Origin of the sequence: Eubacterium sp. SB2 (assembly GCF_001244405.1) — a bacterium.
In the GTDB taxonomy this organism is placed as follows: Bacteria; Bacillota; Clostridia; order Lachnospirales; family Lachnospiraceae; genus Faecalicatena; species Faecalicatena contortus_B.
On record NZ_LN865153.1, the window covers coordinates 1,187,353 to 1,245,023 of the forward strand.

Genomic DNA, 57,671 nt, shown 5'->3' on the forward strand with positions numbered 1-57,671 from the left:
CGAGTGCCGGTTTGCCCCAAGGTGTACATGGACCTGGACGTCCGATACCTGTCTTACCTTCACCACCACCATGCGGATGGTCGTTCGGGTTCATAACGGAACCACGTACTGTAGGTCTGATACCCATGTGACGTGTACGGCCTGCTTTACCTACGTTGATCAGGTTGTGCTCTCCGTTTCCTACGACACCAACAGATGCTCTGCAAATGATTGGAACCATTCTCATCTCGCCAGACGGAAGTCTTAATGTTGCATATTTTCCTTCTTTCGCCATCAGCTGTGCGCTGTTTCCTGCTGAACGAACGAGCTGTCCGCCTTTTCCAGGATATAATTCGATATTGTGGATCTGAGTACCAACCGGAATCTCAGAAAGAGGCAGGCAGTTTCCTACTCTTACTTCTGCTTCTGGTCCGTTCATGACTTTCATGCCATCCTTTAATCCTTCCGGAGCGAGGATGTATGCTTTTTCACCGTCTGCATAGCAGATCAGTGCGATGTTTGCTGATCTGTTCGGATCATACTCGATTCCAACAACCGTTGCCGGAACCCCATCTTTCTTTCTCTTGAAATCGATAATTCTATATTTTTTCTTAGCTCCGCCGCCGCGGTGACGAACTGTAATTTTGCCCTGGTTGTTGCGGCCGGCTTTTCTGCTCTTGGAATCCAGCAGAGATTTCTCAGGAGTTGTCTTTGTTATCTCAGAGAAATCAGAGCCAGTCATCTGTCTTCTGGAAGGTGTATATGGGTTATATGTTTTGATTCCCATTACTTTCTCTCCTTTCGTTTTGCCTGATTATTAGTTTCACGGAATTGCACCGTATATTGTACGCTTAAATGGGTTCTCTCAAACCCGGCCCGGTCTTACAGGCCCTCAAAAATCTCGATATCAGCGCTGTCTTCTGTAAGCTGAACGATAGCTTTCTTTGTCTTAGCTGTCTTTCCGTATGTCATTCCACGTCTTTTCGTCTTACCGTCAAGGTTCATGGTATTTACGCTTTTTACTTTTGTTCCATTGAACATTTTTTCAACAGCTTCTTTGACCTGAGTCTTGTTGGCCTCTGTGTGGACAAGGAATGTGTATTTCTTTTCAGCCATCAGCTCCATTGTTTTTTCAGTAACAACTGGTTTAAGGATTACATCATAATATTGAATGTTAGCCATTATGCATACACCTCCTCAATCGTTGCAACAGCAGCTTTCGTAGTGATTACTGTGTTGTATTTTAAGATATCAAATACATTGATTGTATTTGTATGAGCCGTCTTCACGTCTTTGATGTTTCTTGCGGAAATCTCCACGTTCTTGTTGCCGTCTTCCAGAACAAGCAGTGCTTTGTTCACTTTCAGGTTATTTAAAACTTCCTGGAATTTCTTTGTTTTGATCTCGTCGAAATTCAGCTCGTCGATTACGATAAATTTGTTTTCCTCTACTCTGGAAGTAAGAGCGGATTTGAGAGCAGCTCTCTTTTCCTTCTTGTTCATCTTAAATGAGTAGTCTCTCGGTACCGGAGCGAATACAACCCCGCCGCCTGCCCACTGTGGTGCTCTTGTAGAGCCCTGTCTTGCGTGGCCTGTTCCTTTTTGTCTCCATGGTTTTCTTCCGCCTCCGGAAACTTCTGCGCGTGTCTTTGCTTTCTGCGTTCCCTGGCGTTTGTTTGCAAGCTGGCTTACAACTGCCATGTGTACAAGATGTTCATTTACATCAACACCAAATACGGCATCGTTCAAATCGATTGTACCAACTTCTTTACCTTCGATATTATAAACAGATACGTTTGCCATCTGTGTGTTCCTCCTTTCTTCGTCAGTCAGACTAGTTAGCCTTTACAGTTTCTTTGATTGTCACGAGGCATTTTTTTGGTCCCGGAACTGAGCCTTTTACTAAAAGCAGATTGTTTTCAGCGTCAACTCTGACAACTTCAAGATTCTGAACTGTAATTTTCTTGTTACCCATCTGACCTGGCATCTTCTTGCCCTTGAATACCTTGCTGGGATCAGATGCCGCACCATTGGAACCAGCGTGACGGTGGAACTTAGAACCGTGGGTCATTGGTCCTCTGCTCTGATTGTGACGCTTGATTGCACCCTGGAAACCTTTACCTTTTGAAACTGCAGTAGCATCAATCTTGTCTCCTGCTGCAAAGATGTCGGCTTTGATTTCCTGAGCCAGTGTATATTCTTCAGCATTGTCAAATCTGAATTCTTTTACATATCTTTTCCCGGATACGCCGGCTTTGTCAAAGTGTCCTTTTTCAGCCTTTGTAACACCGTTTCTGTGCGCAATTTCTTTCTTGCCGCTCTTGTCTTTTGTGACAATCTTTTCTTTCTTGTCGGCAAAACCAACCTGAATTGCACTGTAACCGTCGTTCTCTGCTGTCTTAACCTGTGTTACTACACATGGGCCAGCCTGAAGTACAGTTACCGGAGTTAATACTCCATCTTCGTTGAAGATTTGAGTCATTCCGACTTTTGTAGCTAAAATAGCTTTCTTCATTATAATTACCTCCTGTGATTTACAGCGGAGCGCTTATGCGCTCATCCTAAACTTTAGGAATACTGCTTACTTATTTTTCATTTTGATATCAATGTAAACACCGGCCGGCATCTCCAGTCTGGATAATGCGTCCACAGTCTTCTGTGTCGGTGTGATGATATCGATGAGTCTCTTATGAGTTCTCTGCTCGAACTGCTCTCTGGAGTCTTTGTACTTGTGTACAGCTCTTAAGATTGTTACGACTTCCTTCTTAGTAGGAAGTGGTACTGGTCCACTCACTTGTGATCCGTTCTTTTTTACAGTTTCGATGATTTTCTTTGCAGATGCATCAACCAGCTGGTGATCATATGCCTTCAATGTGATTCTCATTACTTGACTTGCCATAAAAAAAGTCGCCTCCTTTTCGTACTATTCCATCAGTACGACAAGCGGTGACTGTACACTCTCCCGTGTGTGTCGTGAGAAACTCACACGTTGTTTCATACCTCTTATCCTTTGATAATCAGTAATCAGTTGTGATTCGTACAGTGACTTGTCGCCAGTTTCCTAACTTGACATTCGCTCCACGGAAAACCTGCCATCATGCTTTCGCACCCGGCAGCAACCTCACGCTTCACAGCTATCATGCCACAGCTCTCTTAGTATAGCGGATTCATCCATATATTTCAAGAGGTTTTTCGGAATTATTGTATTTTTTTTAATACATCCCAAGCTAATTTCACATTCCATGTCTTTTCCTTGAAATTGAAACATATTTATATAGAAGAAACAGCTTTATCTTTGGTTTAATATATATTGTTTTTTTATCAGGCTTAATGAGTATAACGTACTTTTTATAAAAACTGCAATATTTATTTGTTAATTATTTTCAGAGTGCAATCATTTTTTACAAAACTATTCTTTTTAATCCCCCTCTCTTGACATCACCGCGGTAAAGTGGTATAGTGTAAGCAACTTATAGGATTGTAACCAAAGGCGGTTTCCCTCATACTAGGAAAGCGCCTTTTTATAAAAGTATAAGCCTTATCCTTTACCCGCATAACCAAAACCATACATATGGTTGCTATTGCAGTTATGCCAGCGCCGGTTGTTTCCCCCAAGAACAATCTTGCACTGGTAAACTCCAATTAATATATACATCCTCATTGTAGGACATTCCCCAGATTTGTATATAATACAAACTGCATGGCAACGAGGAAAAACCTCTCAATGACATACCAAAAGCGAAAAGCACGACCAAGGTCGTGCTTTTCGCTTTTCAACAAGGAGAGCAAGGAGGTCAGACCCCTCTGCAGAGGGGTCTGACCCCCTTGCTCTCCATTTTTCGTATTGTTTAACAAAAAAGGGACAATTCCACCGGATCGTCCCTTTTTGTATCTTAATATTACACTTTTGCCACATATTCGAACGGCAGCGGAACTATCGTGCCTGGTGTTTCTATTTTGACAAGCTGTTCAAGCGCTGCTTTTACTATATCCGTCTGCATTTCTACATCATTCGGCGCACCTGCGTTGGCACCCATGGGTACTAACGGAGCTACGGCGCGTGGTGTACCGGTCTGACGGACAACCGGGGGAAGGGCTGCAATAATAATCGTAGGTATTCCAGCCTCTTCAATCGCTCTCTGCACCAATACTGCAGAGCGGTGGCAGGTACCTCAGCCAGCGGTGAGGATGACTGCATCCACATCCTCTTCTTTGAACATCTGTGCGATTGCAGGTCCTGTTTCGTTTTTAAACTTATCCTGATCTCCACCGCCTCCCATGAATCCGGCATGCACCGGGGCGCATTTTCTGATAAATCCTTCTGCTGCCAGTTCATGGATTCTGTCGATGGGGAACATACAGTTAATGTCTTTGTTTACATCCCCATTATCGTACCCTCCATGGGATACCATCAATTCACTTGACGGAGTATCGTTCGTGATCCTTCTCCAGCTTGAGTCGCCGGCCAGATTAAATCTTTCCTGACTCTTACAGTGTACACCCGCTGCGGTAGCAAGGGCAATAGACATATCCCTCAGCGTTTTTGTCACAGGTGTCCACACTGCCGGAGGAGTAATCGGAACGTATATTTCTGACTGTAAACCTTTTGTGGTTGTCAAACTCATTCTTCTACCTCCTTGTTTTCTGCGTCTGCTTTACGCATCTCTTCCTGATGTCTTTTATATGTGGTCAGATTACTCACGTACTTCTCGTTTATCCCGGCCCCGAGCTGCTCCACAAAACTCATGTTCCATGCAACCTCCTGCCCTACTGCCAGGGGATAGTCGGTAATCAGCATGCGCATCGGAATCTTCAGATAGCCGAGTCTGCCCTTTAAGTCTATCCCGACGCAGCCGTCATGGATCTCAACGATTACCCCTTCCATACGTATCATCTTGTCGCCATATATTAATTCTTTCATCTTAGTCGTATTTCTCTTTTCTCTTTTGGCTCATCGGCAGTGACTGTTCATTCTTCACCAGCTCTATCGGCCGGCCCGTCACATTTGATATGAGTTCTACATTTGTCTTTTTTACACTTGGATTCCATTTTCTCTCTGCTTTATTCACCCCTTCACCCGCCATTGCATTCTTCAGCATGGCAAGGGCTCTGAGTGCATCCTCATGGCAGAGAGTATTGCAGGCAAGCACTTCGTTTTCAATGCCCGACTCCGATTTATTGTTGTCAACCATATTGGTCATGTATTTATTACCAACGACCAGAGCCCCCTGTACTGCGCAGAAAGACATACCAACAACGGGAATCCCGCGCATTCCGATCTGTTCGTGATGGCTCGCAAAATCAATATGGTTATTGCCAAAGCCTTCGGTTGTGATAAACGCTCCGTCCACATCCATCATCTCCGCCATCATACCGACACGTTTCGAAACATAAAATTTCTCGGAATTGATCTGCGGGCTTCCCACAAAGATTACTCCACACAGGTCGATTTCCGGATCGTGGAGCGCTTCGAGTACCAGCGGCTCCCTCCAGTAGTGCCTGGACATCTCTTTGGATGCCGGCCCGATGCAGGTCAGCGCGTGGATACAACCGTCCAGCACCTCCAGCGGTGATACACAGACCGGCACATTGCCAAGGTCGACATTCGGCTTGGCTCCGAGCACACCCACCGGTTCAACCGGAAGGATCAGGTTATCGTGCATAGCCCCCTGTCCCATGATCTCCTTTACAATGACAACTTTCTTCCTGCCCGGCCTTCTCACCTGGTCAAATGTCTCTGTATCAACCACCAGTGAATCGTCATCCAGTTCTTTTAATGCATCCCTGATCTCCTGCGTAATGACGTCTGTGGCTGTGTGCGCAGCAAGAGGTCCCGGCCTTTCCATATTCATGCCTTCTTTGATTGTCACCTGGGTCTTGATAAAGATCTCACCCTTGTCAGGCGCTCCGGGCCGGTTCCACATAATATTTTCATCCAGATACCCTTCTGAAGAGCCGAATTCCCCAATCTGCACTCCATTGGCATCTGTACCTGTAACCATCATGATAACGCCGTCCAGAACTCTCGTTGTGCCGCTTCCGACTTCATCGCCGTCTTCCTTGCAGGCAATCGGCTGTACATCCATAATCGTCTCGGAATACGTGTGATATTCTGCCGGTACAATAATGTCGATCCGCAGATCAAATACCAGGTCCTGGGAATCTACACATTCTTTTTCAATTCCTTCCCTGATATACAAGATGGTGCCTTTGATCTCCGTCTTCGGGCCGCGCTTTACTTCTGTAATCTTATAATGCTTTCTTGTCAGTGTTCTGACAACTTTTTCCTCCTGCCCCGGTGCCTCCGGAATAGATTCCGCTGACAGGCCGGTTCCCTGAACAGCTGCCGGAGCAGCTGCCTGTGAAACTCCCGCCGTATTCATCAGCGCCGCAGGTAGTTCTATATCTATATCTCTGCCTTCCCCTATATGAATCCGGAACATCGGTCCTTCTGCCGTCGGTAAAATCGGTAAAACCGCTGCCGGTTCCGCTTCAGCGGCCGGTTCCGGTTCGCTGGCCGCTGCTGCTTTGGCTCCTTCTACGACATCTGCCGTCAAAGGGCACAGAGAATCACAAGTCTTTGAAAGCCTGGCCCCCAATACCTGTTCAATCGTCAATGCGCCTTCCAGTTCCAATAACCCTGAATCTACCAGATCATCAAAGATAGCCGGATCTTCCAGATTGGATGCCTGTATGATAGTCCCCGCCTCCGCTCTGCAGCAGAGTACCGCAGGGTCATTCGCATGTTCTTTCGCTGTTTCAGCTGTTATTGACATACTTTTCTTTCCTCCTTTATCTATTTTCCATCAGGGATGGACTGCCTGTCTTTTGGCAGCTGGTCTACCTGCTTAGAAACGGTTAATCTTCTATACAGCGGATGGTTGATCGTCCTCATAACATGATCTGTCTGATGGAATACTTTCAGTTTCATCTTCGGGGCGGAACCCATAACGGTATTGGAACAATCCGAGCAATTGCCAATAATTATATATTCCGAACCGTCCTTTTTGAACTGCAGACATTTTTGGGCCTGTCCCGGACAGTTGCCGGGATTCTCGCACTTCAGCGTCCCGTTCTTCATCTCCACAGCCTGCTTGCATCGAGCTACTGACACAACATTCCCATGCATCTTTTCACAGACATCCCTCATACGGTCCTCATCGCCTCCGCAGGCGCAGACGAGAAGTCCCACAGGCGCACCATGAAGGTCCGGCAGATCAATTGTCACAATGATACCTCCCGTGGTTTTTGTTACCGGAGCATCCTTTTCCACAGGTTTTCCCGTGAAAGGGCCGCCCATGATGATTTCCCCGTACACGCCGTCAATTCCGCCTGCCCTCTCAATCATGTCACCCACACTGGTTCCGACCGGAACATCCATATAAACATGAGGCTCATTTCCGCCATTGATTTTTCCAATAACAGTCATGTTTTTGCTGAAGCAGGGTTTCTTCAGATCTATAGCTTCAGCGACCCGCAGGACGGTTTCTACATTAATCACAATAGAGTCCGCCGCCGAGGGAAGCTGGGTTGGATCCAGAAGCTTTCCCAGTATCTCCCTGACCACGGCCCGCTCTTCTCCCATCGGATAAATATCCGGAAGAAGATGAATGGAAATATTCTCCTCATTCCGGACCGCCTCTCTTAATATATCCACAGCCTTTTTATTCTTGGCCTTGATAGCAAAAATGGCCTGAGCTGCATTGGCTATCTCCATGCAGTACCTGACTCCCTTCAGGGTCATCTCTATATTATCTTCAATTTGGCGGATATTATGATAGAGTCCGGGTTCGCACTCTACCGCATTAACCAGAATGTATCCGCCATTCAGATCCGTGCCCAGCTTCACTCCTGTCGGGAATCCCGCGCCGCCCATTCCAACAACGCCGGCTTCTTTTATCATATCCAGGTGGTCACCTTCCTGAATCGGTACGAACGCATCTTTCTGTTCGTCATCCGGAACGATAATAATCCGGTCTTCAAGAATGTCCTGTACACTTCCGTAAACGCTGGAAAAAATATTTGCTCCCAGCCCGGTCGGAGCGGCGATCAGCGTCCCCTTTTCCACTCTGTCACCTATTTTGACAACCGGCTCACACGGAGCTCCAACATGCTGTCTTAGCAAAAATTGTAAATTTCCCATGGCCCGTTTTTTCTCCTTTATATCACTTCTTTATGAATCCTTGCTTCTTTATAAATAGTCTACAGAAATTAATGATCCTGCAGATCTTGTTTTTGGCGGAGGCATGTGGGAATCGAACCCACCCAGGACGCTTCAAACGCCCAACACTGGTTTTGAAGACCAGGAGGCACACCAGTTACCCTTCTACCCCCTCACTTATATGATTATTCTATATCATTGCCATATTTACCGCTGGTTATGATATCTGATGTTAAATGAAATAAACCAGGCCGCTTGCTGTATGATTTATTCACCCTAATCGTGTTTATATATTAACAAATAATCGTTGACTTTTCAAGGCTTTTCATACATAATAATTTGTATAAACTGAACTGCATACTAGAACGTGGTCTATTATTGGTTTTTTATCATTTTTTACCTGTTTAATCCACAGATTAATCTCCATAATAACCCGTAAGGTATTATTTAAGAAACGCTTATAGGTGGATTCTATAAATCAACAGCTAGGAGGAAGGGTTATGAATTACAATCCAAAAATTAACCTGAATGCATTTGAAGCATCATTTAAGGCAATTGACACACATACCGTCGGAGAATTTACCCGTATCATCATGTCCGGCTTTCCCGAATTAAAAGGCGACTCCATGATGGAGCGCAAACAATATCTTGCAAATAACTTTGATAAATACCGCCAGGCGCTGATGTTTGAACCCCGGGGGCACCATGACATGTTTGGGGCCCTGGTAACGGAACCGGTGAACCCGGAAGCTGATTTCGGCGTTATATTTATGGATACCGGAGAATATCTGAATATGTGCGGCCATGGTACAATCGGAACAACAACGGCGCTTATTGAATCCGGCCTCGTGCCCGCCGTAGAACCTTTCACAGAAGTAGTATTGGACGCGCCGGCCGGTCTTATTCGTGTAAAAGCAGAAGTTAAAAATGGAAAGGTACTGAATGTCACACTAACAAACGTCCCCGCTTTTCTTTATAAAGAAAATCTTACGACCGTAGTAGACGGCAAAGAAATTAAATACGACATTGCATTCGGCGGAAGTTTTTTTGCTCTTATCAATATCGAACAGCTTGGCTGGACGGTAGATAAGGAATCTATTCCAAAGCTGACAGATTTTGGCATGAAGGTAATAAAGCAGGTAAACGCGGAGGTGGAAATCAAACACCCATTTCTTGACATCACCTCTGTTGATCTGGCGGAGCTCTACTGCCATACCGACACAGAAGGCTGTAATTACCGCAATGTAGTTATTTTCGGTGATTATATGTCTGACCGTTCCCCGTGTGGTACCGGGACAAGCGCAAAGCTTGCAACGCTTTATTCACGCGGTGAAATTAAGATCGGAGAACCGTTTGTATACGAAAGTTTTATCGGATCCCAATTCAAAGGTGTGATCAAAGAAGAGGCAACTGTCGGTGAATTCAAGGCAGTGGTTCCCCAGATTACCGGAAGCGCTTATGTTACCGGCGAAGCAACCTACGTAATCGATCCCGATGATCCGCTGAAATACGGATTTAAAGTTGCAAGAGGCGAATAATATGATACACAAAAAATGGGTGTGGTTTACTTCCCGAGTAACAGTTCAGGCAAGGTTAAACTGTTACTCGGGAAGTAAACCACACCCATTTTTCTATATTTTTTCCATAGTCGTTATTTATAACTTATGCTATACTAATAAACGAAACAGAACGTATAAATGCTAAGGCGTGTTTGCTTCTTAATATCTAAGAGATTGTTAAGCACCCCTCGGGAAAGAGAGCTTGTTATGCCAAGGAAAAAACAGACAACCAAAAGCCGTATCGTAAAAGCTGCCTGGAACTTATTTTATAAAAACGGATATGACGACACAACCGTAGAGGACATTATCAAACTTTCCAAGACATCAAAAGGAACATTTTATCACTATTTTAAGGGGAAGGATGCCCTTCTCTCCACCCTTTCGGATCTTTTTGACCAGAAATACGAAGAGATCTACAGTACCATGGATCAAACGCTGTCCTCCAGGGAGAAACTGCTGCTGCTGAATCACGAATTATTTTATATGATTGAGACAAGCATTGACCGCAATCTGCTTGCATCCCTGTATTCATCGCAGCTTGTCACAAAAGACAACCGTTCTCTTCTGGATGACGACCGTTACTATTTTCAGCTGATCACGGAGATCATCACTGCCGGGCTTGATTCCGGAGAATTTTGCAGTGCTGCCTCCGCAGCGGAGCTTGTAAAGATTTATACAATGTATGAGCGCGGACTTCTCTATGACTGGTCACTCTGCGAAGGTAAGTACCCGCTGTCCGCATACAGTGACAGACTGCTCCCTCATGTACTGGATAACTTTGAAAAGGGGCTTTAAGCCTTTCTGCCGCCTTTTATTGTATTTTTCGACAAAAACTGATATGATTAAGAAAAATACATATGGAGGTATAATCTGTGTCCGAAGAATTAATTCCTACAAAAGATGAAACTGTCAATAAAACACCCGGGACTCCCACGGCTGTCCCTCCGGTTGATACAGATGTTTCGAATATTGTGCCATTTGCATCAGAAATGCCAGGCTCCACTGAAATCAACAGGGAAGGCGCCGTAAAAGAGGCAGCAGCAGAGACCACCTCCGCGGCTTCCGCTTCGTCTGCATCTGCGTTATCCGATGGATCCGGCAGCCCGGCACCGGTATCTCAGGCGCAGGAATCTGCAGCTAAAGAACCGGAATTATCACAAAAAGTATCTGAATTAAAGAACAAAGCCGCTGACTTCACAGATAAGGCTTCTGAGTTTACCGGTAAAGCCTCTGAATTCACCAGCAAGACATTTAAAAAAGTATCCGCCCAAAAGGAGACAGATACCGATTACGAAATGCCCGATGAGGAGCCGGCCGATAAAAAGCGCTTCCATTTCAAAAAGGAAGATAAAGAGTTCTTCCGTGATAAGTGGATTCTCTCCCGAATCAGCGACGATAATCTTATGGACTATCTTACTTTGGAGCAAAAGCGCAATGAATTGCAGCAGCAAGCCCGGGACATCAAAGAAAAACGGATTATGAAAGCATTTGAGCTGACGATATCCCTGGCGGCAATTGTTGCTGTGATATATCTGCTTAGAGATAATCCAACCATACTCGTCAACATACTTTACATAACTGGAATACTCGTGGCATTTTGGTTTTGGAAGAATCCTCGTGATAAGTAGAGCGGGGAGAGCGGACGCCTGGACGTTAGGGGAGCGGCGGGAGGGACGATGGTGTTTTCTGATACCGGCCGTTTAGCCTAGTTTCCGTAGGGATAAAATAAAAAAATCTGATGGAACCAGCGACATGCAGCGACAAATCTGATGATTTGTCGCTTAAGTCGCTTCAAACTTTGCTTTGGATAGCAAAGTTTGTCCATCAGATTTTTTTATTTTATCCCAACGGAAACACGGCACACTATGAGGTATCAGAAAACACCATCGTCCCTCCCGCCGCTCCCCTAACGTCCAGGCTGCTCGCATCCGGGCTGTACTTAAAAACTTACACGGGCAGGGGATATGACGGAGCAGGCGGATCGTATTGCTTGGGTTTGATGTTTTTGATGCTGTTTTTTATTTTTTTAGCTCAGGTCTAGTACATTGAAAAATAAGTAACTTACTGTTCGATGTGCTAGTATTCGTATTATAATTCCAGTACTCCTCTCAGACATCTTTTTTATGCAAAGTGGATTTATACCATACACTCCTGGATTGCTTCTTCCTGGATTCCGGCCAGTTCTATTGCTTTTTGGACTGCGGCTTTTTGGGATGGGGCCGTGCACCAGGAGAGGCCGCAGCCTGCGGATAGGATGCGGGGGACGGGGATTAATCTGCCTGGTATGTTCTTTTGACGGCATAATTTTTCCATTGCCATGGCGTCCGCAGTTGTATGAAATGTGATGACTAGTTTTAACTCTTTTTTTCTCATTTTACTCACCTACCGTAATGCAGACTATGACGGCTGCGCTAACTCTCTTACTGCACGGACAGCTTCTTTAATTTCTTCTTCTGTGTTGTAATGTGAGAAACTGAACCTTACGGCCCCCTGGCCTTCCGTTCCCAGCGCTCTGTGCATCAGCGGTGCACAGTGTGCCCCCGGCCTGGTAGCAATCTGATATGTTACAAATAGTTCATCGCTTACATCAGAAGAATCATAGTCTCCAATGTTGAAGGATACGATTGGACATCTCTCATCCGTGGCAAAATCACCGTAAACCGTCACGCCTGGAATATGGAAGATTCCCTCGTAGAACTGCCGCATATGGGCTAATTCTTTTTTCCGGATCCAGTCAATCCCATTCTCCTCCAGATATTCCAGCGCCGCATTTAAGCCCGCGATTCCATGTCCATTCAGGGTTCCTGCTTCCAACGCCGTCGGCATTTGCTTTGGGTGGTGTGTATTATACGTATCCACACCGCTTCCGCCGCTTAAAAGCGGACGTACTTCTACGCCCTCTCTGACATACAGGCCGCCGGTTCCCTGTGGGCCCAACAGGCTTTTATGGCCGGTAAAACACAAAATGTCAATGTGCATTTGCTGTACATCGATCGGATACACTCCGGCTGTCTGGGATGCATCCACGATGAGCAGGATCCCACATTTGGCAGCAATCCGCCCCACTCTTCCAATATCCACCATATTACCGGTCAGATTGGAGCCATGTGTGCACACAATTGCCTTGGTATTTTTTTTGACTGCATTTTCCATCTCTTTATAGGAAATGTTGCCCTTTTCATCGCATCCCAGGATCGTAAGTTCCGTTCCTTTTTCCCGGCATTCGTATAGCGGGCGGAGGACCGAATTATGCTCAAGTACGGTTGTTATCACATGATCACCGGAACCCACGATCCCCTTGACCGCAATATTCAGGCTCTCCGTTGAATTAGCCGTAAACGCAATTCTTGTTGGACTTTCCGCATGGAACAAACGGCAGAGCTTTTCCCTCGTGTCAAATATCATTCTGGACGCACTCAAAGACGCCTCCGTTGCGCCTCTTCCCGCATTTCCAATCGCGCTCATTGCGCTGACAACAGCCTCTGCCACTTTTTCCGGCTTCTGTATTGTTGTCGCCGCATTGTCCATGTAAATCATAACTTCCCCCTCCATTTCCCTAGAGCGTGTCTGAAAATTCATTGCCGCAATATCCCGCAAACTGGGACAACATCTTGCAACAAGCAATTTTCAGACACGCTCTAGAGTGCTTTACCTATCCAGTATAACCCGCAAGGCTTTAAGCGTCTAATTGAAAACCGCCATAAATTAAAACCACTATAGACAGCCTCTATAGTGGCTGTTAAAATGTATTTTATTCAATGGTCTGCCGCAAGGCTTCCCGTAAAGCATTCGTTATGGAATTTCCTTCGGATAAACTTTGCTCACCACCCGCAGAAAGTTTTCTGCGGGCGCAGACAGCTGGAAGTTTTTATTATAAACGACATTTATGTCACGCTTTCCTTCCTCCGCATCCAGAGGGAAACACAGGATACTGCCGGCGCTGATTTCGTCTTCTGCAGCAAGGCGCGATATAATGGAGATTCCAACGCCTCTGCTCACTGAACGTTTGATCGTCTCCTGATTTTCTATGCTCGCTACAATCCTGAGCGCATCTATTTGGATTCCCATCTTTTTCAGCAGCCTCTCGGCCTCCTTACGGGTACCGGAACCTTCTTCCCGCAGAATCAGAGGTTCCTCCTGGATCCACATGTTTTCCGATTCCGTTTTTATCTGCTTCTTTTCGCTGAGAAGCTTTTCCCGCAGGCGCCTGTATTTATCTGAATTCGGTGTGATAATGACCAGTTCATCCTGGTAAAACGGTATGTACCGGCAGTATTTTTTTTCCAGTACTGTTCCGGTAAATCCGATATCCGCATTTCCGTTTATTACCTGTTCCACTACTTTTGCGCTGTCCGTCTCTGCAATTTTAAAGCGTTCTCCGGGATACAGCTCACTGAATTTTGCCAGGATCTGAGGAAGCAGATACTGGGAAGGAACGCTGGATGCGGCAATATGCATGCAGTGGCTGGTCTCTTTCCTCGTCCTGTTAAATACTGTTTCAATCTCTCTCTGAAGCACAATCATCTGCTTTGCATAGCCATGCAGTTTTTTCCCATCTTCTGAAAGGCTGACCTCTTTTGTATTTCTCACAAACAGGCAGACTCCCAGTTCCTGCTCCAGCGATGAGACATGTGCGCTTACTGTGGGCTGTGTCAGGAAGAGTTGTTTTGCCGCCTTTGAAAAGCTTCCCTCCTCCGCGACCGCTGTGAATGCCTCTATTTGTTTCAGATTCATAGATTCGATATCCTTTCACTTTCTGCTCCTGTTTTCCGGGTGACCTTAATGCTGTCCATGTATTCCAGAATCGGTTTCGCACTTTTCCGGCTTGTGCCAAACATATCACGAATCTCTGCGATTGTAATTTTCCCGTCTGCTTTCAGCTTTTCCACAATCTTCTCCCGTGCCGCGTCCATATAAGAACCAAGTGTGTACATGCCATCCGCTACTTTTACGATTTCTCCGCTGTCAACCAAAAGGAGAAGGATATCCTCCACCGTGCCGGCAGGTATTTTCCCGAAACTGATATCCGTCATTCTGGCAAAATCATAACCCGCGGGTTTCAATACGCCTAAAAGCGTGCGCCGCACCTTCTCATAAACCGCATCCCTGGCCGCTTCATACGCCGGCGGCGCAAGGAATTCATCATGGCGCGACAGAATGTTCTGCGCTTCCAGATACTCGATATATTTATCAAATATATTGGGCTTTACGCGTTTCATGTAGGTACTGTGCACTTCTGCCTTCGCCATACCATAGCGGTAAGGGTTCTTCTCCACGTATTTTTCCAGGGCATTCAGAATCTTCTCTCTGTATGCACGCTCGTCCGCTGTATGCCACACGAACGTATCCTTTTTCATCGGGAAAACACAGACCAGTCCCTCCTCTGCAAGAATCTTCACGGCCTCTTCTGTCTCTTCTCTGGACAGCGCCGTGAGTTTGGCAAGCTCTGACATCGCAGCCATTGTTTCTGCGTACTCTTTCACATGCAGTTCAATTACATCTTCGGCGGAACCGGACTCCTTCTGCTTCAGGGAATCCAGAACCTCCGGGGAAAACCGTTTCTTCTTCACCGCATTTGGTTCCAGTATCACACCGCCCCCGATTGTCTCCATAGGAGAATAGAACCGCACAACAAATCTGTCCCCTCTCCGGAAGGCGACCTCCTTTTCCATTCTAAGCTGGACATATCCGCTTTCTCCCGGTCCAAGAGTCTCATCACCCAAAAGGACAGCGCGGCACAATACCTCGCTGGTACCGCTGAAAAAATGCAGCCTTGTGTTGTTTGCCAGGACACGCACGGAGGAATCCAGCATTTCCAGTTTTACATCCAGGAGCCTGGAATCTTTCATGCTTCCGGGGGGCGCAAGGACGCAGCCTCTTTGCAGTTCCTTTTTCTTCATATTGGAGATATTGATTGCCACGCGCTGGCCCGCATAGCATGTTTCCACGTCCCTGCCATGTACCTGGATATTGCGGATCTTACACTCCCGTCCATTCGGAAACATCTCCAGTTTATCTTCTTTTGAAATCGTCCCGCTGACGAGCGTACCGGTTACCACAGTACCGAAGCCGGAGAGAGAAAATACCCGGTCTACGGGCAGCCTGGGTATGGTGTGAATCTCCTTTTCCACCACCTCATCCTCGCTCAGGCGCTCAATGGTTTCAACCAGAACGGGAATCCCCGCCCCGGTTGCTGCCGACACTTTCACGACAGGAGCCCGTTCCAGAAATGTTCCCTGCAGTTCTTCCCGGATCTCTTCTTCCACCATCTCCAGCCATTCTTCGTCCACCAGGTCGCATTTATTCAGGACCAGAATACTTTTTTGGACTCCCAGCATTTCTAAAATATCCATATGCTCTCTTGTCTGGGGCATGATTCCCTCATCGGCTGCGATAACCAGAAGCACCAGATCCATCCCCACAACACCGGCAACCATATTATTTATGAACTTCTCATGGCCCGGAACGTCTATGATGCCCGCCCGGTTTCCGTTCTTTAAGTCGAACCAGGTAAACCCCAGGTCGATTGTAATTCCTCTGCGCTGTTCCTCCTCCCAGCGGTCCGTGTTCCGGCCGGTGAGCGCTTTTATCAATGTTGTTTTTCCATGGTCAATATGGCCCGCTGTTCCGATAATAATATGCTTCATAAGGGTTTCCTTCCTTTTCCAGGACATTCTGCTCCTTTAAGATTCTGGTAAGATAGTTCATGAATTTTCCATCAAATGTCCGCATATCCAGGAGGATCTTGCCATTCATGACCCGTCCCACCACTGGCACCGGCATATGTCGAAGCCTCTCTTCCAGCTCCGGTGTACTGATATCCAGGGGGCGGATTGTCACCGCAAAGCTTGGGATGCGCTCCAGCGGCAGGGAGCCGCCTCCGATCTGTGCTTCACAGCTTTCGACGCCGATTTCTGCAGTCAGTTCTGCACGTCTGAGCATTTTACAGAACTTTTTGGCATCCTTTTCCACCTCTTCCGGCTTTCGCGTGATCATAGATAAGGCCGGTATGTTGTGTACTGCTTTCTCTTCCGATAAATATTCCCGCAAAACGACTTCCAGCGCCGAGGCTGTAAATTTGTCAATCCGCAGCGCCCGCGTCAGCTGGTTCTTTTTCATCATGTCTATATATTTCTTTTTTCCAACAATGATCCCCGCCTGAGGGCCGCCCAGCAGCTTGTCTCCGCTGAAACAGACCACATCGGCCCCATTTTTCACAGAATCCTGCACCGTGGGCTCATAGGCCAGTCCGTATTTGCTTAAATCTACCAGGACACCGCTGCCCAGGTCCTCGATGACCGGGAGCTGATACTTTTCTTTCAGTGCTGCCAGTTCTGCAACGGAAACCGATTCTGTAAAACCTACGATCCTGTAGTTGCTGGTGTGCACCTTCATGAAGGCCTTTGTCTCCTCCGTGACGGCTTCCTCATAGTCACTAATATGTGTTTTGTTGGTGGTTCCGGCTTCTCTGAGGACTGCGCCGCTTTGTTCCATGACATCGGGAATTCTGAATTTGCCTCCGACCTCTACCAATTCTCCCCGGGATACGATGACTTCCCCGCCTTTTGCCAGGGAGCTTAAGATCAGCATAACCGCGGCAGCATTATTGTTAACAGCCATGGCAGCTTCTGCCCCTGTGATCCTGCATAGAAGCCTTTCAAAATGAGAATACCGTTCCCCCCTGCCGCCTTCTTCCAGGTCATATTCCAGATTGGAGTAGCCTCCTGCGATATATGTCACCTGCTTCAGATGTTCAGTGCTAAGCGGAGCACGGCCAAGGTTGGTATGCAGTATCGTTCCCGTTCCGTTTAACACGCGCGTCATGTTGGGGCGGTGCATATCCGCTGCGGTAAGTTCTATGCGCACCATAAGGCTTTCTATCTGCTGTTCGGCTTCTTCCTCGTTCTCACAGGACGCAATATAGGCGCGAAGCTTATCAAGCTCAATCCGTACGGCTTCCAGTACACCGTCATAACCATACAGTTCCGCCATTTGCTTTATAACATTGTTTTCCATCAGAACATCTACTTTTGGGATTTTCCGATATAAAAGGTTCTTATTCATAGACTGCTCCTTATGCTTTGTTTGTAGTGCCTCCCATCGTAATTACGCCGGGAGGCACTAATTTGTATTATGGCAAAAGCCTTATCAATTTTTCTTCTTTCTCCAGCACCCGTCCGATCACGGAGACTTTGGTGTCCAGTTTTGCACGCTTCAACCCATTCATAAATTCATCCGCATAACACTTTGGCAGGCTGAACAAAAGGCCGCCTGATGTCTGAGGGTCGTACATGAGGTCTGTTACATATTCTTCTACGCGTTCCGCGTCCACCATACTCTGACAGTGTTCACGGTTTTTATAGGCACCGGCAGGGATTAAGCCCATCTTGGCGTAATCCGCAGCCTCCTGCATGTAAGGCACCCTTTTTGCTTGAATCTCCAGCGTTACGCCGCTGGCCTTAGCCATTTCCGCACAATGTCCCAGCAGTCCGAATCCGGTGATATCCGTACAGGCATTGACCGGAAATCCCTCTGCTGCTTCCTTTGCTTTTTTATTGAGGGAAGACATCACTATGACGGCTTGTGTTTTGGCCTGTTCCGAGGCCATTTCCGCTTTTACCGCAGTATTGATGATGCCGCTTCCGATCTGTTTGGTCAGGACCAGCACATCCCCGGGCCGGCAGCCATAATTTCTGTATATCTTATCGGGATGTACAAATCCCGACACACTCAGGCCGTACTTCGGCTCATCATCCTGGACGGAGTGTCCTCCCACCAGCACGGCGCCGGCTTCCTTTACCTTATCGGCACCGCCTCTTAAGATCTCCCCGAGAATCTCCGGGTCCAGACAATTTGGAAATCCCACAATATTCAGAGCCACCTTTGGCTCTCCTCCCATCGCGTATATATCGCTGAGGGAATTGGCTGCTGCAATCTGCCCGAAGGTATACGGATCATCCACAACCGGGGTAAAGAAGTCAACGGTCTGAATCATAGCAATATCATCCGTAACCTTGTAAATCGCAGCATCATCTGACGTTTCAATCCCAACCATGAGATTCTCATCCTGGAATTTTGGCAGCTTACCCAGAACCTGGGCAAGGGTCTCAGGACCTATTTTAGCCGCTCACCCGGCTGTCTTTGCCATCTGGGTAAGACGAACATCTTTCCCTTTGTTCATGCCATCTTCCTCCTTTCCTGGAGCGTGTCTGAAAATTGCTTGTTGCAAGATGTTGTCCCAGTTTGCGGGGTATTTACTGCCAAATACAGGAAGCGTAGTGGGCTACGCCCTCTGGATTTGGCAGTAAATAGACCGTGAAGTGGGGCAGCATCTTGCGGCAATGAATTTTCAGACACACTCTAGTATTGCGCACTCTCAGAAACTCTATTTTTTAGGGACGGATCACTTTTTGCGCTCCATTCATGGTCTCTACAATCGTGTACATATTGGTCACGCTTCCTACCTGAAGCTTTTCCTTCAGCCCGTAATAATCCAGGCATGTACCGCATGTCATAATCTGTACGCCCTGGGCTTCCATTGCTTTCAAATCCTCCAGGGAATCAGAACCTTCCGCAGTAAGCCTGGCTCCTCCATTGTAGAAAAGGATTGTCCGGGGCAGTTCCTCGAGCTGTGACACGGCAAAAATAAAGCCTTTCATCAACACTTCTCCCAATTCATCATTTCCCTCTCCCATCCGGTCTGAAGATACTACAACTATTGTACCGCCACTGCTGTCCGTGCAGCACACGGCCTCTTTCTGCTGTTCCTGCTTCTCATACTGTTCCTGCTGCAAAACACCGCCTTCCTTTTTAATGGCAATCCGATATTCTTTTTCTCCGGTTTTTTCCCAACTTACCCCGGCTCCGGAACTGGATGCCAGCTTTGTTACATTCTGGACGGCAATTTCATTATCTACCAATACCTCAAGAACTCCAGGGCCTTCCAGTTCCTGGAGAGCCTTCTTCGTCTTTATGACAGGGATGGGGCAGGCGTCTCCTATTGCATTAACCGTTATCATAATAGTGTCTCCTTTCGAAATCAGTGCAAAGGGGTCTGACCCCTTTGAAGTTATTTATAGATATATTCTATCACTGACTTGGCTTTGAGTAAACAATATTTATTGTCAACATCTGTTTGTTTGTCCCGATGCTACTATGTTGTCGAACGATCTGTTGTAACCGTTCAGACAGGTCTGTGCATTTACTGCACAGACCGTACGAAAACATGATGATTGCAGGCATCGCATCCTGTCTCCGCTTTGCTCCGGTCCGTGTTAAACGTACGCCGCCGGCGCACAGCCCCCTTCGCCGCAGGCGAATTTCAATGGGCTGGATGCGTAACAGTTCAGGCCTGTCTGAACTGTTGCGATCTGTTTCTGTTATGATAATAATATCCGAAAATCCATGTTGATAATTTTATGCATTTATGAGATGATATGTGTAGTTTTCCGCTTGTTTTGGAATTTTAAACAGGCAGTTTCCGAAAGAAAGGATAAGATAAAAATCATGTGGATTGCAGATAACTGGAAAGATTATGAGGTCATAGATTGTTCCATGGGAGAAAAGCTGGAGCGCTGGGGGGATTATTTTTTAATTCGCCCGGATCCCCAGGTCATCTGGGACACGCCTAAGACACAGAAGGGCTGGAAGAAACCAAACGGGCACTATCACCGCAGTAAAAAGGGCGGCGGGGAATGGGAATTCTTTGATCTGCCCCATCAGTGGCAGATTCATTACGGGGAACTTACTTTTAACCTGAAACCTTTTAATTTTAAGCACACAGGGCTATTCCCGGAACAGGCCGTAAACTGGGACTGGTTCTCCGATAAGATAAGAAACGCAGGCCGGACAGTAAAGGTGCTGAATCTTTTTGCTTACACGGGCGGCGCTACGCTGGCAGCAGCGGCAGCCGGCGCACAGGTTACCCATGTGGATGCCTCCAAAGGCATGGTTGGCTGGGCAAAGGAAAATGCGGCATCCTCCGGACTGGGCGAAGCTCCGATCCGCTGGCTCGTGGACGACTGTGTGAAGTTCGTGGAAAGGGAAATCCGCCGCGGCAATACTTACGATGCCATTATCATGGACCCTCCCTCCTATGGAAGAGGTCCCAAAGGGGAGGTATGGAAGATTGAGGATATGATCCATCCGCTGATCAGGCTCTGCACCCAGATCCTGTCAAAGGATGCGGTATTCTTCCTGGTTAATTCCTATACCACCGGACTGGCCCCGGCCGTCCTGACATATATGATCTCCACCGAGCTCAAAGCCTGGAACGGAACCGTAGACTCCCAGGAAATCGGGCTTCCTGTAAGCTCAAACGGGCTGGTGCTGCCTTGCGGCGCATCGGGACGCTGGGAAAGAACGTAAACCCCTTGAATAGATTTTCAGGGCTTGTGCCCCATCTGTACAAGTAAAGAATACTGACATATAAGTCAGCCCGCCGGAACCGGACGTTCTGGCGGGCTGCTGTTCTTCGTGAATCTTCCCTGCATATGCATTCATAGGTGAAATGATTACTGCACTGTAATTGCACCCAATATCTGCCCAATGGGTGCGGATATGTTTAGCTCAGCCCGGACGGCCTTTGCAGTCTCTGACTTATTAATTACAACCAGATGCCTTCCACGGAAATAATCGATGAATCCCGCGGCCGGATAAACTACCAACGAGGTTCCTCCAATAATAAGGGTATCTGCCTCGGTAATTGCACCTACCGCCCCCTGGATTGTCCTGGAATCCAGACCTTCCTCGTACAGCACCACATCCGGTTTGACGATACCTCCGCATTCACAGCGCGGTATACCGTCGGAGTTCTTGACAAACTGCGCATCGTAAAAACGCCCGCACTTCATGCAGTAGTTCCTGTGGATGCTGCCGTGGAGTTCGAAGACAGTCCGGCTGCCGGCAGCCTGATGAAGGCCGTCAATATTCTGTGTGATCACAGCCTTCAGCTTTCCCGCCTGTTCCAGCTCTGCCAGTTTGAGATGCGCAGGGTTGGGCAGCGCATCTAATATCATCATTTTTTCCTTGTAAAAGTCGTAAAATGTTTCTGTATACTCCATAAAAAAGCTGTGGCTTACTACCTGTTCCGGAGAGTATTTGTATTTCTGATGGTAAATACCGTCAGCACTCCTGAAATCAGGAATATTGCTCTCTGTGGATACTCCTGCACCGCCAAAAAACACAATGTTACCGCTGTCATCTATTATTTTCTGAAGCAGTTCTATTTCCTTTTCGTACATTCTGATACCTCCTGATTCACACACCGGCTCCATTTTGCAACAGCCACGTAAACATGCATACTAACGGGCACCGCCGTCTCTGCATTCATGGGTTATGGCCGATATCGGATGCGCTATCTGTCTATCACATTTCCTTTCTCAATATGCTCCTGTACAATCGCCTGCATACATTTCCATATATCTTCCGAGGTTTCCTCTATTTTCTGATTCCGTTTATAAATCTGTGACTTTTTCACCTTATGCTCCGCCCAGCTTTTTCCGCCGGATGCATCATTGAGCAGCAGCGGCTGAAAATTATCCAGCAGATGGGCAAACTTCGCATCCGGAGTCTCATACTCCTCAAACTCCTCCCACAACCTGCGGAACTCCTGCCCCTGTTCCTCCGGAAGAAGACCGAATATCCGGTCCGCCGCTGCCGCTTCCCTGACACGTTTCGTCTCTGCCCCTGCGGAATCATACGCATAGGTATCTCCTGCATCAATCTCAACCAGATCGTGAATCAGAACCATGGTCATCACCCTGGCCGCATCTGCATCCGGCACATACTCCTGCAAAAGCACTGCCATCAGCGCAATGTGCCAGGAATGTTCCGCATCGTTTTCCTTTCTCCGGCCGTCTGCCAGGTAGGTCTGCCGGTAAATATTTTTTACCTTATCGATCTCCCTGATAAACTGAATCTGCTGCTCCAATCTTGTCATTTTTCCAACCTCTTTTCTTCTATATTCATTACATGTAATACATTAGATCTCAAGTATCTCATCCAGAGAATCCATTCCGTACTCCGCAAGCAGCTGCCTGATCCCCTCGCCGATCTCTTCTCTTGTATAATCGTTTTGGGCCAGAAAATCATCCCCGTATTCGTTCAGATGATGATAAAATCCAATTCCCATTTCCAGATAAGTTTGATCCGACTGATCCAGTTCCTGGTACAGCATATTTTCCGCCTTATTCACCGCTCCTGCATCCGCCATTCTTACCAGACGGGCAAACAGATCATCCGCTGCCGTATATTTATTTTCCTCCGGAAGCTCATACTGCGGACTTGTCTTTCGAAATATAATCCGCGCCAGGGCCGCTGTTTCCCCCTTTATCATCCTCATAATATAATCCTGTTCAAATTCCATATCAGCACCTCTTTTCCCCGCTGCTTACTCCCCCTCCTCCTGCTGTTCGGAGGCATCTGCTTCGTTTAATCTTTGTCTGTTTTTCTCCCTCTTTGATATGCCAAGCCATATTCCAATAAAGAAATATGCCGCAAAACAAATCCCGATCAATGTATTGACTAAATACCCCGTATCCGTGGGATTAAACTTCAATACAAACGTTTTTACAAGATTATCTTTTCCGCTCAGCACAGCGTCAACCCATGTATTCAGTGTCATAATTAGTATTCCTGCCAAAAGTGAAATAAACGCAGATTTAAAATACCAGTTCATTCCCTTTATCTTTGCCGTAAGAATCATCAGCCAGACTGCAGCAACCGGAAATGCCGCGATAGGAAATGCATACCGATACAACCAGTCCCCTCCTGTATAAAGGTTACACGCGTACAGAAGCAGAAATGTAAAAAGCGTAACACCGAGTGCCGGCAGAATGACTCTGTGCTTTTTTACAAGTACCGGCAGGATCGTGACTGAAAAAGCGATCCCAATTGAAAACAGGACAATGTAAAACCAGGAAAGTCTGTGCTCAATAACCAGATTGCAGATCAGGCACGTGAGTACGGCCACCCCATAAAGTGCCAGCATAATACGCAGATATAGTTTAACGGCAGGATGCCTTCCTTTTTCACTGTCTTTTTTGTTACTGCCGCTGTTCTCTGTTCTCATCTTTTTACTCCCCCGTTTTTCTGTGCTTTATATCTGATTCAAAAATATCATCAATCAATAATTCTTCAAAAACCTATCTTCTAACTGCAATTTTACCACACTCTTCCTGAGATTGCCATTAAGAATACTCAGCAGTAGGTGACGAGCTTTGGATTTGTCGGCGGATGGGGGCGCGAAATAAAGAGAGCACCGTAAGCCTCCCAATTGCACCTATGCCGTTTTGATGTGCGGACACGAACCTAAGAAATTCTAGGAAGCCGACAGCCAAAAAAGTGGGGCACAGGCGACACATCACGAGAAATCCGATGATTTCTCGCGCTGGGTCGCCTAATTTTGTGATTCGGTGATCACAAAATTTCCCCACTTTTTCGGCTGTCGGCTTCCAAGAATTTCTAAGGTCCGCTTTAGCACTTCTAAACGGCATAGGTGCAATTGGGAGGCTTACGGTGCTCTCTTAATTTCGCTGGGTGCATCCAATCGGAGGAAGGTTGTCACCTGGAGAGGCGCTGAAACGGAGCAGCGTATTGATTCGCTTGGCGGAACATAAAATCTCCATTTGTTTACCAATGGGAAGAGTGCGGCCTGACAGAAGTATAAACAGTTACACTGTAAGTACATGAACGCCTTGTCCTTACCATGTACCGAATTTATTTCGTATCACCAAGCGAATTCATACGCTTCCCCCGTTACGCAGCGCCCCAATTGACGCGCTTTTTTACCGATTGGATGCGCCCAGCAAAATGAAGGGATAGCCGCCAGCCTCCTAAGGGCATACATGCCGTTCCGTACTGCTAAAGCAGGCCTTAGAAATTCTTAGAAGCAGACAGCCGCGAAAGTGGGGAGCTTTTATGATTCCGAATCATAAAAGCGGATGGCCCAGCGCGAGAAATCATCGGATTTCTCGTGATGTGCCATCTGTGCCCCACTTCCGCGGCTGGCTGCTTCTTAGAATTTCTTAGGTCTGCGTCCGCAATACGGAACGGCATGTATGCCCTTAGGAGGCTGGCGGCTATCCCTTCATTTTGCGCCCCCACCCAAATCCCCGGCAATTCTACAAGTCCACTTTTCCGGTAGTGTCCCCGTTGATTACGTAATATGCCGCAAATTCTTCTGGTTTCAGATAGATCTTTACGTCTTTCATATCGCCCACTTTATTCTTCAGTTCCTTAGTCCATACATCTTTCACTTTCTGAAGTACTTCTTTTTCTGAGTATTCTTTTCCTGAGAACTGAAGGAACAACTCTGTCTTTAACTCTGCTTTTTTTGTGGTTCTCTTCGCAGCAGTTGTTTTTGCTGTGGCCTTCTTAGGTGCGGCCTTCTTTGCCGCTGTTTTCTTTGGTTCTTCTGTAACAGGTTCAGGATCTTTGAGAACAGCTGCTCTTGTTTCAATGGCTTTTGTCGTATCTTTCTTTGTCTCGATCGCCTTTGCCTTTCCTGCTTTCGTCTCAATTGCCTCGGTTTTAACAGCATCTTTTTTTGCAGCCTCTGGCTTTACTGTTTCCTTCTTTTCTTCTCCCGGTACCGCTGCTTTTGTAGCCTCAGCTTTTGCAGTTGCTGTCCCGGCTGCTTCTACAGATAACTCTGCAGCCTCTTCTGCCGCTGGTTTTGTGGTTACTGGTTTCTTTGTTGTTTTCCTTGGTGCCATACTTGCTCCCTCCTGCTAAAACAATCAAGTATTTAGACTTCAACATGAACGTTTTTTTGCTACAAGGTGTATTGTACCTCATTTTTTCTCAAACGTCAAAAAAACTTTTCCATAGTCACTAAAAAGGTTACTGTTCATCCTTATACCCACGGAAAAACTTTGCAAGGCCTTCCAGAGTCTTTAACAGAATCGGAATTTCATTTTCATCCAGGCTCTGAATGACGGCATCTGTCATCTGCGTGTGAAAATCCTTATGGTGGTAAAATGCTTTTCTGCCCTTCTCTGTGAGCCTGATATAGACTACACGCCTGTCGGATTCACTTCTTTCACGTACCACGTATTTTTTGTTCACAAGGCTGTTGACGGACGTCGTAAGAGACCCGGCTGTGATGCCGAGTTTCCTGGCTACCGCGGACATGGTGCTGTCTTCCCCAAGCCCGATGGCCTCTATGATATGCATGTCATTATTGCTGATATCTTTGTACTCATCTGTTATAATTGCCTCTTCCTCTAATTCCCAAATTTCATTAAACAAATGAACCAGTATATCATTGATGGTCTCGTGTGCATTCACAGATGCTGTGCTCCTTTCTCTGTATCGCATATTACTGAGCCGTATTCACTCAAAACAAAGAATCTATAACTTCTTTTACGGTTTCCATGCGGTTCTGCCTGTATGTTTCGGCGCCGCAGAACAATAATGCTTCCTCTGCGTCTCCTCTGGCCGCCCGTATAAGACTGTCCGTGATGCAGTATGGAATCTCCGCGGGATTGCACCTGGCCAGGCATCTGTGGCATGGAGTATGCTCAATCTTCTCCCCTAGCATAACACGTTTCATAAACGGATTCAAGATTGCGCGCCCTGGCATGCCCACAGGGCTTTTCACGATTACAATGTCTTCTTTGGATGCCTTGAGATATGCCTCTTTATAACGGATATCAGCATCACACTCCTGTGTCGTCACAAATCTGGATGCAACCTGAACTCCGTCCGCTCCCAAAGCCATGACGCGCCGTACATCTTCCGCATCAAATATCCCGCCGGCTGCAATGATCGGTATTTCCATATGGTATTCTTCTGCGAAGCCTCGGACTGTCTCTATGATTTTGGTGATCTCCTCTTCATACTTCTCGGGAGAATAAAAGTCCAGTTCCTCTTTCTTAAACCCAAGGTGGCCGCCTGCCTTCGGACCTTCAATTACAACAAGGTCAGCAGTCCTGTGGTATTTTCTGCTCCAGTATTTCAGAATCACTTTAGCAGACTTTTCTGTGGATACTATGGGCGCAATCTTTACGGGGCTTCCCGCAGTCAGAGCCGGCAGTTCTGTGGGCAGGCCTGCACCGGATATGATCAGATCCGCACCGGCTTCCACGGCGGCTGCGACATGCTGCTTATAGTCCCTAAGAGCTACCATGATATTATATCCGATCAGGCCGTCAGGCGAAATAGCCCTTGCCTTTTCCATTTCTTTCCGAATGGACCGCTGATTTGCACCTGACGGGTCCGCGTCAAAGTCCGGCTCCCGAAAGCCGATCTGGGCCGTCGAAATAATGCCCATTCCTCCCTCCTTCGCAACTGTCCCCGCCAGATTTCCCAGGCTGATTCCTACCCCCATACCGCCCTGTATCAGGGGCACCCTGGCCGTCTTTTCGCCAATTTTAAGTGGACTCATATTTACATGACCTCTCTTTTCATTTACATCTTTCTGAATCGTCTGTAGCGTTTTTCGGTCAGCTCATCCCCGGAAAAAGCTGTATACTTTTCCAGGAATTTCTTCATGTGCGGTTCCAGTACGGCGCAGACTTCTTCAAGCTTCTCCTGTGTATAATGTTCCGGCTCCGGTATGACCTGTTCGATGATCTGGAGCCGCAGCAGGTCATCCGCTGTCAGCCGCATGACTTCGGCGGCCTCGCTGGCGCGTTTGCTGTCCTTCCACAAAATGCTGGCAAATCCTTCCGGGGAGAGTATGGAGTATACGGAATTTTCCAGCATCCATACCTCGTCGGCAACTGCCATTGCGAGAGCTCCGCCGCTTCCGCCCTCACCGATTACCACGGACAGAACCGGAATTTTCAGCCCGGACATTTCAAACAGGTTTCTGGCAATTGCCTCTCCCTGCCCGCGTTCTTCGGCCTCCAGGCCGCAGAATGCGCCCGGGGTATCCACAAAGCAGATGACCGGACGGCCGAATTTCTCCGCTTGTTTCATCAGGCGCAGCGCTTTTCTGTAGCCGTCGGGGGACGGCATACCGAAGTTGCGTTCTATGTTTTCCCTGGTGTTTCTTCCTTTTGCCTGTGCGATCACGGTCACCGGCCTGCCCGCAAAATATGCAATCCCGCCTGTGATTGCCTTGTCGTCCTTGTAACACCTGTCTCCGTGTAATTCTATGAAGTGATCGAATAGATTTTCAATGTAATCAGAACCCACCGGACGGTCTTTCCTTCTGGATATCTGAACACGGTCCCAGGCACTGCGCGCTTTCTTGCCCCTGCCGACCTGGATTGTGTGTTCCTTTCTCTCCTTCGCCAAGCGCTCTATACAAGCATCACCGCTGTGCAGACGAAGTATCTCCGCCAATTCTGGTTTCATGTTTTCACGCGCAACGATACGGTCTATGAAACCATGTTCCAGTAGAAATTCTGAACGCTGAAATCCTTTGGGCAGCTTTTCCCCGATGGTCTGTTCAATAACACGGGGGCCGGCAAATCCGATCAGTGCATGGGGTTCTGCCAAAATGATATCACCCAGCATCGCAAAGCTGGCAGTTACACCGCCCGTAGTCGGATCCGTCAAAACAGATATATACAGCTGCCCCGCATCGCTGTGCCGTTTCAGAGCCGCCGATGTCTTAGCCATCTGCATCAGGGATACAATCCCCTCCTGCATTCTTGCGCCGCCGGAACAGGCAAAGATAATAACGGGAAGCTTTTCCTTTGTTGCACGCTCCACTGCACGGGCGATCTTCTCGCCCACTGCCTCACCCATACTCGCCATGAGAAACCGGCCGTCACATACGCCGACCACGGCCGGCATGCCTTCTATTTTTACCTTCCCCGTAACAATAGCTTCTTCCAGCCTTGTTTTCTCCTGAAGTGCTTTTATCTTCTCCTCATACCCATTAAAGTTCAAAGGATTTTTCGTCGTCATTTCCCTGTCCCACTCTTCGAAGGATCCTTCATCCGCCAGCATCTCTATCCTTCTGTACGCGTGGACGCGGAAGTAGCCGCGGCACTTCGGACAGATATAGAAGCCCTGCTTAACATCCTCCGCAATAATAGCCGCGCCGCATTTATTACATTTTCTGAGGAGCCCCTCCGGGACTTCTGGCCTAGACTCGTTCAGAGAAATATAACTCTTTCTGCTCGTCTTCTTAAACATATTCTGTAACTTCATAAACAGCTCCTTCATGGGGGTCACTTCATAGGGGTCTGACCCCTTTGCGAACCTTTTTCTGACAATTCTGATAATCTTGATATGCCGCTTTACATTTTTTCTATAAATTCGATGTCTATATCACCAGACTCAAAATCTGGATGGTGTAATATTTCGTACTGATAGTCTACGTTTGTGTCGATCCCCTCGATGATGATCTCTCCCAGTGCGCTGCGCATCTTGCGGATCGCCTCTTTTCGGTTTCCTGCGTGTACGATCAGTTTTGCAAGCATGGAATCATAATATGGGGTCACCGTATATCCGCTGTATATGGCAGCGTCTATACGCACGCCTTTCCCTCCCGGGAGGTACATGTCCGTAATCGTTCCTGGTGACGGGCGGAAGTTCTTCTTCGGGTTTTCCGCGTTGATACGGCATTCTATGGCGTGCCCGGTTATTTTGACATCCTCCTGAGCATAGCGCAGCTTTTCGCCGTCTGCAATGCGGATCTGCTCTTTTATTAAATCAATTCCGGTTACCCACTCTGTTACTGGGTGTTCTACCTGGATCCTTGTGTTCATCTCCATAAAATAGAAGCTCCCGCTTTTTTCCAGCAGAAATTCTATTGTACCTGCATTCGTGTAGCCCGCTGCTTTTGCGGCTTTGACTGCTGCATCCCCCATGTTTCTCCGCATTTCTTCGGTAAGAGCAATGGACGGGGATTCCTCTATCATTTTCTGGTGGTTCCTCTGTACGGAACAGTCGCGTTCACCAAGGTGGATGACGTTTCCATGTTTATCCGCAAGTATCTGGAACTCAATGTGCCGGGGATGCTGGACAAAATGCTCGATATACATGGTGCCGTCCCCAAAGGCCATCTGGGCTTCTTTCTGTGCCGTGTTGAAACTGTTCTCAAAATCTTCCGGGGTTTCCGCCACCCGCATGCCTTTTCCGCCGCCGCCAAGGGCCGCCTTGACTATGACAGGATAGCCAATCTGATCAGCCGCGGCAGCACCTGTTTTTGCATCGTAAATCGGTTCGGTGCTCCCCGGGATCACAGGTACACCGGCTGCTGTCATCGTATTTCTGGCTTCCTGTTTATTTCCCATTTTTTTAATCACTTTAGACTCTGGGCCGATAAATGTTATATTGCACTGCTCGCACAGTTCCGCAAATTTACTGTTTTCAGACAGGAAACCGAACCCCGGATGGATTGCGTCCGCACCGGATACAAGGGTCGCGCTTATGATACTCTCCATACTCAGATAGCTCTGCGCAGAAGGAGCCGGACCAATGCAGACCGACTCATCCGCCAGCTGTGTATGCAGGGCTTCCCTGTCGGCTTCAGAATAGACTGCCACTGTCTCGATTCCCATTTCGCGGCAGGCACGGATAATGCGTACTGCAATTTCTCCCCGGTTTGCAATCAATACCTTTTCAATCATAACTTGCACATCTCCTTAATTTCCAACCATGAATGTCAACTCTGCCGTTACTACAACTTTACCATCCACAGAAGCAACTGCCTGGCCTACTCCCACGGGGCCCTTCTGCTTGATAATCGTAGTCTCCAGCTTCAGCTTATCTCCCGGATATACCATACCTTTGAATTTGCATTTCTGAATGCCTCCAAAGAATGCGATTTTACCTCTGTTTTCCTCTACGCTCAATATGGCAACGGCGCCTGCCTGTGCCAATGCCTCCAGCGTCAGAACGCCGGGCATAACCGGATGTTCCGGGAAGTGGCCCTTAAAAAAGTCCTCACGGTATGTCACGCATTTATACCCAACCGCATATTTGCCGGGCTCATAGTCTTCAATATAATCCAAAAGAAGAAATGGATGTCTGTGCGGAATAATCTCCTGGATCTGTTTAATATCTAATCTGTTCACTCTTAACCTTCTTTCTTGAAAAGGGGGTCAGACCCCTCTGCAGAGGGGTCTGACCCCCTTGACCTTGATTGACTATTTTATAACAAACAACGGCTGTCCATATTCTACTGTATCGCCATTTTCTACCAGTACTTCTGCCACGGTTCCTGCATAATCGCTCTCGATGTCATTCATTAATTTCATGGCCTCTACGATTGCCAGTACCTGGCCCTCTTTTACACTGTCCCCTATATTAACGAAGGGGGCGGCATCTTCTGACGGTGCCGCATAGAATGTACCGACTAAAGGTGATTTTACTATTTTGCCCTCTGCTGCCGGGGCAGATACTGTTTCCTCTCCGGCCGGATCCGATGCCGCGGCGGCCGCCGGAGCCGGATTTGCCGGGGATGAAGCTGGCTGATTCGGGGCTGCCGGAGCCTGGATTGTTAATACAGGCTCTAGCGCGGCTTCAGCCGGAACCGTTTTTATCGTTTTTTTGAGAGAAAGCTTCACTGCGCCTTCCTCATATTTAAATTCTGTCAGCGTGGATTTTGAAACTGCATCCACTAACTGTAATATCTCGTCTATTTTCATGCTGCCTCCTTTTTGTGCGGCGCACTATGCTTCATACTTCTTAACTAATAAAGTTGCGTTATGTCCCCCAAAACCAAGGGAATTGGTCAGTACATAATTCACGTCTTTTTCTATGGGCGCACCTACTGCATAATTCAGGTCGCATTCCTCATCTGTCTCTGTGGTTCCCACCGTCTGATGGATAAAACCGTCCGTGATGCTTTTTACGCACACGACGAATTCCACACCGCCGGCCGCACCGAGGAGATGTCCTATCATGGATTTTGTAGAGTTGATGACAACGTCTTTTGCCGCATCTCCCAGCGCATATTTGATGGCCCGGGTCTCAAATAAATCGTTGTGGTGGGTGCTGGTCCCGTGGGCATTGATATAATCAATCTTTTCCGGCTCCACGCCCGCCTCTTTCATCGCCAGTTTCATCGCCATGCCGGCTCCTTCGCCGTCTTCCTGCGGCGATGTAATATGGTATGCATCTCCTGTTGAACCATAACCCACCAGCTCCGCATAGATCTCCGCGCCCCTCGCTTTTGCATGCTCCAACTCTTCGAGTACTACGATTCCCGCACCCTCGCCCAGAACGAATCCGTCCCTCTCTTTGTCAAACGGGATCGACGCCCGTTTGGGGTCTGCAGAGGTGGATAGTGCGGTCAGCCCGGAAAATCCGGCCACTCCGGTAGGGCAGATGCAGCTTTCCGTTCCACCTGCCACCATAATGTCCGCGTCGTCATACTGAATTGCACGAAAAGCGTCTCCGATACAATTTGTTCCTGATGCACAGGCCGTCACGACATTCGTGCACTTCCCTTTCAGCCCCAGCTGTATCGACACATTTCCGGCCGCCATATTGGATATCATAAGCGGAACCATCAGCGGGTTCACCCTGCTCGGTCCCTTTTCCACAATTTTCGTATAATTCTGCTCCACTGCCTGAAGGCTTCCGATACCGGATCCCACGATTACGCCCGCCCGGTACGCATCTTCTGCCTCCATATCGATTCCCGCATCCACGAACGCCTCTTTTGCCGCCGCAACAGCATACTGGGAAAATGCTTCCATACGCTTAGCCGCCTTAAAATCCATGCGCTCTTTTGCCACGAAATCCTTTACCTCCGCCGCAATCTGTACTTTATACTCAGAAGCGTCAAACCTTGTAATAGGCCCAATGCCCACCTTCCCGCTGCGGATGCCGCTCCAGAATTCCTCTACCGTATTCCCGATCGGAGTCACTGCCCCCAGCCCGGTTACTACTACTCTTCTTTTCATACTGATCTCCTTCTACATCGCCATTCCGCCGTCCACACACAGGACCTGCCCCGTGATATAACCGGCATTTTCAGAAGCCAGAAATGCAACCGCTTCCGCAATATCCTCCGGCTCCCCGAAACTCCCCAGAGGAATCTGCGCTGCAGCCCCCTCCTTTACTTTTTCAGAAAGTTCTGCCGTCATTTCCGTATTAATAAATCCCGGCGCAACCGCATTCACCGTCACGCCTCTGGATGCCAGCTCCCTGGCAGCGGCTTTCGTAAGCCCGATTACCCCTGCTTTTGAGGCGGAGTAATTCGCCTGCCCTGCATTTCCCATCACGCCTGAAACAGAGGATAGATTGATAATCCGGCCGCTTCTCTGCTTCATCATCTGCCTGGAGGCAAAACGAATACAGTGAAACGTACCTTTCAGATTCGTATCCAGCACCGCATCAAAATCATCCTCGGACATTCTCATCAGCAGTCCGTCACGCGTAATCCCTGCATTGTTGACCAGAATGTCAATCTGGCCGAACTTTGCAATGACTTCTTTTATAAACTTCTCACAGGCGCCAAAATCGGATACGTCGCACTGCATCGTCTCTGCCTTCCCGCCAGTCTTCTCTATCTCATCTTTTACTTCGTCTGCACGCCCCGCAGAGCCATTATAATTAATCACAACCACCGCGCCCTGAGAGGCTAGTTTCAGGGCTACAGCCCTTCCAATTCCTCTGGATGCACCAGTAACAACCGCTACTTTTCCTTCTAACATAATTCCTGAACCACCTTATCTACATCTTCCCACGTTCCTACATTATATACCTTTACATCTTTACTGATCTTTCTCATAAATCCAGCCAGCGTCCGGCCCGGCCCGATTTCTACAAACCGGTCAACGCCGTCCGCAATCATCGCCTCCACACTCTGCTGCCAGAGAACGGACGACGCAACCTGCTTCGCCAAAAGAGCCTTTGTCTGGCCAATATCACGAACATACGCTGCCGTTACATTTGTCACATAAGGGATCTGCATCGGATGCAGTTCAACATGCTCCAGCACCTCTGCCAGCTTCTTCCCTGCTTCCTCAAGCATAGGCGAATGGAATGGGCCGCTCACATTCAGCGGAAGCACGCGCTTTGCTCCGGCTTCTTTCAAAACCTCCGCCGCCTGATCCACGCTTTCCTTCCATCCGGTTATCACAATCTGTCCCGGACAATTATAATTTGCAACGCTGACTCCTGTCACACCTCCTAGTACCGCTTCAATATCGGATGCAGATAATCCAAGAACAGCCGCCATAGCGCCTTTTCCATCAGGAACCGCATTCTGCATAAGGATTCCCCGCTTGCGAACCGTGACAATAGCATCCTCTGCCGACATTCCGCCGGTTGCTGCTGCTGCACAGTATTCACCCAGACTTAGTCCCGCCGTCACATCGGGCTTAAGCCCCCGCTCTTCCAGTACCTTTTCCATAGCCAGGCAGACCGTAACCAGCGCCGCCTGGGTATATTCGGTCTGATCCAGCAGGTCATTTTCTTCAAAACACAGCGCTTTCATATCTATATCCAGCAATTCCGATGCCCGATCAATCAGCATCCTTGCCGTTTCACTTTGTTCATAAAAATCTTTCCCCATACCGGCCTTCTGTGCGCCCTGTCCGGGAAATATAAATGCCGTCTTACTCATAAAACCCTTTTCCTCCAATCAGGCCGTCTGTCTCTCTCACCAGCTTTTGAATCAGTTCCGTACAAGACAACTCTTCCTTCACCATGCCCGCAATCTGGCCGGACATTACACTGCCGTTTATCACATCGCCTTCCACAACCGCCTTGCGCAGCCCGCCCAGTGTCAGCAGTTCCAGCTCCTCAAAAGAGGCTCCCTCCTGTTCCTTCTGTAGGTAGGTCTTCGTCATCTGGTTTCGCAGGGCCCGCACCGGATGCCCGGTTGAACGGCCTGTAACCCGGGAATCGATATCCCTTGCCTTAATAATGCATTTTTTATAATTTTCATGAACAACAGATTCTTTCGTAACCACAAAATGAGTCCCCATCTGCACGGCCTGCGCACCCAGCATAAATGCCGCCGCAATTCCTCTGCCGTCCGCGATGCCACCTGCGGCAATCACCGGGATACTCACCGCATCCGCAACCTGCGGAACTAAAACCATGGTGGTATTCTCACCAATGTGCCCGCCGGCTTCCGTACCTTCCGCTACCAGAGCATCCGCCCCGCAGCGTTCCATTCGTTTAGCAAGTGCAACAGAGGCAACGACCGGAATCACCTTAACCCCCGCCTCTTTCCACATCTTCATATATTTTTCAGGAGAACCGGCGCCTGTTGTAACGACTTTAACGCCTTCCTCCACAATCACTTCTGCCACTTCGTCCGCGTAAGGACTCATCAGCATAATATTTACGCCAAAAGGCTTCGTTGTAATCTTTTTGGCTTCCCTGATCTGTTCCCGTACCCAGTCTGCCGGCGCACTCGCCGCTCCAATCAGCCCAAGTCCGCCAGCTTCTGATACGGCGGCTGCAAGATGATGTTCAGCAACCCATGCCATTCCACCCTGGATAATCGGATATTCAATTCCTAATATTTCGGTTACTTTCGTCTTCATACTAACAACCTTTCTTTCAAGTACTTATTATTTGTGCGCTTCTAAATATTTTACAACGTCTCCAACCGTAGCGATCTGCTCCAGATCCTCAGATGGAATCTCCACATCAAATTCTTCCTCAAATGCCATCACAACTTCAAACAGATCCAGAGAGTCTGCTCCAAGGTCATCCTTGAATGAAGTTGCTTCTGTAATTGTGTTGCTGTCTGCTCCCAATGAATCTGCTACGATTTCTTTTACTTTTTCTAACATAGTTTTAAATTCCTTTCATGCTCTTTTCTTTATATTTATTATTTATTTATGTAATCCGGCCTGGTACATCGTAAAATAATGAACTGAACATTGATATTCAGCCTTATATCCAGCCGGAGATTACCCGTTTCAATTACCTGTTTCTAATTCCTGTTCTATAGAAAATTACCTGATATACCGCCTCTACCATTCCAGAAAGGCCGCTCCCCAGGAAAGCCCTGCCCCGAACCCCGACAGTACCAGCCTATCGCCCTTTTTGAGCGTTCCCTTCCGGTTCAACTCATCTAATAAGATGGGAATGCTGGCCGAGGATGTATTCCCATATTCCTGCATATTCATGGGAAATTTACTGATATCCTGTTTCAGCCTTTTCGCCACAGCCTCTACGATCCTCTGGTTTGCCTGGTGAAGAACAAAATAATCCACCTCATCCGCAGTGCGCCCCGCCCCGGACAAAACCTCCAGAACTGCCTCCGGCACCTTCTTAACTGCGAATTTAAACACGGCCTGGCCGTTCATTTTCATATAAGAGTCCGTGTCCTGTTCATCAGGTAACCGGTCCTTGCGGTGCCTGCTCATACACGTTAGCGCATTTCCTTTCCCCCCGTCAGAATGGGTAACCGGCTGATAAAGGGTGCCTTCTTCAGCTCTGAGCACGGCCGCCCCAGCCCCGTCCCCAAACAAAATACAGGTGCCTCTGTCTTTCCAGTTCACCGTATTCGATAAACTTTCCGCCCCAATCACCAGGATCGTCCGGTACATCCCGGAAGCAATATAGGCCTGGGCTGTATTATACGCAAAAAGAAACCCCGTACATGCCGCATTCAAATCAAATCCGGCCGCATTGACAGCCCCCAGTTCCCGCTGCACCTCGCACGCCGTACAGGGAAGCAGAACCTCTGAAGTGAACGTCGATACCAGGATCAAATCCAGCTCCTTTGGATCCACGCCGCTGTCTTCCAGCGCTGCCCGGGACGCCTTCACAGCCATGGAAACAGTCGTGTCATCCTCAATAATATGCCGCCTCACAACACCGGTCCTCTCCCGTATCCATTCATCACTGGTATCGACCAGCCTGGCTAAATCATCGTTATCCAGAAAATGCTCCGGCACATAAGAACCTGTTCCACATATCTTTCCTATCATATTCTATCTCCATGTTTGAATTCGTAATTTTATTTTTATCCAAATACTTTTATCTTAAAATACTTTGATTATCAAAGTATAATAACAAATAGCTTATTTGTCAAGAGGAATATTTGTAGGATGTAGGGAGAGCCGCCCTCAGAAATTACAATGCCGAACAATCGATTAAAAGATACAGTATTCGAAATTGTTGAAAACCAGCTGGCCTCTGATGTATGCCCATTTGTAAAAGCTGCGGAAAGAGGTAAGTACTATAAATCCATTCTGGCAAATGCAGAAAACCCGGGCAGCCGGATCATTAATACTGAGGATGTGGCAGATCTGTTTGGGGTGCTGTGAGGAGGCTTTGCAATTTCACAGCACCTCCTCAAGTATCGGTGCAGGCCAATGAATCTCCTTGTCTTGAACAATGACTACAAACACCTTCCGAATTCAGAAAATTCATCTAAAATGCCTAAAGGTAAAGAATTTTAAAATAGGGGTTTACAAAGTCCGGTAGCTTATGATAGAATATCACTTGTCGAGCGGAAGTGGCGGAATGGCAGACGCGCTAGATTCAGGTTCTAGTGGGAGTTTATCCTGTGAGAGTTCAAGTCTCTTCTTCCGCATTGATTGAGAAGTGAGAAGTCTTAATATATTAAGGCTTCTCTTTTTTTATGATATAGGAAATTCCTTTGGAATTTTCTATATCATAAAACTCCTCCGGGAGGATGCACGTATGCCAATGGACCTGCACATACTAATACGTATCTCTGTATGTTCAGCAGCAACTTGACCAAACACTACTACTAAAGGCCCATTGACGATATCTTTTGTTTTAAATATAATGAAACTATAAATTTATTGTAGCCAAAAACAGGTGAAAACAGGACATGAAAAAGGCCCAAAGCATGCATCGGCATAGCTTTGCTGCTCATAACAGAGGCGCTTCTTTCAACTGCCCCTGTTTCATCCCATACTAAGAGGAGGGAAACGATGAAAAAAATTTATGCCTTAGGAGATGTAACATGTTCACACTGCGCACAAGTGATGGAAACTAAAATGAGTGCCATTCCTGGCGTAACATCAGCAATGATTTCTTTTAAATTAAAAAAAGTAACTGTTAATATGGATGATGACAAAGAAGCAGAGGTTGAAAGCCAGGTTCTCAACTTAATAGAGAACCCTGTTTACTGTAAGACTTGTCCTAACAGATAATTCGGGCAGACCAAAGTAATTTCGTACAGTCATATAGAGAATGGCTGCGGACAGCTTACCATTCAATGTCCGCCATTCGTTGCACAGTTTGTTCATGGTTTATCAAGTATCTCCACTTGAATCGTTGTAGTTCTAAAACCAGTACTAGATTCCGGGTGCTCCGGAATCTTCTTGAAACAGCGCTGTATCGCTCAATACTCCTTTTATGGGTTTAAGCGGCACAACGCTGTTTTAAGATTGTTTAAATAATTCTACTACTAAAGGCCCATTGACAGCATTTTTTCTTTTCCATATAATGAAACTATAAGTATATTGTAGCCAAAAGGGTGGAAATAGGACGGAGAAAAAAGACCCCAGAGTGTACGCCGGCATAAGATATTTTCAGCTGCTTCATTGTTGTTCATGGAATCAGGCAATTCTTTCGTATGAGCCGAAAATCACCCAATCTCTAAGAGGAGGGAAAGAAATGAGAAAAGTATATACCTTAGACAACGTAACCTGTACACACTGCTCTCAAGTGACGGAAACACATATCAGCACCTTAACGGGAGTGAATAAAGCCGTAGCTTCATTCAAATTGAAGAAGATTACCGTTGATATGGACGATGACAAAGAAGAAGAGATTGAGCGTCAGATCCAAAAGATTCTTGCCGATCCATTTTACTGTAAGAATTGCCCTAACAGAGAATAACGACATGCAGCAGCGGTGTATCCCTCCATATCCCTTTACCGGGATGGATCGATACACCGCTGTTTTTGTTGATTCACCTCTCACCCTATGGAGTTGGGAGAATCCTCACTAAACTTATTGAAACCGGCTCATTCTGCCAGCTGGTTATATTTTCCCCGCGGAACATAATGTGTATGCAGCAGATCATGAGCCTTATGTCCATTCGGATCTCCCAGAAATTCTGCATATAGTTTCATCAGATCCGGATTCTCATGGGACTTGCGCAGCACCTTGCGTTCATCCTCGCTGTACAGGGCCCGCGACCTCTTTTCACGATATCCCTCCTCACTGCACCGTGGCTGGCCGCCGCCGTTGATACAGCCGCCGGGACATCCCATCACCTCGATGAAGTGATATGGCGATGCACCATCCGCAACCTCCTGCATAAGTCTGGATGCCCCTGCCAGGCCGCTGGTCACTGCAATCTTCACCGTCACGCCCTGCAGATGCGCGTATTCCGGCAGCGTTTTCCCAATGGTGATCTCCGCCGTCTTCACCTGCTCAAGACCTACAATTGGCGTTACATGCAGTTTTTCAAAAGGCAGTTCTTCCCCGGTTACTACTTCATAAACCGTACGCAGAGCGGCTTCCATTACGCCTCCGGTCACACCGAAGATATCAGCCGCGCCGGTCCCCAGCCCCATTGGAGCATCAAATTCTGCATCGGGCAGCTTTACGAAATCGATGCCTGCTTTCTTAATCATTCGCGCCAGTTCCCGTGTAGTCAGCACCGCATCTACGTCGCGTTTTCCTTCCACTTCCATCTCTGGCCGCTGAATCTCGTATTTCTTTGCCGTACAGGGCATAACCGAAACCACGAACATATCCTCGGGCTCTGTGCCCGTTTTCTCTGCATAGTAGGACTTCACTAATGCTCCCATCATGGTATGCGGGCTCTTACAGGTAGAGAGATGTCCCAGTGCCTCCGGGAACTGGTGCTCCACATGCTTGATCCAGCCCGGAGAGCAGCTTGTGATCATCGGAAGCACGGCTTCTTCGCCGGCCAGCGCCGCATTCAGGCGCCCCAGCAGCTCAGTCCCTTCCTCCAGGATCGTCAGATCCGCGGAGAATAAGGTATCGAATACGTCATCAAATCCTATATCGTGAAGGGCTGCGGCGATTTTACCTGTTACCGGAGTTCCACAGGGCAGGCCGAATTCCTCACCCAGAGCCGCACGCACGGCGGGAGCCACCTGAACCACCACCCGCTTCCTGGGATCGGCCAAGGCCTTCCATACCGGTGTCAGGCCATCTGTCTCCTTGAGTGCTCCGGTGGGACAGACGATGGTGCACTGCCCGCACATCGCACAGGATGTGGAATTAAGCGGCAGCCCCATCGCCGGGCTGACCGTAGTCTCAAATCCCCTGTTCTGCGCCTGAATTGCCCCTACCTTTTGTATTCCCGCGCAGGCAGTCACACAGCGGCGGCACAGAATGCATTTGCTGGTATCACGGGTAATGGACGGGGATATGTCCACATGCCCCTCGGACACTGCGCCTTCAAAACGGCTTTCAGACACGTCCAGCTCATATCCGAGGGCCTGCAGCTCACAGCTCTGGTTACGGCTGCAATTCAGGCAGTCCTGTGAATGATTGGACAAAAGAAGTTCATACAGAACCTTCCTGGCCTCCAGAACCTTTGGAGAATGGGTTCTCACCTTCATGCCCTCTCTGGCCTTTACCATACAGGACGCCTGCAGGTTCTTCATCCCTTCCACTTCCACCACGCAGATACGGCAGGAACCGTACTGGTGGACATCTTTCATATGGCACAGGCTGGGCACGCGGATGCCGGAAGCCTCTGCCGCTTCCATGATGGTGGAGCCTTCCAATACCTCCACCGGCTTTCCATTTATTGTTAAATGTATCATATTAACCTCCTGGTCTCTGTCTTGTTATGGGTTCCCGCTGCTACCGCCTGTCGCAATGCAGACAGCGCAGGGACTCTGCCATAGCGTCCAGCTTGTGATATCCACAGTTTACTTCCCGGAAATTGCCGGTCCGTTCTTCCGGTTTCAGGCATCTGGTAGGGTAACGGTCATGGGGTTCGTTCACTTCCAGTTCGATTTCCGGAATGTCGAACTGCTGCCCCTTGTTCAATTCCCCTGTTCCGCCCAGGTACTGATCGATCTTCACGGCGGCCTGCTTGCCGTCGGCAATGGCCTGGATCACAACATTCTTGCCCCATGGGCTGACATCGCCTCCCGCAAATATGCCTTTCTCTGCAGTCTGTCTGGTATATTTATTGATCTCCAGTTTGCCGGTCTTATCCATCCCCACATTGGTCGTCCTGTAAACCTTGTGGTCTACATCCTGATTGATGGCGGTAACGACACCGTCACAATCGATGGTAAAGTTCGAACCCTGCAGCTGTTTGGTCAGCCTGCGCCCGTCGCTGCCAAATTCCGCTATACGGCGGCGGATCAGATGAACCCCAGTCACTTTGCCTTGTTCACCCACGAATTCCAGCGGGGACGCCAATGATATAATCTCAATGCCCTCTTCCCGTGCCTCTTCTACCTCATCCCTGCCTGCAGGCATCTCCTGCTCTGTTCTGCGGTAGACTACGGTAACCTGCTCTGATCCAAGGCGGACGGCAGTTCTCGCAACATCAATCGCCGTACTGCCCCCGCCGATAACAACAAGATGTTTCGGTACGGACAGGTCTTTCTTCAACCCAACGCGTTTCAGGAATCCGACGCCGCTTTCCACGCCTTCCAGTTCCTCGCCCGGGATATCGAGCAGACGGGAAGCCTGGGTCCCTGCCGCAATGTAAACAGCATCAGACTGGCTGCGCATATCATCAAAGCTCAAGTCTGTACCTATGCTGGTGTTCAGATGGATATGGACGCCGCTCTTTTCGATGGCATGGATCTCTTTCTCGAGAACCTGCTTAGGCAGCCGGTACTCGGGGATTCCCCAATATAAAACGCCGCCGGCCACGGATTCTGCTTCGTATATATGTACTTCATGCCCCAGGTTTGCCAGGTAATAGGCACAAGTCAGGCCAGACGGGCCGGCTCCGATGACGGATATTCTCTTTCCGGTAGACGGCAGCGGCTCCACCATCGGGATATTATAATCATCCCGAAGCGCGTTATCCCCGATAAATCTTTTTACAGAACAAATAGCAACAGGCTCATCCACCTGCGCCCTTCGGCAGTGATCCTCACACGGATGGGTGCAGACACGCCCGCACACAGCCGGGAATGGATTATCCTGCCGGATCAGACGGTAGGCATCGTCGGTCCGCCCTGCTGCCAGCAGAGAAAGGTAACCCGGAATATAAACATTTGCCGGACATGCATTTCGGCACGGTGAGGTCTGAAGTTCCGCACAGACACCTGCCGCGCAGTGTTTATCATAAATGTGGGATTCATATTCCCCGCGGAAATATTTTAAAGTGGAAAGTACCGGGTTGGGAGCTGTCTGCCCGAGGCCGCACATGGCAGTCTGTTTGATCGTCTCCGCCAGTTCCTCCAGAAGCTCCAGGTCTTCCGGACGGCCATCCCCTTCCGTTATCCCTTCCAGAAGCTCCAGCATGCGGCGGGTGCCGTTACGGCAGGGGAGACATTTGCCGCAGGATTCATCACAGATAAAATCCATGAAATACCGGGCCGTATCTACCATACACGTATCTTCGTTCATGACGACCAGACCGCCGGACCCCATGATCGCCCCAAGCTCCGCCAGGGACTCATAATCCACCGGGGTATTCAAATGCGCCCTGGTGAGGCAGCCGCCGGAAGGCCCGCCTGACTGAATGGCCTTGAACTGCTTGCCCCCTATGATACCGCCGCCAATCTTATAGATGATATCCCCCAGAATCGTGCCCATAGGAACTTCAATGATCCCGGCGTTAACGATGTCTCCTGCCAGGGCAAACACCTTCGTTCCGGCGCTCAGATCCGTACCGATTTTTCGATACCAGCTGGAGCCGTTCAGGATAATAGGCGCCACATTAGCCAGCGTCTCCACATTATTGATGATCGTCGGGCTTTCAAACAGGCCCTTTTCAAACGGGAACGGCGGTTTCTGGCTTGGCTCTCCCCTCCTGCCCTCAATAGAGGCCAATAGGGAAGTCTCTTCGCCGCACACAAATGCACCCGCCCCTATGCGGATCTCTACGTCAAAATCAAAACCGCTGCCCATGATGTTTTTGCCCAGAATACCGGCCGCCCTGGCCTGGTCGATGGCATCGCCCAGCCTCTTTACCGCGATGGGATATTCTGCGCGCACATAAATATAGCCTTTTGATGCTCCGATCGCGTATCCACCCAGCATCATACCTTCGATGACGCTGTGGGGATCCCCTTCCAGGAGGCTCCGGTCCATGAATGCCCCGGGATCCCCTTCATCCGCGTTGCAGACCATGAATTTGCGTCCGTCCGGCGACTGGGCCTTCATTCCTGCCTCCCATTTTACGCCGGTTGGGAAGCCCGCGCCTCCGCGCCCTCTCAGGCCGGAGTTTTTCACGACCGCGACCACCTCTTCCCGGCTCATGCCGCTCAATACCTTTGCAAGCGCCCCATACCCATCCCTGGATATATAGGCCGCCAGAGAAGAGAACTCCATCCTTCCGCAGTTTCTCAGGGCAATGCGGACCTGGCCCTCAAAGAAGCCGATATCTTTCATCAACGGTACATGGATCCCCATGTCGTCATCAAAGTATGTATACTCCTCGCATACCTCATCATTCATCAGATGCCTGAACACAATATGATCCACCTTTTCCGGATCCATCTCGGTATAGAATACTCCGTCAGGCTCAACCAGGATCACCGGTCCCAGAGAACAGGTTCCCATACAGCCGGTGACCAGGACCTCTATCTCGTCCTCCAGCTGATAATTGGCCAGCGACTCGTGAAGCGCGTCTTTTACTTCCTGACAGTGGGAAGAGATACAGCCCGCGCCTCCGCACACCAGAACCTGGCGTCTGTACTTTCTCCGCTGCGCCAGGTAATCTCCTTTGATCACGCGGAGATCCATCTGGTCCCTTACCACCAGGGTTTCCCTGGATGTCTCATTTATTACAGCCATAGTTTTACTCCTCCTCCTCATAGTAGCGTTGCAGTATCTGTTCCAGTTTGTCGGGGTTTACTTGTTTGTAGACCTGATCGTCTATGGACATGGCCGGCGCCAGCCCGCAGGAACCGATACAGCGAGCCACTTCAAACGTGAATATCCTGTCCTTTGTGGTCTCCCCAATCTCTACACCCAGAATCTCCCTCAGCCTCTCCACAATCTTTTTACCGCCCCTTACATAGCAGGCCGTGCCGAGACAGACACGTATGGTGTGCTTACCTCTTGGCTGGGTGGCAAAGAAGGAGTAAAATGTAACGACCCCTGACACCTCGGCCAAAGGTATATCCAGGCCGTCCGCTATGACTTCCTGCACCTCCAGCGGCAGATAGCCATAGATTCCCTGTGCCATGTGGAGAACCTGGATCAGGCTCCCTTCCTTCCCTTTGTACTCCGCTGTCAATTCCGCGATCCGCTCCAGCAGAGCTGTCTCACTGTGGGCACAGCCACAGCATCCTTGTGTGTATTCACCCATCAATTAGTGCCTCCTTTTACTTTTTTATTGTGAAAAAACATACAAAGTAAAAGCGGGAACTGCCTGAATGGCAGCTCCCGCTGATTGATTACCTGTATGTTTTTTACATCCTGAATCCTGTTTTCCTGTTTTTTTATGTATATACTGGTCCATATGATATGACTCCTCCCTGTTTCTGGCATTTTCCCCTAAAAATCAGGAACGATAAGCTTGTTATTAATTGTACAAATTCAAGCAAATTGTCTGAAAGTTTTTGTTATGGTACCGATCATATCACAACCAGTTTGTCTCTGTCAAGATGCAATCGCAAAATTCATAGTATGACAAAGAATTGACAGACAACAAAAACTGCTATCCAAAGAGGCACTCCCTATATATATCTGCCCCCATATCCGCCTCCGCCGCAGCACAGCCCGCTGCCACCGCAGCACAGATTACAGAGCAGATTTGCAATACAGAGTTTCATGCACAAATCGCTGCCGCCCGCCCCCGGATATCCATACACGCTCTGCCGCTGCTGATACCAGGAACCGCCGCCCTGCAGGCGCTGCAGCAGCATCTGGTACTGCATATTCTCCGGCTCCAGCCTTACGGCTTGCTTCGCATGTTCCAGTGCAGTGACATTGCTGCCCATCCCCGAATTTGCCGATGCGCTGTAAAAATACCACAGGGCGCTCCTGTCATGGATCCCGTTCAGGACATGGAGCGCCTCTTCATATCGGCCGGCCTGCAGGTAATTGGCCGCCGCCTTCAGGTGTATATCTGTCTCGCTGTTTCCCCCCGAACGCTGTTCCTGCCCGCCGTAGGGGCCATAGCCCCCAAAACCGCCAAAGCCGCCGAAACCTCCATATCCGCCATATCCCCCATAGCTTCCGGTATTCCCATAACCGCCTGTACCTCCGGTATATCCGTGTTCGCGTTCATCCATAATCTGCTGATAGGCCTGCTGTACTTCTTTAAACCTGGTTTCCGCCTCATCACGCATGGGGTTGTTGATATTCGCATCGGGATGGTACTTTCTGCTCAGCGTCCGGTATGCTTTTTTTATCTCTTCATCGGCTGCATCCCTTGACACACCCAACACTTTATACGGATCATTCATCGTCTTCCATTCTCCTCACCATCTCTGTCCCTAACCTTCTAAACGTAACAATTCAGACGGACCTGAACTGTTACGTTTCCTCTCTTTTTTCCGAGAGTTCTCATACCAGAAAAAGAGGCCTGCCGGCAGCACACCGGTCTGCCTCCAGCACCGCTTTTTCTCCTTATCCTGCATCCTCAATCAGCTGTTTTTAATAAAGGTCTGACTGCACTTCGGACAGCGCACCTCGATCTTTCCCTTCCCCTTTGGCACCCTGATCTTCTGTCCGCAGCCAGGGCATTTATAAATATGGTGCGTTTTTCTCTGCTTCCATATAGCTTTCTGATTCCGGAAAAAGCCGCGTATCTTACTCGTCTTTGCCAGAAATGCCTGATTCTCTGCATACCGTTTTGTCACATTCTTTGAAAACATCCGGAAATAGCAGTAGATTATCAGGACCCAGCCCAGTGCATATAAGATAAGACGGACTCTGTCTCCTCCGATTACAGAAGAGATTAACACCACCGCCAGACCCACTATAAGCAGGAACTTCGAAAATGTATCGACTCCGTATCTTCCCTGCATGAAACGTATCAGTTTTTCTTTCATGTTTTACCATCCTCACTTTTATTCCTGCGGCAGCAAGCGGAAATCAGGACTGCCTGTTTCCGGCGTCTTCCCCTGGGCCGCCCCGCTTCTTTCTGTGCTGCTGAATTGATGCCCCGCAGCCATCTGCAGGGTAATGTACTACATGTGAAATATTCTCCTCTGTTTTCTCTGAATTGTCAAGAAATGTCTTATAAAATAAATATAAAATTTACTTGCAAAGGCAACAGTTCAGACCTGCCTGAACTGCTGCGTGCAAAGTGGGCAGGCCCACTTTGTCCCTGCCCATTACTTTTCATTTAAGATATTTTTGCAGATCTCATCTGAGATCAGGTATACAATCCTGGAATCATTCAGCATGACATAGCGGTTTCCCTCACCATCTTCTTTTCCAATATAAAGCGTAAGCGTCTGTTCCTCATCGTCCTGCGTATAGACGGCCTTCACAGTGATTCCTGCCGCTTCATCCAGGCCAAATCCGGCCAGGTCTTCCTCCTCCACGGAATAATCCGCGGCCTTGCTCAGGGTGACAGCTCCCAGTCCGCCGGCAGCCGTTGCAATGGCTTCTGTATCGTCATTATTTTCCGAATCATAGGTGGTCTCGCTGCCATCTCTTGTTACGACAACTTTCTTCAGATTGCCGCTTCCAATATTGGGATAGGTATCCAGCTGCGCCATGTCCTCCAGTGAATACTGCAGGTCAGATATGGAAGTGCCGCTCACCGTGTACACCTTTCCCGTATTCCCCACAGTGGCATAATAGTTATCTCCCACAGCATTTCCGTAATAAACAGCGGTCTCTTTTCCGTCTTTTCCGGTCAGCACAACCGTGTATACCGGATCTTTTAACCCATAGTCCTCCAGCGAATCCCCGTCTTTCAGCTCCCGCTCTGCCTTCAGTCTGGCAAAATCAGAGGCCATTTGTTCCGGGTAGCTCTGTGCCAGCGGGAAATCCCGGTCATCGGCATTGTACCACGTACCGTCCTCCTTTACAAAATGAAATTCTCCGCTGCCTGCATCATACTGAATGCTTGTAATTTCGTCTATATCAGTCACGTATACCGTTTCCGCTTCTGTTTTTGCTTCCTTCTTTTCTTCCTGCTTCTTATTCCACCTTTGCATCCCAAGATAGGCAATCAAAAGAACCAGCAGAAGGCAGAGCAGCAAAAGGAAGGATTTCTTCTTTTTTTTCTCCATCTTCATCCGCCCTCCTATGCTTTTCTTCTCTTAAACCATACTGCAAATCCACCGATCAGAATCAGCAGCGGGATACCGAATATTACGAGCAGGCTGAATAGTCCTGCATGCTGCACGGTATTATATTCCGTGGCAAGGCTCTTTGGTTCAATTGAGATATTCTGTACGCCGTCAAAATTGCTGCTTACGGCATTCATAAATAACGTCGTATTCTCAAGCTGCGTGAAGGTATCTGTGATCTGGGAATCGATCAGGCTTCCCGCCGTGATTACGGTCAATCGGCTTTCTTTCGCGCTCTCCTTAGCAGTGTCTGATGTGTCTTTGCTTTGCGTATCGTCCTCTGCTGCTTCAGTAGCTTCGTCTTTATTCTCATCCTTGGTGTCGGCACTGATCTGCTCTGTGGCAACCGCCCCCAGTGTATACGTGCCCTGCGTCTGGCTGTCTTCCGTGACCGCATAGGCGCTGTCCGTCGTTGTCATAAAAGAGCTGGAACTAATGGTATCTCTCTCGGCATCTACCAGGTTCAGGCCCCGGGTATTGGTGACAAGCACCATCTGCGAAGACATGCCTTTCGCCAGATCTCCTGACAATGTAAGCGTCGGGAATATATAGTAATAATTGCCCTGGTAACATCTCTGGGGATCGGCAATATACCCATCGGCTTCTTCCATGCCATATTCCTTCATGATGGAGGCAATATTCGGAAGCACTGAAGTGCTGGTATCTCCCAGGAGAATCATCACTTTCCCGCCTGACGAAAGGAATTGCTGCATTGCTGCTTTTTCATCGTCTGTCAAATCCGTGGCCGGCGCGTACATAAGCAGAAGATCGCAGTCTTCGGGTATGGATGCCTGCATCACCAGATTCAGTTCTTCAATCTTGTAATTATTTTTGTCCATTAACTCTGTAATTGAGTTTGATAATGTGGCCTCACCGTGCCCCGTTGTTCTGTATATTTTTTTATTTACATCACTGGTCACGTAATTCACCGCACTGGTCAGCTGGCCTTCGCCGTCGAATTCGGATTCCGATACACTGCCCGTATAATAATAGGAGGAGGTATCCATGACCACAATATCGTCAAATGAAACGGTTGTGCTCTTGCCCGTATCCGCACATTCTACCACGATCGTATTCGCGCTGGTCTCGTACTCCGTTAGCGCAGACGGATGGAGTACGGGGTCAATCCACTCCACAGAAATATATTTGGACAAAGCTGCATATTTGCTTAAAAATGTTTTAATCCGGTCGTCCGCCTTGTCTTTCTCTGCCAAAACCGTAAACCTTATTTTATGGTTCAGATCCTTCAGGAGCTCCCGGCTGGTATCCGTGATCTCGTAGATCTTTGTGCTGCTGACATCGATATTCCTGTATTTCTCGGGGATCTGTCCGAATATCATATTGGCTACTATTACGATTGCGACCACGATCACGGTAATCCCCACGCTGTAGGTTCCGTTTTTTGTTCCCGCTGTATGAAATAAATTTTTTATTTTCTGCAATTTCCGGCCCTCCTAACTCCAGCGTCTTTTCTGAATTGCCTGTACTGTCAGGAAAATAAACACTACAATTACAGACAAATACAGAACTATGCCGCTGACATCTACTATGCTGTTCGACGTGATATCCGTAAAAACATTTGCAAGCGCAAGGTTTCCAAGGAACTTCGTCAGAATGTTCTCGAACAGGCTGGATTTTACAATATACGTGACTACACAGGCCGCAATCCCAATGAGTTCAATCCCTCCGCTGATAAACCAGTTGCCAGTCATCTGCTGAATATAGGCAGCTACAATGGTCAGAAGTATGATAATCCCCACAGCGCCGCTGATAGCCGAACTTGGAAGGAAAGACAGGATGCCGTCCCACAGATACAGAACGAGCAGAACCCCGAATGTGGTGATAAAGGCAATGATCTGGCTCTCTGTCAGTGAGGACAAAAACATCCCGATCGCAATATATACGCATCCGAGAAGGAAAAATACCACAATAGATATATAATCCACCTTCAGATATGCGGTTCCCTGCATTTTAATAATCAAAGGGAATAAACAAAAGATCAGGTTCGGCACTGCCAGCACGGAAACCATCGCAAGGTATTTTCCCATCACAACCTGGCGCAGGCTAACCGGCGCAGTCAAAAGCAGCTGGTCTGTCTTGTTTCTCCGCTCCTCCGAAAAGCTTTTCATTGTGATCAGCGGTATCCCTACAAGAAAAACAATCAGTACGCCGGAAAGCGTGTAGGAGAAGTAGGGGTATCCCGCATTCAGGTTGTAAGCCATAAAATAAATTCCCGCAAATGCTACAAGGAACGCTATAAAGACACATCCAATCATGGACTGAAAATAGGACTTCAGTTCTCTCTTATAAATCGCCAGCATCTGTCCCCGCCTCCTCTCTCTTTGCAGACAGCAGTTTCGAGCCTGTTTCCCCCTGTGTCAGTTCCAGGAAGATCTCCTCCAGACTTGCACGGTTCGTATTCAGCATAAGAAGAGGACAGCCTGCCCCGGCAAATGCAAAGAATACCTGTTCCCGGATATCTTTGTTGTCTTTTACTTCCAATACTGCATATGTTGTCCCGTCCGCTCTCTTTTCTGTTTTCATGCCGGTGATATCCCTGATCGGATTCAATATGTCACGCAGATTCGAAGGTTCTGTTTTCGCCAGGATCTCGACGGACTCCGCTTCATCCATCAAATGCTCCAGATTATCCGGCGTATCGCTGGCAACAAGCCTGCCCTTCGAAATGATCATAATGTAGTCGCATACCTCTCTGACCTCGGCCAGTATATGCGAACTCAGGATAACCGTATGATCCTTCGCCAGTTTCCGGATCAGCTCCCTGATCTCAATAATCTGTTTCGGATCCAGCCCCACGGTGGGCTCATCAAGTATAATAATGTCCGGAAATCCCAGCATGGCCTGGGCCAGCCCAACTCTCTGCCGGTATCCTTTTGACAGGTTGCGGATCAGCCGGCCTCTGACATCCATCAATTTTGCAAGCTTGATTACCTCTTCCACTGAGGATTCCCGTTTGTCTTTGGCGATTCCCTTCAGCTCCGCTGCAAAATCCAGATACTCCTGCACCGTCATTTCCATGTACAGCGGCGGGAGCTCCGGAAGATACCCTATGTGCTTCTTCGCTTCTTCCGGTTCCTTTAGAATGTCGTGTCCGTTAATCAGCACCTCGCCTTCCGTTGCTCCAAGGTACCCGGTCATGATATTCATGGTCGTCGATTTTCCTGCTCCGTTGGGGCCCAAAAAGCCATAGATCTTCCCTTTTTCAATCTTGAAATTCAGGTGGTCTATGGCCAGATGGTTTCCGTATTTTTTTACTAAGTTTTTTACCTCAATCAATTCCTTACCTCCCTGGTCTGATAATTTACGCCGGCTTTGGAGTGCGGCTGATGATTTATGTCCCCAGATGGCTGATCCGCTTACCGCGGATGCAAACCGGTCAGGAGCGTCCGACAAATCATCAAGCATACTCTGGATAAGACGGCCCATATGAAACAGCTGTGTGCTCCACATAAAGATAAAATTAACAGAAGGTTGTGACGGATTTGTGTTTGAAATGTGGAATTTTTGAGGTAAATTCTTACAATAGGCGTTGCTGTTCAGACCGTGCTGTGCACGCCCGCAGGGTGTGCACAGTAACCAATAGGCAAAGCAATTGCCACTCCTGTCAGATCAAGAGCGCTAACTATTTGTAATTTCAATATTGTTAAATAATGCATTTGTTTCGCTCACACACAGCCCCAAAGCACCTCCAGTATACTCATTTAGCTTTTCCTTAAACAATTCTACTCCGTCAATGTATACTTTAAGGTTCCCTTCTTTCATTTCGACACAAATGAGGTAAGTCCGCTCCGTATTAATTATAACCGCCGCCTTACCAATTTGGATTTTATCATAAAACAAGATCATCTCTTTCTTTTCAGCATCAAACACCACCCTGTATCCTATACCCATTTCATTTATTCCGAATGCCAGGCCGGCGCTTTTTCCACTCTGATAGGATGTAATCTTCAGCCTTGATTGCACCCGAAACTCATGGGATTTTTCTGTTGTTGCCACTAGTCCATCTGCAGCACAACAGCCTTCAAAGCCTTGTACTGTGTTCATCCACTTCCCATCAAAAACGTTTTCGAACAAGTCGGATTCGCTTTTCTTGTCCGGCCAGACAGAAGACAGATTGTAACAACGGCCGCTAACCAGCCTCAGCGGAGAATTGCCAGCCGCTAACCTCACCCGCAGCCTGGGATCTCCCCCAAAGAACAAGTTTGTCATAACTACCGAACCGTCCCCGGCGAACAGCTCTATCTGCGATGAATCAACCAATATATGTAATTTTAGTATCTCATCCTCAAGCTTGAACGGGGCTTTGAATCTGCCCCTGAAATGCTCTATGTGATACTGATTACAATTCGTCCGGTCAAAGATGATCTTTTCCTCTCTGCGATCATAAACAATTTTAATGAGATCCCTGCCGCTATCCCCAATCATGAGTTCCATTACAGCATGACTGCCTTCAAATGCAAGCTCACAAATGATCTCAAACTGATTCCCCTCAACAGGCAATTCCAATGTACTGTCAGGAAATATGTCACAAGGTGTAATCTCATGCCTTTGATTCCTTAATTGCCGGATTTCTTCTGCGGGCCTCTGAATGATACGGATTTCATCCTGCTTTTTTACTAATCTTAACTCTCTGACCGAGGAAAACTGCCCCTTAAAAAGAGACGTGGGTAATTCATCCCGGTAAAGCCAATTATCGGCCCAGCCGATCATTAATCTCCGTCCGTCATCCGGCAGAATGTCGTTCCAGGTTACCCCTGCATAAAAGTCTTTGCCATAATCCAGCCAGGATATTTTTTCCGGCGGACCATCATTTATAAAACTTTTTCCGTCAAAATCCCCTATAAAATACTGCATTCCCGTTCCCCCCGCAGGTGCCCCGCTATTTACACTGACCAGTAAAACCCATTTATTTTCGTCCGGGCAATTTTCGATTGGCATCCGGAACAAATCCGGACATTCCCATACTCCCTGATGCGATCCTTCCCCTGAACCAAACTCGCCTGTAAACTCCCATTCAATCAGATTGGCAGAGCGATAAAACTCAACATGGTCTCCACATGCTACTACCATAATCCAGGCATTTTTTTCTTCAAACCAAAACACCTTCGGATCACGGAAATCCTTTTTCCCCTTCGATGTTAACACCGGATTTTGCTCATACTTTATCCATGTCCGTCCCCGGTCTCTGCTATATGCCAATCCCTGGCTTTGTTGTGAATCTACATGCTCATTATAAGTAAATAATGCAGCAATCACCTTTTCTTTTCCATACTGCAGCCCACTCGTATTTTTCCAGTCAACAACAGCACTTCCTGACCATATCTGGCCAATCGGATCCGGAGCCAATGCGGCAGGAAGATGCATCCAATGCACAAGATCGCGGCTCACGGCATGCCCCCAATGAATATGATTGTTGATATTATACTGATGCATTAAATGATACTCCCCCTCATAATAAAACAGACCATTGGGGTCATTGATAACATGCGATTCAGCCGAATAGTGAAAACCCGGACGGTACAGATCTTTAAAATATTTTTTTCTTTTTAACATAACTTATTCATCCTTTTTTTAACACTTGTTTTTTTATCCCTTGACTCCGCCGGAGCTCAAGCCCTTCACAAATTGATTCTGGAACAGCACAAAAATGATAACTACCGGCGCCAGCCCTATCATTGCCCCGGCTGCCAGCAGATTATAATCGGCTCCATATGTCTGAAAAAAAGTAGAAATCGCTAATGGAATTGTATGGTAATTTTGATTTTGCAGGAAGAACACTGACTGCCCGTAATTGTTCCATATACCAACTCCCTGCATTATAACAACCGTAGCTGTGATTGGCTTTAACAATGGAAATGTCACTTTCCAAAATGCCGCAAATCTGGAACACCCGTCAATAATTGCTGCTTCCTCAATGGATTCACTCATAGAGCTGATAAACCCCTCATATAAAAATACCGAAAACGGCAGGCTTTGACATGCCAAGAGCAAAATCATTGCCCAATGTGTATTAATCCCATTAATCCTTTTCATAATGGAGTATAGCGGAACTGTATTAATGATTCCCGGAACCATCATACTGAGGATCATTACATTAAATATGATACGGTTAATCTTACTTTTACTTCTTGCCGCCGCATACCCTCCGCTGGCCGCGCAGAAAATTAAAACAACGACTGCCCCGCCGGTAATAATGAACGAATTCCGCATGGCCCGGCCCATATTGGCAGCCTTCCATGCATTGGCAAAGTTCTCAAAATTGAGTGCCCGCGGAAACCACTCTTCTGCAAAGCTGCTGCCGGCGCCGCTTAAACTCAGATAAAACATGATATAAAATGGAATCAGAAATACGATAATAATCGCTGCTATCCCCAAACCAGATGACAATTTTTTAATTACTTTCACAGGTAACCTCCCTTACATTTCTACCTCTTTTCCTTTCATCCACCTCAATGAGATGGCAACGGGAATGACTATAATAAAGAACATGATGATGGACACTGCTGTGGCATAACCGGCAAAACCGTTAAACGACTGTTTGTATATAAAGATGCTGAGCGATTCCGTCGCGTATCCCGGCCCGCCCATCGTGATTGCCATAATAATATCAAATACCGCCATGGAACCAATTATATTTGTAAATATGTTAATCCGGGCTGACGGATACAACATTGGCCACGTTATATTTTTAAACATCTGCAGGGATCCTGCACCGTCTATTTTGGCGGATTCATACAATTCTCCGGGGATTGACTGAAGGCCCGCCAGATAAATGATCATCGGCCCGCCTACAAACTGCCAAACATTCACAATGATAATCAGCCAAATGGCTTTATCCGGATCGCCCATCCACCCAAATGAATAGTCAATTCCTAACTGCTGCAAAGTTTGATCCAAAACTCCGGTTCTTGGTGACAAAATCAGCGTCCAGAGATACCCCATAATTAAGGGGCTGATTATGGACGGCATATAAACTGCGGTACGTGCCAGAACTTTCCCTTTGATCTTTGAGTCAAGTAATATTGCGAAAAGCAATCCCAGAACATTCAGCAGCAAAGGACTGATCAAGCCGAACAGCAGGGTGACTCCGATCGCATTCATGGCCCGTTCATCCGAAAAAAATCTGATGAAATTGCTAAGTCCGATGAAATTCCGTTCTTCAGAAAATCCATTCCAATCCGTCATACTCACACCTACCCCCTGAATCAGCGGCAGGACAAAAAACAGCGCAAAAAGCAGTGTGGCAGGCAAAAACATAAATTTATGCATATTGGATGATATCTTACTTTTAAATATTTCCATATATATACTCCTTAACTTCATGGTATCCTGAAAAGAAGCTGCGCATGAAAAAATTCATTCCGCAGCTCCTTTCCCCCTATAATCACACTATTGTGCATCAAATGCAGTTTTCCAGGCCTTTTCATATGCGGCAGCAAATTCTTCCGGAGTATATTGTCCGGCAAAAAATTCCTGCAGCATGACTCCCGACGCATCTCCGCCAAATCCGGCCGGTTCTTTAGCAGGCCCCAGAGATGCAGCACTCTTGGATACCTCGACAGCGCTCTCAACAATCGGCCCAAGATCGGCGGACACATCCTCAAAAGCCGATGGCGCATTTCTTGTCTCTGTATAAGAAACTTGATTCTCCACGCTGAATAACCATGTTAAGAATTCCTTTGCCGCTTCCTGATTCGGTGAATCAGCCATGATATAATACGTACTGTCAGGGCTCTGGTTAATCGCCGGTTTCACATCGGCGCTGACAGCCGGCATTGCACTAACGCGAAGCTCATTTACTGCCTCCGGATTAATATCTATAATACCGCCAAGTGCAAACAGTCCCTGAAAGATAACTGCTGCCTCTCCCTTCGCAATCGCATTCATTGCGTCATCGTAAGTTGCCGTAAGTACGTTGTCATTAATCAGACCCTCTTCCTGTAAGGTTCCCAGCCAATCCATATATTTTTCTAAAGCGCCGTCTTTTTCAGAATACTTTAAAACACTTAAATCGCCTTCCAATGCTGCTTTCCCATATTCTAAATCGCCGATTTTTTGGCGTTCCACCGCCTCTGGTATGCATCCGAACAACATTCCGATTGTCCAGGCCTCTTTCCCTGAAAAATACAACGGATCCATATCCGGCCTGGCTTTCTTGACCGCCCTGAGATTATCCGTGAACTCATCCAATGTATTTGCAGGAGTTAACTTCAATTCGTCAAAAATCTTTTGATTATAGATAGCCGCAGTAATCATTGTGTTTGATGGTATATAATAATTTTTGCCGCTTTTCGTGTCTTTAGAAAGCTCTTTGATCGAAGGATCAATTCTGTCCCACCACTCACTATCAGACAAATCAAGAAACTTACCCGCATCTATCATTTGCTGCGTTGACATTGTAGTAATATCGGGAATATCATCGGCTGCAATCTTCGTCTGGAGTGCTGCCGTCCCCTCCTTTTGGAACTCATGTTCAACTTTAATGGTGTCACTTTGCTGGTTAAAGCGGTCAACTGCTTCATTGTACCAATCTACCATTTCTACATTTCCGTTAAAAAACTTTACCGTCACCTTCTCGCCGGAATCCCCGCCCGAATTGGCTTTATCAACGTCACTGTTTTTCCCGCAGCCACTGACCATCCCACAGGCTAATACAATGGCTAACACACCTGCTAAAACTTTTCTCTTCATCCTGATCCTCCTTAATATGAAAATTTCTCTTTTTTGTATACGTTAAGTATAAGCGTCAGCCGTCTTAAGAGAAATACTCAAAATCTACGATTACGGTTCGTTTTTTTCCTATTTCTATTATGTCATGAATTTTTATGGTATATTAGATACAGCTCAAAGACATGCCCGCTGATTCTAATAAATACGATCTTTCACGACATACAGGAGAGGTGATCATTTGAAAAAACTGATAAAATTATTTACAATCCGGTTGCGCAGTATCCGTTTTACTCTGACCTTAGTCGTTGCTGTTTTGATTTTAATTTCCGTATTCTTATCATCGATGCTATCATATGCACGATATGCTAAAGACTCTGAGCGCCAATCGTCTGTTCAAACACAGCAAACACTCGAACAGCTTGCGTATAATATAAACAATTATCTGGATGAACTTTTCAGGCTGACGACATATCTCTATTATGATAACACAGTCATAAATGAATTCGAGAAGAGCAGCGGCAATGAGGTCGAGCGCTTACAAAAAAGGCGTATCATCGAGAACTATCTGGACCAGATTATGATTATGCCGCGCAAAGATGTTTTAAACGTATTTGTAATAACAGATGAGATCTATTATAGCGGCAGAATGCCCAAAAGTATTGATCATAGTATTGATTACTCCGGCTATGACTGGTATAAAGACGCGCTGCAAAACAAAAAGTCTGCTTTTATTCCCCCTCATTTAGAGCAGATTGTATCCTATCCCAAAAATACTGTTTTTTCCATAGTGAAACCACTAAAGAGTATACAAAATATTGATAAAGTAATTGGTGTTATTAAAGTTGATGCCAGTTACAGCGGTATCTCTGAAATTGCTGAAAAGGTAAAGATGGGAAACGATGGGGGCGTGTTTATCATCGATAGCCAAAAAAATCTTATTTACAGCAGCATAAAAACAGAGAAAATCGACCTGCTTTCAGATACAGCCTTAATTGCTGATAACAGCTGGACACAAAAAATAGATGGAACCGAATATTTAATGAACACTGCCAATGTTAAAAACTCTGACTGGACGATTGTATCTGTAAATTCCTTAGAAGAACTTACCGCTAACGCCAGGCAGACCCGGGACTTTACGCTATTGCTGGCAACAATAAGTTCCCTCTCAGCCATTATCGTGCTGCTTATTTTTGCCAACAGATTTCTGCAGCCTTTACTGGAAATAGTCCAGCTGATGAAGGAAGTACGTAAGGGAAATTTTCAGGTGCACTTTTTAAGTAAACGCCAGGATGAAATCGGATATTTGGGAGATTCTTTTAATTCCATGGTACAGACGATCAATGAAAACATTCAGCGAAACACTCAGCTGGCAACCCAGGTATATGAAGCAAATGCACTTCACACACAGGCTCAGCTAAATGCCCTGCAAAGCCAGATTAAGCCGCATTTTTTATACAATACCCTGAACATGATCAGTATGCAGATCCAATTGGGCAAATCAGAACAGGCCGTGGATAACATCGATAAACTGCATCAGCTGCTGAGGGGCATGGCAAAATGGAACCGGGAAGTGACATTAGCGAACGAATACTCTGTGCTTGATTGCTATTTAGGGATCCAGCGCAGCCGATTTGAAGAAAGGCTGGAGTATGAACTGTCCCTCGAAAAAGAGCTTTACTACCAATATATTCTGGCTTTTATACTACAGCCAATTGTCGAAAATGCTATCATACACGGTTTAGAAAAGCAGCGGGCCAAAACCAGGATTACCGTGAACGGATTTACGGAAGGCCAATTCACTTTTTTCATTGTTGCCGATACCGGTAAAGGTATGACAGCCGAACAGCTGACAGCACTAAAAGAGAAACTTGAGCAGGCTGCCAGCCGGCCGCAAAGCTACTCTGCCCCCGGAACAGACGGCCATATCGGACTGGAAAATGTAAGCAATCGTATTAAGCTGCACTATGGAAGTCAATACGGGATCCATATAAACAGCGAGCCCGATGCTGGCACCAGGGTTACGGTAAAACTGCCGCTTTTA

The 57,671-nt window shown here is 47.6% G+C and carries 54 protein-coding genes and 2 tRNA genes (2 of these 56 only partly in view); 9 read left to right on the forward strand and 47 right to left on the reverse strand.

Features of this window, described 5'->3' with window-relative positions; translation table 11 throughout:
- From rplB to BN1938_RS17725, 10 genes are all read right to left on the reverse strand, one after another.
- Positions 1–766 carry the 5' portion of a 50S ribosomal protein L2 gene (rplB, locus tag BN1938_RS17675; protein WP_050641819.1) on the reverse strand. Its footprint begins 77 nt before the window's first position, so 766 of the gene's 843 nt are visible here — the first part of the coding sequence; the start codon lies at positions 764–766; the stop codon falls past the left edge of the window.
- 95 nt (positions 767–861) lie between these two features.
- Positions 862–1,161, reverse strand: a complete 300-nt coding sequence (rplW, locus tag BN1938_RS17680; protein WP_025654663.1) for a 50S ribosomal protein L23 — start codon at positions 1,159–1,161, stop codon at positions 862–864.
- Positions 1,161–1,781 (reverse strand): 50S ribosomal protein L4, encoded by a 621-nt coding sequence (gene rplD, locus BN1938_RS17685; RefSeq protein WP_050641820.1) that lies wholly within the window; start codon positions 1,779–1,781, stop codon positions 1,161–1,163. Before rplD ends, rplW begins: the two co-directional genes overlap by 1 nt.
- A 31-nt stretch (positions 1,782–1,812) precedes the next feature.
- Positions 1,813–2,493, reverse strand: a complete 681-nt coding sequence (gene rplC, locus BN1938_RS17690; RefSeq protein WP_025654661.1) for a 50S ribosomal protein L3 — start codon at positions 2,491–2,493, stop codon at positions 1,813–1,815.
- A gap of 66 nt (positions 2,494–2,559) precedes the next feature.
- Positions 2,560–2,877 (reverse strand): 30S ribosomal protein S10, encoded by a 318-nt coding sequence (gene rpsJ, locus BN1938_RS17695; protein WP_004607300.1) that lies wholly within the window; start codon positions 2,875–2,877, stop codon positions 2,560–2,562.
- Positions 2,878–3,877: 1,000 nt separating this feature from the next.
- Positions 3,878–4,603 (reverse strand): D-proline reductase (dithiol) protein PrdB, encoded by a 726-nt coding sequence (gene prdB / locus BN1938_RS23155; RefSeq protein ID WP_082203053.1) that lies wholly within the window; start codon positions 4,601–4,603, stop codon positions 3,878–3,880.
- Positions 4,600–4,899, reverse strand: a complete 300-nt coding sequence (locus BN1938_RS17710) for a CBO2463/CBO2479 domain-containing protein (RefSeq protein WP_050641822.1) — start codon at positions 4,897–4,899, stop codon at positions 4,600–4,602. Before BN1938_RS17710 ends, prdB begins: the two co-directional genes overlap by 4 nt.
- Before the next feature lies 1 nt (position 4,900).
- Entirely contained in the window at positions 4,901–6,754 is a 1,854-nt protein-coding gene (gene prdA / locus BN1938_RS17715) for a D-proline reductase (dithiol) proprotein PrdA (protein WP_050641823.1), read from the reverse strand.
- A gap of 20 nt (positions 6,755–6,774) precedes the next feature.
- Positions 6,775–8,121, reverse strand: a complete 1,347-nt coding sequence (gene prdC / locus BN1938_RS17720) for a proline reductase-associated electron transfer protein PrdC (RefSeq protein ID WP_050641824.1) — start codon at positions 8,119–8,121, stop codon at positions 6,775–6,777.
- A 93-nt stretch (positions 8,122–8,214) separates the two neighbouring features.
- Positions 8,215–8,312 (reverse strand) — tRNA-Sec (locus BN1938_RS17725).
- Between the two features lie 327 nt (positions 8,313–8,639).
- Here BN1938_RS17725 and BN1938_RS17730 point away from each other — a divergent pair.
- The 3 genes from BN1938_RS17730 (at position 8,640) to BN1938_RS23725 (ending at position 11,326) form a co-directional block, all read left to right on the forward strand.
- Positions 8,640–9,677 (forward strand): proline racemase family protein, encoded by a 1,038-nt coding sequence (locus BN1938_RS17730; protein ID WP_050641825.1) that lies wholly within the window; start codon positions 8,640–8,642, stop codon positions 9,675–9,677.
- Between the two features lie 228 nt (positions 9,678–9,905).
- Positions 9,906–10,493, forward strand: a complete 588-nt coding sequence (locus BN1938_RS17735; RefSeq protein WP_050641826.1) for a TetR/AcrR family transcriptional regulator — start codon at positions 9,906–9,908, stop codon at positions 10,491–10,493.
- Between the two features lie 77 nt (positions 10,494–10,570).
- Positions 10,571–11,326, forward strand: a complete 756-nt coding sequence (locus BN1938_RS23725; protein ID WP_187376323.1) for a UbiA prenyltransferase family protein — start codon at positions 10,571–10,573, stop codon at positions 11,324–11,326.
- Between the two features lie 508 nt (positions 11,327–11,834).
- Here BN1938_RS23725 and BN1938_RS17745 read toward each other — a convergent pair.
- From BN1938_RS17745 to yedF, 7 genes are all read right to left on the reverse strand, one after another.
- Positions 11,835–12,071 carry a putative Se/S carrier protein gene (locus BN1938_RS17745; RefSeq protein ID WP_050641827.1) on the reverse strand — a complete coding sequence of 79 codons (237 nt, stop codon included), beginning with the start codon at positions 12,069–12,071 and terminating at the stop codon, positions 11,835–11,837.
- 24 nt (positions 12,072–12,095) lie between these two features.
- The gene (locus tag BN1938_RS17750; RefSeq protein ID WP_050641828.1) at positions 12,096–13,235 is read right to left on the reverse strand and encodes an aminotransferase class V-fold PLP-dependent enzyme; all 1,140 of its coding nucleotides are present in this window, start codon (positions 13,233–13,235) and stop codon (positions 12,096–12,098) included.
- A 255-nt stretch (positions 13,236–13,490) separates the two neighbouring features.
- Positions 13,491–14,432, reverse strand: a complete 942-nt coding sequence (locus BN1938_RS17755) for a selenium metabolism-associated LysR family transcriptional regulator (RefSeq protein WP_050641829.1) — start codon at positions 14,430–14,432, stop codon at positions 13,491–13,493.
- Positions 14,429–16,345, reverse strand: coding sequence for a selenocysteine-specific translation elongation factor (gene selB, locus BN1938_RS17760; RefSeq protein ID WP_050641830.1), 1,917 nt, complete (start codon positions 16,343–16,345; stop codon positions 14,429–14,431). Before selB ends, BN1938_RS17755 begins: the two co-directional genes overlap by 4 nt.
- Positions 16,308–17,762, reverse strand: a complete 1,455-nt coding sequence (gene selA / locus BN1938_RS17765; protein ID WP_050641831.1) for an L-seryl-tRNA(Sec) selenium transferase — start codon at positions 17,760–17,762, stop codon at positions 16,308–16,310. Before selA ends, selB begins: the two co-directional genes overlap by 38 nt.
- Positions 17,763–17,829: 67 nt before the next feature.
- Positions 17,830–18,879: a selenide, water dikinase SelD gene (gene selD, locus BN1938_RS17770; RefSeq protein ID WP_082203054.1), complete on the reverse strand. Its 1,050-nt coding sequence runs from the start codon at positions 18,877–18,879 to the stop codon at positions 17,830–17,832.
- A gap of 211 nt (positions 18,880–19,090) precedes the next feature.
- Complete coding sequence (yedF, locus tag BN1938_RS17775) at positions 19,091–19,717, reverse strand: sulfurtransferase-like selenium metabolism protein YedF (protein ID WP_050641832.1); 627 nt, start codon at positions 19,715–19,717, stop codon at positions 19,091–19,093.
- Between the two features lie 487 nt (positions 19,718–20,204).
- Here yedF and BN1938_RS17780 point away from each other — a divergent pair, with 487 nt between their 5' ends.
- Complete coding sequence (locus BN1938_RS17780) at positions 20,205–21,065, forward strand: class I SAM-dependent methyltransferase (RefSeq protein WP_050642741.1); 861 nt, start codon at positions 20,205–20,207, stop codon at positions 21,063–21,065.
- A 146-nt stretch (positions 21,066–21,211) separates the two neighbouring features.
- Here BN1938_RS17780 and BN1938_RS17785 read toward each other — a convergent pair whose 3' ends face one another.
- From BN1938_RS17785 to BN1938_RS17865, 17 genes are all read right to left on the reverse strand, one after another.
- Positions 21,212–21,940, reverse strand: a complete 729-nt coding sequence (locus BN1938_RS17785) for an NAD-dependent protein deacylase (protein ID WP_050641833.1) — start codon at positions 21,938–21,940, stop codon at positions 21,212–21,214.
- A gap of 113 nt (positions 21,941–22,053) precedes the next feature.
- Positions 22,054–22,638 (reverse strand): HD domain-containing protein, encoded by a 585-nt coding sequence (locus BN1938_RS17790; RefSeq protein WP_050641834.1) that lies wholly within the window; start codon positions 22,636–22,638, stop codon positions 22,054–22,056.
- Positions 22,639–22,680: 42 nt separating this feature from the next.
- A complete protein-coding gene (locus BN1938_RS17795; RefSeq protein WP_050641835.1) occupies positions 22,681–23,064 on the reverse strand; it encodes a DUF6483 family protein in 384 nt (127 codons plus the stop codon).
- A gap of 24 nt (positions 23,065–23,088) precedes the next feature.
- Positions 23,089–23,769: a DUF6320 domain-containing protein gene (locus BN1938_RS17800; protein WP_050641836.1), complete on the reverse strand. Its 681-nt coding sequence runs from the start codon at positions 23,767–23,769 to the stop codon at positions 23,089–23,091.
- 1,051 nt (positions 23,770–24,820) lie between these two features.
- Positions 24,821–25,414 (reverse strand): DUF6465 family protein, encoded by a 594-nt coding sequence (locus BN1938_RS17805; RefSeq protein ID WP_050641837.1) that lies wholly within the window; start codon positions 25,412–25,414, stop codon positions 24,821–24,823.
- A 127-nt stretch (positions 25,415–25,541) separates the two neighbouring features.
- Complete coding sequence (locus BN1938_RS17810) at positions 25,542–25,988, reverse strand: MarR family winged helix-turn-helix transcriptional regulator (protein ID WP_050641838.1); 447 nt, start codon at positions 25,986–25,988, stop codon at positions 25,542–25,544.
- 49 nt (positions 25,989–26,037) lie between these two features.
- Positions 26,038–27,087, reverse strand: a complete 1,050-nt coding sequence (locus BN1938_RS17815; RefSeq protein ID WP_050641839.1) for an NAD(P)H-dependent flavin oxidoreductase — start codon at positions 27,085–27,087, stop codon at positions 26,038–26,040.
- 23 nt (positions 27,088–27,110) lie between these two features.
- The gene (locus BN1938_RS17820; protein WP_050642742.1) at positions 27,111–28,808 is read right to left on the reverse strand and encodes an acetyl-CoA carboxylase carboxyl transferase subunit; all 1,698 of its coding nucleotides are present in this window, start codon (positions 28,806–28,808) and stop codon (positions 27,111–27,113) included.
- Positions 28,809–28,897: 89 nt separating this feature from the next.
- Positions 28,898–30,232 carry an acetyl-CoA carboxylase biotin carboxylase subunit gene (locus BN1938_RS17825; protein WP_050641840.1) on the reverse strand — a complete coding sequence of 445 codons (1,335 nt, stop codon included), beginning with the start codon at positions 30,230–30,232 and terminating at the stop codon, positions 28,898–28,900.
- Positions 30,233–30,247: 15 nt separating this feature from the next.
- Positions 30,248–30,679: a 3-hydroxyacyl-ACP dehydratase FabZ gene (gene fabZ, locus BN1938_RS17830; protein ID WP_050641841.1), complete on the reverse strand. Its 432-nt coding sequence runs from the start codon at positions 30,677–30,679 to the stop codon at positions 30,248–30,250.
- 72 nt (positions 30,680–30,751) lie between these two features.
- A complete protein-coding gene (gene accB / locus BN1938_RS17835) occupies positions 30,752–31,252 on the reverse strand; it encodes an acetyl-CoA carboxylase biotin carboxyl carrier protein (protein ID WP_050641842.1) in 501 nt (166 codons plus the stop codon).
- 24 nt (positions 31,253–31,276) lie between these two features.
- Positions 31,277–32,515, reverse strand: a complete 1,239-nt coding sequence (gene fabF / locus BN1938_RS17840; RefSeq protein ID WP_050641843.1) for a beta-ketoacyl-ACP synthase II — start codon at positions 32,513–32,515, stop codon at positions 31,277–31,279.
- A gap of 12 nt (positions 32,516–32,527) precedes the next feature.
- Positions 32,528–33,268, reverse strand: a complete 741-nt coding sequence (gene fabG / locus BN1938_RS17845) for a 3-oxoacyl-[acyl-carrier-protein] reductase (RefSeq protein WP_050641844.1) — start codon at positions 33,266–33,268, stop codon at positions 32,528–32,530.
- Complete coding sequence (fabD, locus tag BN1938_RS17850) at positions 33,262–34,182, reverse strand: ACP S-malonyltransferase (protein ID WP_050641845.1); 921 nt, start codon at positions 34,180–34,182, stop codon at positions 33,262–33,264. The genes fabG and fabD overlap by 7 nt, the downstream gene beginning before the upstream one ends.
- Positions 34,175–35,113, reverse strand: coding sequence for an enoyl-[acyl-carrier-protein] reductase FabK (gene fabK / locus BN1938_RS17855; RefSeq protein WP_050641846.1), 939 nt, complete (start codon positions 35,111–35,113; stop codon positions 34,175–34,177). The genes fabD and fabK overlap by 8 nt, the downstream gene beginning before the upstream one ends.
- Before the next feature lie 27 nt (positions 35,114–35,140).
- Positions 35,141–35,365 (reverse strand): acyl carrier protein, encoded by a 225-nt coding sequence (locus tag BN1938_RS17860; RefSeq protein ID WP_050641847.1) that lies wholly within the window; start codon positions 35,363–35,365, stop codon positions 35,141–35,143.
- Between the two features lie 183 nt (positions 35,366–35,548).
- Positions 35,549–36,511, reverse strand: coding sequence for a beta-ketoacyl-ACP synthase III (locus BN1938_RS17865; RefSeq protein ID WP_050641848.1), 963 nt, complete (start codon positions 36,509–36,511; stop codon positions 35,549–35,551).
- Between the two features lie 150 nt (positions 36,512–36,661).
- On the opposite strand from BN1938_RS17865, the gene BN1938_RS17870 reads away from it, so the two are divergent.
- From BN1938_RS17870 to BN1938_RS17885, 4 genes are all read left to right on the forward strand, one after another.
- On the forward strand, positions 36,662–36,850 hold the full coding sequence (locus BN1938_RS17870) for a hypothetical protein (protein ID WP_050641849.1): 189 nt from the start codon (positions 36,662–36,664) through the stop codon (positions 36,848–36,850).
- A gap of 185 nt (positions 36,851–37,035) precedes the next feature.
- Positions 37,036–37,119 (forward strand) — tRNA-Leu (locus BN1938_RS17875).
- A gap of 367 nt (positions 37,120–37,486) precedes the next feature.
- Positions 37,487–37,708 (forward strand): heavy-metal-associated domain-containing protein, encoded by a 222-nt coding sequence (locus tag BN1938_RS17880; RefSeq protein WP_025654625.1) that lies wholly within the window; start codon positions 37,487–37,489, stop codon positions 37,706–37,708.
- Between the two features lie 466 nt (positions 37,709–38,174).
- Positions 38,175–38,399 carry a heavy-metal-associated domain-containing protein gene (locus BN1938_RS17885; RefSeq protein ID WP_025654624.1) on the forward strand — a complete coding sequence of 75 codons (225 nt, stop codon included), beginning with the start codon at positions 38,175–38,177 and terminating at the stop codon, positions 38,397–38,399.
- A gap of 128 nt (positions 38,400–38,527) precedes the next feature.
- On the opposite strand, the gene BN1938_RS17890 is transcribed toward BN1938_RS17885, so the two are convergent.
- The 13 genes from BN1938_RS17890 to BN1938_RS17955 form a co-directional block, all read right to left on the reverse strand.
- On the reverse strand, positions 38,528–40,309 hold the full coding sequence (locus BN1938_RS17890) for an NADH-dependent [FeFe] hydrogenase, group A6 (protein ID WP_050641850.1): 1,782 nt from the start codon (positions 40,307–40,309) through the stop codon (positions 38,528–38,530).
- Between the two features lie 40 nt (positions 40,310–40,349).
- Positions 40,350–43,478: an NADH-ubiquinone oxidoreductase-F iron-sulfur binding region domain-containing protein gene (locus tag BN1938_RS17895; protein ID WP_082203055.1), complete on the reverse strand. Its 3,129-nt coding sequence runs from the start codon at positions 43,476–43,478 to the stop codon at positions 40,350–40,352.
- A gap of 4 nt (positions 43,479–43,482) precedes the next feature.
- The gene (locus BN1938_RS17900) at positions 43,483–43,995 is read right to left on the reverse strand and encodes an NADH-quinone oxidoreductase subunit NuoE family protein (RefSeq protein WP_025654621.1); all 513 of its coding nucleotides are present in this window, start codon (positions 43,993–43,995) and stop codon (positions 43,483–43,485) included.
- 370 nt (positions 43,996–44,365) lie between these two features.
- Complete coding sequence (locus BN1938_RS17910) at positions 44,366–45,097, reverse strand: J domain-containing protein (protein ID WP_050641852.1); 732 nt, start codon at positions 45,095–45,097, stop codon at positions 44,366–44,368.
- A gap of 180 nt (positions 45,098–45,277) precedes the next feature.
- The gene (locus BN1938_RS17915) at positions 45,278–45,685 is read right to left on the reverse strand and encodes a TFIIB-type zinc ribbon-containing protein (RefSeq protein WP_050641853.1); all 408 of its coding nucleotides are present in this window, start codon (positions 45,683–45,685) and stop codon (positions 45,278–45,280) included.
- A gap of 285 nt (positions 45,686–45,970) precedes the next feature.
- Entirely contained in the window at positions 45,971–46,879 is a 909-nt protein-coding gene (locus tag BN1938_RS17920; RefSeq protein ID WP_050642744.1) for a DUF4340 domain-containing protein, read from the reverse strand.
- A gap of 14 nt (positions 46,880–46,893) precedes the next feature.
- Positions 46,894–48,381 (reverse strand): GldG family protein, encoded by a 1,488-nt coding sequence (locus BN1938_RS17925; protein ID WP_050641854.1) that lies wholly within the window; start codon positions 48,379–48,381, stop codon positions 46,894–46,896.
- A 12-nt stretch (positions 48,382–48,393) separates the two neighbouring features.
- Positions 48,394–49,260 (reverse strand): ABC transporter permease subunit, encoded by an 867-nt coding sequence (locus BN1938_RS17930; RefSeq protein WP_050641855.1) that lies wholly within the window; start codon positions 49,258–49,260, stop codon positions 48,394–48,396.
- Positions 49,244–50,236: an ABC transporter ATP-binding protein gene (locus BN1938_RS17935; RefSeq protein WP_050642745.1), complete on the reverse strand. Its 993-nt coding sequence runs from the start codon at positions 50,234–50,236 to the stop codon at positions 49,244–49,246. The genes BN1938_RS17930 and BN1938_RS17935 overlap by 17 nt, the downstream gene beginning before the upstream one ends.
- 342 nt (positions 50,237–50,578) lie before the next feature.
- Positions 50,579–52,513 (reverse strand): glycoside hydrolase family 32 protein, encoded by a 1,935-nt coding sequence (locus tag BN1938_RS17940; protein ID WP_050641856.1) that lies wholly within the window; start codon positions 52,511–52,513, stop codon positions 50,579–50,581.
- Positions 52,514–52,546: 33 nt separating this feature from the next.
- On the reverse strand, positions 52,547–53,365 hold the full coding sequence (locus BN1938_RS17945; RefSeq protein WP_050641857.1) for a carbohydrate ABC transporter permease: 819 nt from the start codon (positions 53,363–53,365) through the stop codon (positions 52,547–52,549).
- Positions 53,366–53,377: 12 nt separating this feature from the next.
- Positions 53,378–54,262 carry a carbohydrate ABC transporter permease gene (locus BN1938_RS17950; protein WP_050641858.1) on the reverse strand — a complete coding sequence of 295 codons (885 nt, stop codon included), beginning with the start codon at positions 54,260–54,262 and terminating at the stop codon, positions 53,378–53,380.
- An 87-nt stretch (positions 54,263–54,349) separates the two neighbouring features.
- A complete protein-coding gene (locus BN1938_RS17955; protein ID WP_050641859.1) occupies positions 54,350–55,651 on the reverse strand; it encodes an ABC transporter substrate-binding protein in 1,302 nt (433 codons plus the stop codon).
- A gap of 217 nt (positions 55,652–55,868) precedes the next feature.
- On the opposite strand from BN1938_RS17955, the gene BN1938_RS17960 reads away from it, so the two are divergent.
- Positions 55,869–57,671: the 5' portion of a sensor histidine kinase gene (locus tag BN1938_RS17960; protein ID WP_050641860.1), read on the forward strand. Its footprint extends 27 nt past the window's final position; the window shows 1,803 of its 1,830 coding nt (coding positions 1–1,803); its start codon is at positions 55,869–55,871; the stop codon falls past the right edge of the window.

Coding starts and splice junctions, on each gene's coding strand:
- rplW (WP_025654663.1), bottom strand. CDS start 1,161: ATGGCTAACATTCAATATTATGATGTAATCCTTAAACCAGTTGTTACT.
- rplD (WP_050641820.1), bottom strand. CDS start 1,781: ATGGCAAACGTATCTGTTTATAATATCGAAGGTAAAGAAGTTGGTACA.
- rplC (WP_025654661.1), bottom strand. CDS start 2,493: ATGAAGAAAGCTATTTTAGCTACAAAAGTCGGAATGACTCAAATCTTC.
- rpsJ (WP_004607300.1), bottom strand. CDS start 2,877: ATGGCAAGTCAAGTAATGAGAATCACATTGAAGGCATATGATCACCAG.
- BN1938_RS17710 (WP_050641822.1), bottom strand. CDS start 4,899: ATGAAAGAATTAATATATGGCGACAAGATGATACGTATGGAAGGGGTA.
- prdA (WP_050641823.1), bottom strand. CDS start 6,754: ATGTCAATAACAGCTGAAACAGCGAAAGAACATGCGAATGACCCTGCG.
- prdC (WP_050641824.1), bottom strand. CDS start 8,121: ATGGGAAATTTACAATTTTTGCTAAGACAGCATGTTGGAGCTCCGTGT.
- BN1938_RS17730 (WP_050641825.1), top strand. CDS start 8,640: ATGAATTACAATCCAAAAATTAACCTGAATGCATTTGAAGCATCATTT.
- BN1938_RS17735 (WP_050641826.1), top strand. CDS start 9,906: ATGCCAAGGAAAAAACAGACAACCAAAAGCCGTATCGTAAAAGCTGCC.
- BN1938_RS17745 (WP_050641827.1), bottom strand. CDS start 12,071: ATGAGAAAAAAAGAGTTAAAACTAGTCATCACATTTCATACAACTGCG.
- BN1938_RS17750 (WP_050641828.1), bottom strand. CDS start 13,235: ATGATTTACATGGACAATGCGGCGACAACAATACAGAAGCCGGAAAAA.
- BN1938_RS17755 (WP_050641829.1), bottom strand. CDS start 14,432: ATGAATCTGAAACAAATAGAGGCATTCACAGCGGTCGCGGAGGAGGGA.
- selB (WP_050641830.1), bottom strand. CDS start 16,345: ATGAAGCATATTATTATCGGAACAGCGGGCCATATTGACCATGGAAAA.
- selA (WP_050641831.1), bottom strand. CDS start 17,762: ATGAATAAGAACCTTTTATATCGGAAAATCCCAAAAGTAGATGTTCTG.
- yedF (WP_050641832.1), bottom strand. CDS start 19,717: ATGATAACGGTTAATGCAATAGGAGACGCCTGCCCCATCCCTGTCATA.
- BN1938_RS17780 (WP_050642741.1), top strand. CDS start 20,205: ATGTGGATTGCAGATAACTGGAAAGATTATGAGGTCATAGATTGTTCC.
- BN1938_RS17785 (WP_050641833.1), bottom strand. CDS start 21,940: ATGTACGAAAAGGAAATAGAACTGCTTCAGAAAATAATAGATGACAGC.
- BN1938_RS17790 (WP_050641834.1), bottom strand. CDS start 22,638: ATGACAAGATTGGAGCAGCAGATTCAGTTTATCAGGGAGATCGATAAG.
- BN1938_RS17795 (WP_050641835.1), bottom strand. CDS start 23,064: ATGGAATTTGAACAGGATTATATTATGAGGATGATAAAGGGGGAAACA.
- BN1938_RS17800 (WP_050641836.1), bottom strand. CDS start 23,769: ATGAGAACAGAGAACAGCGGCAGTAACAAAAAAGACAGTGAAAAAGGA.
- BN1938_RS17805 (WP_050641837.1), bottom strand. CDS start 25,414: ATGGCACCAAGGAAAACAACAAAGAAACCAGTAACCACAAAACCAGCG.
- BN1938_RS17815 (WP_050641839.1), bottom strand. CDS start 27,087: ATGAGTCCACTTAAAATTGGCGAAAAGACGGCCAGGGTGCCCCTGATA.
- BN1938_RS17820 (WP_050642742.1), bottom strand. CDS start 28,808: ATGAAGTTACAGAATATGTTTAAGAAGACGAGCAGAAAGAGTTATATT.
- BN1938_RS17825 (WP_050641840.1), bottom strand. CDS start 30,232: ATGATTGAAAAGGTATTGATTGCAAACCGGGGAGAAATTGCAGTACGC.
- accB (WP_050641842.1), bottom strand. CDS start 31,252: ATGAAAATAGACGAGATATTACAGTTAGTGGATGCAGTTTCAAAATCC.
- fabF (WP_050641843.1), bottom strand. CDS start 32,515: ATGAAAAGAAGAGTAGTAGTAACCGGGCTGGGGGCAGTGACTCCGATC.
- fabG (WP_050641844.1), bottom strand. CDS start 33,268: ATGTTAGAAGGAAAAGTAGCGGTTGTTACTGGTGCATCCAGAGGAATT.
- fabD (WP_050641845.1), bottom strand. CDS start 34,182: ATGAGTAAGACGGCATTTATATTTCCCGGACAGGGCGCACAGAAGGCC.
- fabK (WP_050641846.1), bottom strand. CDS start 35,113: ATGAAGACGAAAGTAACCGAAATATTAGGAATTGAATATCCGATTATC.
- BN1938_RS17860 (WP_050641847.1), bottom strand. CDS start 35,365: ATGTTAGAAAAAGTAAAAGAAATCGTAGCAGATTCATTGGGAGCAGAC.
- BN1938_RS17865 (WP_050641848.1), bottom strand. CDS start 36,511: ATGATAGGAAAGATATGTGGAACAGGTTCTTATGTGCCGGAGCATTTT.
- BN1938_RS17870 (WP_050641849.1), top strand. CDS start 36,662: ATGCCGAACAATCGATTAAAAGATACAGTATTCGAAATTGTTGAAAAC.
- BN1938_RS17880 (WP_025654625.1), top strand. CDS start 37,487: ATGAAAAAAATTTATGCCTTAGGAGATGTAACATGTTCACACTGCGCA.
- BN1938_RS17885 (WP_025654624.1), top strand. CDS start 38,175: ATGAGAAAAGTATATACCTTAGACAACGTAACCTGTACACACTGCTCT.
- BN1938_RS17890 (WP_050641850.1), bottom strand. CDS start 40,309: ATGATACATTTAACAATAAATGGAAAGCCGGTGGAGGTATTGGAAGGC.
- BN1938_RS17895 (WP_082203055.1), bottom strand. CDS start 43,478: ATGGCTGTAATAAATGAGACATCCAGGGAAACCCTGGTGGTAAGGGAC.
- BN1938_RS17900 (WP_025654621.1), bottom strand. CDS start 43,995: ATGGGTGAATACACACAAGGATGCTGTGGCTGTGCCCACAGTGAGACA.
- BN1938_RS17910 (WP_050641852.1), bottom strand. CDS start 45,097: ATGAATGATCCGTATAAAGTGTTGGGTGTGTCAAGGGATGCAGCCGAT.
- BN1938_RS17915 (WP_050641853.1), bottom strand. CDS start 45,685: ATGAAAGAAAAACTGATACGTTTCATGCAGGGAAGATACGGAGTCGAT.
- BN1938_RS17920 (WP_050642744.1), bottom strand. CDS start 46,879: ATGGAGAAAAAAAAGAAGAAATCCTTCCTTTTGCTGCTCTGCCTTCTG.
- BN1938_RS17930 (WP_050641855.1), bottom strand. CDS start 49,260: ATGCTGGCGATTTATAAGAGAGAACTGAAGTCCTATTTTCAGTCCATG.
- BN1938_RS17940 (WP_050641856.1), bottom strand. CDS start 52,513: ATGTTAAAAAGAAAAAAATATTTTAAAGATCTGTACCGTCCGGGTTTT.
- BN1938_RS17950 (WP_050641858.1), bottom strand. CDS start 54,262: ATGGAAATATTTAAAAGTAAGATATCATCCAATATGCATAAATTTATG.
- BN1938_RS17955 (WP_050641859.1), bottom strand. CDS start 55,651: ATGAAGAGAAAAGTTTTAGCAGGTGTGTTAGCCATTGTATTAGCCTGT.